This is a genomic window from Streptomyces sp. MMG1121, from assembly GCF_001280015.1.
In the GTDB taxonomy this organism is placed as follows: Bacteria; Actinomycetota; Actinomycetes; order Streptomycetales; family Streptomycetaceae; genus Streptomyces.
In genome coordinates this window covers 1-57671 of the sequence record NZ_LGDV01000107.1, presented here as the reverse complement: position 1 = coordinate 57671, position 57671 = coordinate 1, and the positions used below count along the sequence as shown (strand labels likewise).

Sequence of the window (57671 nt, the reverse complement as noted above, 5' to 3'; positions counted from 1 at the left end):
CTGGGAGGTGAAGTACTGGAAGGCCAGCGACTCGCCCGCGAGCACGCGCTGGCCCACCTGCATGGCGGTGCCCATGGCCTGGCGCAGCAGGCCGCCCATGCCCGAGCCGCCGCCCTGCCCCTGCTGCCCGCCGTTTGCGGACGGGCCGGACAGCCGCGTGTCCATGGTCACGTTCGTCGTCTTGAACAGGAACTTTCCGGCCTCGCAGTACACGGTCTGGCCGGGCTGCAGGTTGACGACCGCCATCTGCATGGCGTTGCCGACGATCTCTTGCTGAAGGGTCACGTGGACAAGAACGCAGGAGGAGGACCGGAGAGTTCCAGGGATCCGTGAGCCGGGTCCGTACGGGTGACACGCGGGGCGCCCGGTGCTGTCCAGGCCGGGGCGCCCCGCGCGCGTGCGGGGTGGGTCAGCCGCCCAGTTCCTGGTGCCGGGCGGCGAGCCGGGCCGCGCCGTCCTCGGTCAGGGAACCGAACAGCCTGAGGCGGGAGATGCCGCCGTCGGGGAAGATGTCCACGCGCGCGTGGGTGCCGACGGCCGGGGCCGGGAGCACGAAGCGGTGGTTGGTGTCGGGCTGGAGGCGGGTGCGCGGCAGGATCTCGACCCAGTCGCCGTCCTCGCCGTCCTTGACCGAGACCGAGGCCCAGCCGGCGCTGTTGCCCTTGAGATAGGCGGTGTCGATCTCCACGGCGCGGATCTGCGCCTGCGCGACCAGCTGGTAACGGATCCAGTCGTTGCCCTGGTCGCGGCGGCGGCGGGTCTCCCAGCCGTCGTCCATCTTGCGGGAGCGGCCCGGCTGGATGGTGTTGGTGGCCGGGGAGTAGAAGAGGTTGGAGGCGTCCTCGACCTGGCCGCCGTTCTCCAGCGCGACCACGTCGAAGGTGCCGAGGACCGCGAGCCACTCGGGGTCCGGGACGACCTCGCCGTACACGCGCAGGCGGGCGATGCCGCCGTCGGGGTGCTGGTTGACGCGCAGGTGCGTGAAGCGCTGCTCGGCCGATACGGAGAATCCGTTCGCCGCGTGACCACCGACCGGGGTGCGCGGGACGATCGTCGTCCACTTCACGTCGTCGCCGAGCAGTTCCTCCGGGGACGGGGAACCGGGCACGGACGCGGCCTCGACCGAGACCGCCTGCGGGTAGTTGCCGCGGAAGTGGGCCGTGTCGACGACGATCCCGCGGATCACGCCGGGCGCGCCGAGGCGCACCAGTGCCCAGTCGTGGTCCTCGGCCGTCGGCCACGGGTGCTCGGCGGAGACACCGCGCCGGCGGCGGGTCTCCCAGCCGTCCATGATCTTGCCCTTGTGCCCGAAGTGCTCGGGGTCGAACTCGGCCCGCTCGGGCACCAGCAGGTTCTCGCGCTGGGCGAAGAACTCGTCGTTGGCGGCGACGACACCGGCGCCGAGCTGGCGGTCGGCGAGGTTGGCGTACTGGGTGAAGGGGAAGTCGGCGGTGCGGTAGTCCGCGTACGGGTCGCCGCCTCCGTAGGGGCTCGCGTCGCCGGTGAAGCTGGGTGTCGCCGTCACGGTGATCAGGGGTTCCTTTCTGCGCGTCGGCCGGTTGCGGGTGCGGGGGTGGCTTACTGGGGGCGGGTGAGCAGCGTGCCCTTCGGCTCCGTGAACTCGCCGCCGTCAACGATGCGTTCGCCGCGCAGCCAGGTGGACTTCACGACGCCGTACAAGGTCTTGCCGGCGTACGCGGTGACCCGGTTGCGGTGCTGGAGGGCGGCCGGGTCGACGGTGAAGGTCTCGTCCGGTGCGAGGACGGCGAAGTCGGCGTCGTGGCCGGGCGCGATGGCGCCCTTGCGCGCGTCGAGGCCGACCAGGGCGGCCGTCTGCGTGGACATCCAGCGGACGACGTCCTCCAGGCCGTATCCACGCGCGCGTGCCTCGCTCCATACGGCGGACAGGCTCAGCTGGAGGCCGGAGATGCCGCCCCAGGCGGTGGCGAAGTCGTCGGTCTTCAGGTCGGCGGTGGAGGGCGAGTGGTCGGTGACGACACAGTCGATGGTGCCGTCGGCGAGTGCCTCCCACAGCAGGTCCTGGTTGGCGGCCTCGCGGATGGGCGGGCAGCACTTGAACTCGCTGGCGCCGTCCGGGACTTCCTCGGCCGTCAGGGTGAGGTAGTGCGGGCAGGTCTCCACGGTGATCCGGACCCCCTCCGCGCGGGCGGCGCGGATGAGCGGAAGCGCGTCGCTGGAGGACAGGTGCAGGACGTGCACGCGCGCGTGGAGCCTCTTGGCCTGCGCGATCAGGGTGGCGATGGCCGTGTCCTCGGCGTCGCGCGGGCGGGAGGCGAGGAAGTCGGTGTACTTGGGGCCGCCGTGCTGCGGGGCGGCGGCGAGGTGGTGCGGGTCCTCGGCGTGCACGATCAGCAGCCCGTCGAAGCCGGCGATCTCCGCCAGGGACTGGGCGAGCTGGTCCTGATGGAGGTGCGGGAACTCGTCCACGCCGGACGGGGACAGGAAGGCCTTGAAGCCGAAGACGCCGGCGTCGTGCAGCGGGCGCAGGTCCTTCACGTTGTCGGGCAGGGCACCGCCCCAGAAGCCGACGTCTATGTGCGCCTTGTCGCGGGCCACGTCCTGCTTGGTACGCAGGTTCTCGACCGTGGTGGTCGGCGGGAGGGAGTTGAGCGGCATGTCGACCAGGGTGGTGATACCGCCGGCCGCCGCCGCACGCGTGGCGGTCCAGAAGCCCTCCCACTCGGTGCGGCCGGGGTCGTTGACGTGCACGTGGGTGTCAACCAGGCCGGGCAGCAGGACGTGGTCACCGACGTCCTCGAGCCGGGCCCCGGGCGGGACCTCGGCGTCGTACGGCAGGACGGCCGTGATCTTCCCGGCCGACACGGTGACCGTGGCGGCCCGTGTCCCTTCCGGAGTGATGACGCGCGTCGAGCGCAGGACCAGTTCAGCGTCGGACACCCGAACCCCTCTCTGTACCGCCGTTTTACGTTCCAGAAACGGGATTTACACCCACGTAACGGATTTCAACGTTCTGTTGAAGGAGTCTTCACTCCGACTTCTCCGCCGTCAAGGGGCACACTTCCGGACAACGTGTACCCCGCACCCACTCTGGACGTTTCCACAAAGCGGAATTAGAATTTCAGCAAGCAGAACGTAGCTACGTACAAGCAGGGAGTCAACCGGCTGCCGGGTAGGCTTCTGCCTTCCTGCCAGCCCCCGAAAGGAACGTGCCGTGCCGACGTCCAGCGCCAGCACCACCGACTCCACCAAGCCCTCCGCCGGGGGCGGTGTCCAGTCCCTGGAGCGCGCCTTCGACCTGCTCGAGCGGATGGCGGACGCGGGCGGCGAGGTCGGTCTGAGCGAGCTGTCCGCGACCAGCGGGCTGCCGCTGCCGACCATCCACCGGCTGATGCGCACCCTGGTCGCCTGCGGCTACGTACGCCAGCAGCCGAACCGGCGGTACGCGCTCGGCCCCCGGCTGATCCGGCTCGGCGAGTCGGCGTCCCGGCTGCTCGGCACCTGGGCGCGGCCGTACCTGGCCCGGCTGGTCGAGGAGACCGGCGAGACGGCGAACATGGCACTGCTGGACGGCGACGAGATCGTGTACGTGGCGCAGGTGCCGTCGAAGCACTCGATGCGGATGTTCACGGAAGTGGGCCGACGCGTGCTGCCGCACTCCACCGGTGTCGGCAAGGCACTGCTGGCGAGCACTCCCGATGAGGAGGTGCGGGCGCTGCTCGCCCGGACCGGGATGCCGGCCGCGACCGAGAAGACGATCACCACGCCCGACGGGTTCCTGGCGGCGCTGGAGGACGTACGGCGGCTGGGGTACGCCGTCGACGACAACGAACAGGAGATCGGGGTGCGGTGCCTGGCGGTGTCCGTGCCGGAGTCTCCGACGGCGGCGGCGATCTCCATTTCCGGGCCTGCCGGGCGGGTGACCGAGGCCGCGACCGAGAAGATCGTGCCGGTGCTGCAGGGGATCGCCGTCGAGCTGTCCCAGGCTTTGGCCAGTTCGGGCGCCTAGCCGTCCACGCGGCGCGGCCGCACAGCGCTACGGCCCCGCGCGCCTGAGGCAGGTCTGAGCACCCCGCACCCCTAAGCCCTCGGTGATTCCCCGAACAGGTCCACCGCCTCCCGGACCCCGCTCAGGCCCCTCGCCAGGGCGCTCACCGAACCGATCGCTCCCGCGATCAGCAACAGGGAGCTGCGCAGGCGCGGGATCTCCGGCGCGCCGCCGGAGGCCATCGCCGCCAGGGCCGCCAGTTCGTCCTCGGCGATGACACGGTCGGGAAACTCGGAGGGCAGGGCGGCGAGTTCGCGGCGCAGGCGGGCCACCGCGGTCCGCAGTTCCGCCACCCTCGGATCCTCGTCGCTGCCGATCACCGGTCTCTGCCCCAAGCTCCGCAACACAGGCCTCCCCCTCACACGCCGTCGTGCGCGGGTCAGTAAACGCCACCGTGTCCGGGAGCGCCACCGCGCGGACCGAAATTCAGCCCAAGGGAACCGGCCGCCGGGCTCCGCGTCGGGTATGCAGGACGCATGACGGACACACATCACGAGGAGGTCGCCGGACTGCTGCTCGCCGCCGGCGGCGGCCGGCGGCTCGGCGGGCGGCCCAAGGCACTGCTGGAGCACCGGGGACGGTTGCTGGTCGAACATGCCGTCGGTGTGCTGCGCGCGGTCGGGTGCGAGCGCATCCATGTCGTCCTGGGGGCGCGGGCCGACGAGGTCCGGGCGCGGGCCGGGCTGGACGGCTGTGTGCTCGTGGACAACCCCGACTGGGCCGAGGGCATGGGCTCCTCGCTGCGCGCCGGGCTGGCCTCGCTCGACGGTACGGCAGCGCGCGCGGCCCTGGTGAGCCTCGTCGACCAGCCGGGCATCGGGCCGGCCGCGGTGGCCCGGGTGCTCGGGGCGTACGAGGACGAGAAATCGCTGGTGTCGGCCGCCTACGACGGTGTGCGCGGGCATCCCGTGCTCTTCGGCGCGGCCCACTGGGCGGGCATCGCACACGCCGCCACCGGGGATCGCGGGGCCCGCGCCTACCTGAAGGAGCATGCGGCGCTCGTCCGGCTCGTGGAGTGCGCGGACGTGGCCGAGCCGTATGACATCGACACCGAGGCCGACCTGCGCCACCTTGAGTGAACGGGGTGGCACTGGGCGCCACCTTTCCTCGACTCAGAGAATCTCGATATCAACAAACCATTGAAGTTCCACGATGAGGAAACTACTATCCACTGTTCAGAAGCGCCTGCCCGCACAGTCGGCGCTGATTGCCCTATTCGTGCCTCTTGGCACGTGGTGCCACCGCTGAAGGAAGTGACAGCTCATGTCCGCACCAGCGCCGTCCCCGCTGGCCATCGTCGACGCCGAGCCCCTGCCCCGGCAGGAAGAGGTCCTCACGGACGCCGCGCTCGCCTTCGTGGCGGAGCTGCACCGGCGGTTCACCCCGCGCCGTGACGAACTCCTCGCCCGCCGGGCCGAGCGCCGCGCCGAGATCGCCCGCACCTCCACGCTCGACTTCCTTCCGGAGACCGCCGCGATCCGCGCGGACGACTCCTGGAAGGTCGCCCCGGCCCCGGCCGCGCTGAACGACCGGCGCGTCGAGATCACCGGCCCCACCGACCGCAAGATGACCATCAACGCGCTCAACTCGGGCGCGAAGGTCTGGCTCGCCGACTTCGAGGACGCCTCCGCCCCCACCTGGGAGAACGTGGTCCTCGGCCAGATCAACCTGGTCGATGCCTACACCCGGAACATCGACTTCACCGACCCGAGGTCCGGCAAGTCGTACGCCCTCAAGGCCGACGAGGAGCTGGCGACCGTCGTCATGCGGCCGCGCGGCTGGCACCTGACCGAGCGCCACCTCGTCGACGCCGACGGCACGCCCGTCCCCGGCGCCCTCGTCGACTTCGGCCTCTACTTCTTCCACAACGCCCAGCGGCTGCTGGACCTCGGCAAGGGCCCGTACTTCTACCTGCCGAAGACCGAGTCGCACCTCGAGGCCCGGCTGTGGAACGACGTGTTCGTCTTCGCACAGGACTACGTCGGCATCCCGCAGGGCACCGTCCGCGCGACCGTGCTGATCGAGACGATCACGGCCGCGTACGAGATGGAGGAGATCCTCTACGAACTCCGCGACCACGCCGCCGGGTTGAACGCCGGCCGCTGGGACTACCTGTTCTCCATCGTGAAGAACTTCCGGGACGGCGGCGCCAAGTTCGTCCTGCCGGACCGCAACGCCGTCACGATGACCGCCCCGTTCATGCGGGCGTACACCGAACTCCTCGTCCGCACCTGCCACAAGCGCGGCGCGCACGCGATCGGCGGCATGGCGGCGTTCATCCCGTCCCGCAAGGACGCCGAAGTCAACAAGGTGGCCTTCGAGAAGGTCCGCGCCGACAAGGACCGCGAGGCGAACGACGGTTTCGACGGCTCCTGGGTCGCCCACCCGGACCTCGTCCCGATCGCCATGGAGTCCTTCGACAAGGTCCTCGGCGACAAGCCGAACCAGAAGGACCGGCTGCGCGAGGACGTCCACGTCGAGGCGGCCGACCTGATCGCGATCGACTCGCTGGACGCGAAGCCGACGTACAACGGCCTCGTCAACGCCGTCCAGGTCGGCATCCGGTACATCGAGGCCTGGCTGCGCGGCCTCGGCGCGGTCGCCATCTTCAACCTGATGGAGGACGCGGCCACCGCGGAGATCTCCCGCTCGCAGATCTGGCAGTGGATCAACGCGGGCGTCGAGTTCGAGAACGGCGACACCGCCACGCCCGAGCTGGCCCGCAAGGTCGCCGCCGAGGAACTGTCCGACATCCGCCAGGAGATCGGCGAGCAGGCCTTCGCCGCCGGCCACTGGCAGGAGGCCCACGACCTGCTGCTGACGGTCTCCCTGGACGACGACTACGCCGACTTCCTCACCCTGCCGGCGTACGAGCAGCTCAAGGGCTGAGTCCCGCGGATGCGAGCGGCCCCGGGAGATCCCGGGGCCGCTCGGCCGTGTTCAGCCCAGGTGCACCGACCAGTCCTGTTCCGCGGCCGGCTTGCCGTGCAGGTCGGGGACGCGCTTGAGCCAGTCCGGGCGGTCCGCCCGGGTCTTCGCCGCGCGGACGCTCTCCTCGGCGGCGAGTTGCTCGCGGCTCGGGAAGTCGGTGGGCAGCCACTCGGCCGACAGGCGCACCCGGGCCAGGAGGTAGTCGACGTAGGCGGCGCGGACGTCGTCGGGCGTCGCGAAGCCGGCGTCCTCCGCCAGCCAGGCGTCGGGGACCTCGGCGACGATGCCCCGCAGCAGTTCCTCCGTGACCTTGGGGGCCAGTTCGGCGTCGGCCGCGCGGACGTCGGGGCCGTAGTGGCCGAGGGCGTGCTGCCGGAAGTCGTACTTCTTGCCCGGGGCCGTGGTGTCCCAGCGGTGGTGGAAGACGAGGGCGGCGCCGTGGTCGATGAGCCACAGGCGCGGCGGTACGGTGCCGAGCGTGGGCCAGACCATGAGGTTGGAGCTGTGCACCGTCCGGTCCACGTTGACGGTCAGCGCGTCCAGCCAGACGATCCGGCCCGCCTCCAGCGGGTCCACGGGGAAGCTCTTCGCGATCTCGGGCGTGAAGTCGGCGGCGCCCGGCAGATGGTCCATCCCGAGGTTCACGCCCACGCTCGCGCCGTGCAGCTCCCGGACCTCCTGGTGGGGCTCGTCCGCGGCGATCGCCGGGTCGAAGTGGACGAGGACCAGCTCCGGGAAGCGCAGGCCGAGCGCGCGGGCGAGTTCACCGACGATCACCTCGGCGACCAGCGCCTTGTGCCCCTGCGCCGAGCCGGTGAACTTCACCACGTACGTGCCGAGATCGTCGGCCTCGACGACTGCGGGGACGGAGCCACCGGAGCGCAGGGGTGCGATGTAGCGGGTTGCAGCAACCTCTCTCATACGACCAAGCGTGACAGCCGGGGAAGAACGCGCGTCAGTGGGAGTGGTCGGAAACGCAGTGGCTCGTGCAGTCCGCACGGCACTGCCGGCACGCGTACGGCGGCCGGGCACCGGGTGCGCCGCAGCGGCCGGGGCAGAGCTCCGGCATGGTGGCGCCCTCCCCTTCGCACACCGCGGTCTCGTCGTCCTGGGGGACGACCGGCCGGCGCTGGACCACGCGGCGCGCCCGGGCGTGATCACGGTCGTCGCGGCCGGGCAGCAGGGCCGGCTCGGCAGTTCCGCGCTCACCCGGCACCCGCGGGTGCTGCCGGTGGTCGCCCTACGACCGGCGGGGCCGGCTGATGAACCTGTCCGACCTGGGCGGATCGATCGACGCGAGGGGCATCGGCGGTCCGGGCAGTGCGGGGCCTGGGCGTCGACGGCCCGCCGCCGGGCGGACCGCGGTGATCCGTCGTCCACCGGCGTGCGCCGCCCGGGCCTGGTCCGCATCGTCGCGAACCTCGTGCCGGACGGCGGGTCGCGCCGTCCTCGCGCCCCTTGCGGGGCGCTCCGTCACTCGTCCTTCTTCTTTCCGGCCGACGCCAGCGTTCCGCCCAGGAGGGCCGCTCCCAGGGGCCACGCACGCATGTGCACCGGCAGCGTCACGGCGTGGTCCCCGACGCGCAGGAGCAGGCCCTTGGCCGCCAGGTCCCGCGCTGCGGCCGCGTGGCGCGGGTCGCGGGTCAGCTCGGTCCAGGCGCATCCCTCCAGGCCCTGGAGGAAGACCTCCGTGGTGGCGGGATCGTCGATGATGATCCGGTCGCAGGACTCGGGGCGCTCGTCCACGACGGACAGGAACGCCGGGCCCTTGCGGAAGTGGAGCAGGCCGAAATTGCGGGCGGACCGCCACTCGCCGGCGGACGTGGTCCCCCGCCCCGCCACCGTGATCGTCTCGGGGGCGGGCAGATGGTCGAGCCGTGGGATCAGGTCGAGCTGCCGCGCACCAAGGACCAGGGACCAGATGACGCGGGCGCCGGTCGAGGAGCATTCGCGGAGCAACGCGATGATCCGCGCGATCTCGTCACCGGGGAGCGCCGAGAAGTCGGCGGGCCGCGCCAGCCGCACTCCGGCGACGGGTACGCGGGGCAGCAGCGCCGCCAGCTCCGTGGCGGCGGGAAGCGCTTCCCCGTCGGCCCCGAGGGTCAGCGTCGCGGCCGCGGGCCGGCCACCGTCCGGTACGCGTGCCTCGTCCTCGGCCCGTGCCCTGAGTTCACCGATGTCCAGCAGCGTGCTCATCGACATGCCATGACCTCCTTGCCCTCGACCAGCTTCCGTCGGTACGGGTCGATCTCGAGCGCGACGCTGACGTAGCGCCCTTCGTCCTCGAAGGCCAGGCCGCGTTCGACGAAGTAGCGGAGCGTCTCCTCGATGTCCGCGTCCGCGACGACGTGTCCGCTGCCGGCCAGCCGTCGGCGTACTCCCTGGAGGCCGGCGCCCTGGAACATGCCGAGGTAGACGTTGCTCTGGACGTCGTCCAGCTCGATGACCTCCTCCGGCCAGCTGGCGCGGCGGTCCTCGATGACGACGCGGCCCCGGTCGTCGGTCCAGTAGGAGAGGGTGCTGTGCGGGTATGCCTTGGCCCATTCCTCGCACGCCTGCTTCATCTCGTCCTCGATGGACCCCGAGATTCCCTGGACGCTGGTGTCGAAGAAGAACACCATGTCGTACAGCTCGTTCCGGGGGACCTGGTAGATGAAGTCGTAGATCTCGGACGGACGGCGGAACATGAATCCCTGGCTGGGATCCTCGAAGTAGGGGCTGAACCGCTCCAGCGCGATGCGCCAGGCCCCGGTCGGCGGTTCCAGGTGTTCGAGCGTGGCCATTTTTCCGAGCAGGGCGCGGTAGTCGTCCTCTGTCTCGCCGGGGAAGCCGTAGAGAATGCTCCAGGTCACGTTGAGACCGAGATCCTGTCCGTCGCGCAGCATGCGTACGTTGTGCGCGGCGCTGACGCCCTTGTCCATGAGGCGCAGCACATGACTGCTGAGGCTCTCGATACCGGGCTGTACGAACAGGACGTTCGCTTCTTTCAGTTTGCTCAACTGCTCCCGGTTCATGTTGGACTTGATCTCGTAGTGGATGCGCAGATCACAGTCGAGGGCGGCTATCTCCGGCATGGCCGTGTTGAGATATTTCAGGTCCAGGATGTTGTCCACCATCACCATGTCGAGGACCTGATGGCGCTCGGCGAGATCCCGGACTTCCTGGGCGATCCGTTCGGGGGCCTTGCTGCGGAAATCGATGTTCGATCCGTTCAGGCCGCAGAACGTGCACTGGTGGGCCTCTCCCCACCAGCAGCCTCGGGAGGTCTCCAGCACCAGCATCGGGCTGACGTGGTCCCGGAGGGAGGAGTCGGCGAGCGCCCGGAAGTAGGCGTCGTAGTCGGGCGCGGGCACCGCGGCGAACGGGATGGCGCCCTGGGCCGGCGGGTTCACCACCGTCTGTCCGTCGTCCCCGCGCCAGCTGAGCCCCGGGACGTCGGCGACGCTCCTGCCCTTGGCGATGCGGTTGAGCAGCGCGGGCAGGGCACGCTCGCCCTCGCCGCTGATCACGTAGTCGAGCTGCTCGAAATTCCGGTGCAGGGCGGGGCCCTGCGCTCCGTCGCAGTTACTGCCGCCGAGTACCGTGCGGATGCCGGGTGCGCGCCTCTTCAGCTCCCTGGCCAGGGCGAGGGACGGCACGTTCTGCATGAAGGTGGTCGTGAACCCGACGACGTCCGGCGGATCGGCGGCGATCTCGGCCGCCAGGTCCCGGACGAATCCCCGGGCGTACCTGTGCATCTGCACGGGAAGCGCAGGGTCGATGTCCCGTTGTTCGAGGAACGCGGAGTACTCGTCGGCCATATGGCTGTCGACGTCGTACAGCGCCGAAGTGAACACCCAGTCGCCCACGCCGTGGAACACCTGATCCGCGATGTTCCCGTAATCCGACGTCGTGATGGAGCCGTCGCTCTCCCGCATCAGGTGTTCGGCCCAGCCGAGGTTGGCGTACAGCACGTCGACGGTCCAGTCGGCGGCGTTTCTCCGCACGCACGGCCCCAGGATTCCCAGTGCGCTGGACGGTGTGTCGAGCCCTTGCCACGGCATGGCGATCATCAGGATTTTCACAGGATGCCTACCCTAGGAAGTCTGCGAACTGCAGGGGGACGGGCAAATGAAAGCTGTCCCGAGATTACTCGGAAGAAGCGGGCGCGGAATACGGCCGGGAGTGAATTCGAGCAGCACTCCGGCCGCATTCCAGACGTCCTAGAACCAATTCCCGCGGGCTGCCCCGCCGAGCGCTGTCAGCAGTGCTCGATGCGCCTCGGCCTCTCCCACGGAGATCCGTACGCCGTACCCCGGGCAGGCCCGGACCCGGACCCCTGCCGTGGCCGCCGTCCGGGCGAGGGACTCGGCGGCCGAAGGGAGCGGGAGCCAGACGAAGTTGGCGCGGGACGGCAGGACCGGCAGCCCCAATTGCCTTAATGCTGCGGTCAGTTCCTCGCGCGCGGCGGTCACCGCAGCCAGGCGTTCGCGTAGTTCGGCCGCGCTGTGCAGGGACAGGATCGCGGCCTGTTCGGCGATGTGTGTCACGCCGAACGGCAGCGCCGTCTTGCGGACGGTGGAGATGACCTGCCGGGGTCCGGCCGCGTATCCGACCCGCAGACCAGCCAGCCCGTAGGCCTTGGAGAAGGTGCGCAGCACCACGGTGTTGCCGTGCGCGCGCATCACCTCCGGCGTGCCCGGGGGGTCACCGCCCCGGTCGAACTCCACGTACGCCTCGTCCAGGACCGTCACCACGTGGTCCGGAAGTGCGTGCAGGAAACGGTGCAGCCGGTCGCGGTCGATCACCGTTCCGGTCGGATTGTGCGGGGAGCACAGGATCACCACCCTCGTCCGCGCACCGACCGCGGCCCGGATCCCGTCGAGATCGTGCTCCCCCGACGACGTCAGCGGGACGTGGACGCCGGTGGCGCCGGAGATGGCGACCAGCAGGGGATACGCGTCGAACCCCGGCCAGGCGTAGACGACTTCGTCGCCCTCGCCGCACAGGGCGAGCAGGATCTGCTGGAGCACACCCGCGCTGCCGGGGCCGACCGCCACCTCGTCCGCGCGAAGGCGCAGATGACCGGCGATCTCCTCGGTCAGGGCCCGGGCGGTCGGGTCGGGGTAGCGGGCGAGCCGGGTCAGGCCCTCCTCGATGACGGCGAGCGCGGTGGGCAGTGGGGGAAGAGCCAGTTCGTTGCTGGACAGGTCGAAGGTGACGGGAGAACGCCCGGCGGCCGCCGACTCCGTGGCCCGGTAGGCGTTCACCTCGCGCAGGGTGCCGCGTTCTGCGAACCTCACGTTCATCGCTCGGACTCCTCGTGAGTGCCGGTCGGGTGTCAAAGAGTCCGTTCTGTCAGCGACGCCCGCGTGGCGAGCAGTTCGTAGAGCGTCTCGTGGACGGGTGCGGTCCTCCCCGCCCGGGCGGCGAGGCGGACGGCGGCCCCGGTCCAGGCCTCCAGCTCCGACGGCCTGCCCGCCAGGATGTCCCGTTGCAGCGAGGTGGTGACGTCGGCCGACTGCCGGTCCATGAGTCCTGCCGCCCGCTCCACGGCATCGTCCGGCAGTGCGATCCCGAGTCCGAGGGCGGTCTCGTGGATCTCCCGCATGCCGGCGATCAGCAGTCCGCGGGTGCCGGGGCGCGAGCGGAGTTCGCCGACGGTCGCGCCGCCGGTGGCGGCTCCGAGGCTGCCGATCGGGACCAGCAGCAGGAACTTCGCCCACAGCTCGGCCCAGATGTCGCTCGGCTCCGTCGCCGTCATCGTGGCGGCACTGAGCAGTTCGCGCAGTCGCAGCACCCGCTTGGTCACGTCGCCGTCCCACTCGGCGAAGCCCAGCGCGCCGGGGGGACCCACGTGTCGTACCTCGCCCGGGCGGATCGTCGTGGCGACGACCCTGACCGTGCCGGGAAGGACCCGGTCGCGGCCGATCGCGGCCGCGACCTGCTCGGGTGCCTCCACCCCGTTCTGCACGGTGACGACGGCCGTGCCCGCACCGACCAGTGGGGGCAGCGCGTCGACGGCCGCCGGCAGCTGCGAGGTCTTCACGCAGAGCAGGACGTAGTCGACCTCGCCGAGGTCGTGCGGGTCGTCCGACGCCCGCACCTCGGGTATGACCTCGTCGCCGGAGCCGGCGACGACGCGCAGCCCCTGTCGCCGGAGCGCGGCGAGGTTCTCGCCGCGCGCCAGGAAGCGCACATCGTGCCCGGCGGCGGCGAGCCGGCCGCCGAGATAGCCGCCCACCGCGCCGGCGCCCACCACGGCGATGCTCGGACCGTCCGCTTCCCCGGTCACCGATTCCCTGGTCATCGATTCCCTGGTCATCGGGGCAGCCGCTTTCCCACGCGCAGGGGCAGGGACTCCAGACCCCGGCTGAGCGAACTGTCGGAGAGCCAGGCGATCTCCTGTGGCGGCACGGCGAGTTCGAGCCTCGGCAGCCGGCGCAGCAGCGTGGAGAAGGCGATCTCGCCCTGGAGCCGGCCCAGCGGGGCACCGATGCAGAAGTGCGGGCCGTGACCGAAGGACAGGTGCCGGTTCGGTGACCGGGTGACGTCGAAGCGTTCCGGGTCGTCGTACACGTCGGGATCGTGGCCCGCGCTGGACAGCGACAGGTGGACGAAGCTGCCCTTGGGGATGTCCACTCCCCCGAGGTGCATGTCCTCGGCCGCGATCCGCATCGAGGCCCAGGCGGCCGACCCCTCGTAGCGCAGGATCTCCTCGATCGCGGAGGGAATCAGTTCGGGTCGGGCGCGGAGCAGGGCGAGTTGCCCGGGATGGCGGAGCAGCAGGGCCGTTCCGTTGCCGAGCATGTTGGCCACCGTCTTGTGCCCGGCGATGATCAGCAGCAGCAGCGTCGACAGCAGCTCCTGTTCGCTGTACACACCGGCGTCCCTGGCCCTGATGATCTCGCTCAGCAGGTCGTCGCGCAGGTCCTTGCGCCGCTCGGCCACCAGCTGGGTGAAGTAGTCCGAGAACTCCTCGCTGGCCGCCTTCAGTTCGGCCTCGTCGTGCTGCAGCGGATCCTGGCTGAGGACGTAGCTCCACTCCAGGAACAGCGGCCGGTCCGCCATGGGTATCCCCAGGTACTCGCAGATGACGGTGAGCGGCAGCGGCAGCGCGAATTCGGTCAGCAGGTCGATCTCACCGTTCTCCGGGAAGGCGTCGATGAGGTCGTCGACGATGGCCTGGACACGGGGCCGGAGCCGGGCGACCCGGGACGGCAGGAACGCGCGGCTGATGGGCTTCTTCAGCCGGGTGTGCTTGGGCGGGTCGGCGAAGCCGAGGTTGCCCACGACGAGCAGGCTGTTGGTCACGGCCCGGTGCCGGTAGCGGGCGGGCAGGTTCTCGACCTGCTTGGACAGGCGCGCATCGCCGAGCGCCTCCTCGACGACCTTGTTGCCGAGGACCGCGTACGCCTCGGCGCCGGGCGGAACGTCGATCCGGTGCACCGGGCACCTGGACCTCAGCTCGGCGGCCGCCGCGTGCGGATTCGCCCCGGGCTGGGTGAAGAATTCCGTGGGAATGACGTCCGTCATCGTGACTCCTCGATTCGTGCCGTTCCGCTGCCGCCCGCGACCGCCGGCACGATCCAGATGACGTCCTGGTTCTCCACTTTCGTCTCGAGCCCGTCGAGGCCCCTGATGTCGTTGTCGTTCCGGTAGACGTTGACGTAACGCTTCACGGACCCTTCCTGGTCCATCAGCCGATCCAGTACGCCGGGACACTCCCGGTCGACGTCCACCAGTACGTCGCGAATGTTCTCGCCCTCGCCTGGCAGCTGCCTCCGGCCTCCGGTCAGCACATGGAAAGCGGCGGGAAGCTTGACGGTCACGGTCGGCACCGAAAGGCTCTTGCCGACACTCTGCACGACGTTCGTCATTTCTTTTCCTCCCTCATGCGACGGAAAATTCCTGGTGGATCGCCGACGGGATCCGGATGTCGAGCCTGCCGCAGTGCTCCGGACCGGGCCGCCAGCCCGCTACCCGGTGCGCCATACCGTCACCGGTCGACCGGACGTACCAGATCACGTTGACCGGCCAGCAGGACTGGCGGAAAAGGTATTCGTCCATCCGGGTCGGGTGCTCACTCAGTTCCTGGAACCGTTCGTGCGGCGGGCCGATTTCGTGCCAGTTGGGATGCGAATGGATGGAGCCCATCAGCTCCAGACCGTTCGCGGACTGTTCCATGACGGCCCGCAGGACGCCCTTCTCGTCGGACCAGAATCCTCGCCCCGGGTTCCGGTACACCTCGCCGAACTGCGGGGCGATGGTCCCTTCGAATTCGGCGATGACGCTCTCGTCACGATCACGGACATTGGGCACGAATTCGATGTGGCTGATCGTGATCTCCGTGGCGTCCGACCGTCCGAAAAGGAGACCCGACGCACGCGGCAGATGGCTGGGCACGCCGTCGGCGTCCCGGCTGTCCAGACATTTCTGGGCTTCTCGCACGGCGTTGTTCATAAAACGTCGGGCCGGTTCGGGTTCGAATCGGACGGTCTCCGGCAGGTCGCCGTACAGTCCTGTCACCTGTGCCTCCCCAGCTGAACCACGGTCGAGCTGACCTCAAACGAGGGTGTCCCGGGGACCTCGAATCGTTCTCGAGGGTTCCTGGATCGCTCTCGAGGGGTCCTGGACCGTTTGTGAGGCGTTTCTGTGGGGAGCGCACACGAAGAGGCCCGGCCCCGTGACGTACGGGACCGGGCCGGGGTGGCGCGGGCGCGTCAGTAGTGGCTGTTCATCGCGGCCCGCACCTCGGCGAGCGTGGCGTCGGCCACGGCCCTGGCGCGCTCGTTGCCCTCGCGCAGCGTCCGCTGCAGGTAGGCGCGGTCCTGTGCGTACTCGGTGCGGCGGGCCCTGATCGGCGCCAGATACTCGTTGACCGCCTCGGTCACGGTCTTCTTCAGCGCGGCGGCGCCCGCGGAGCCGATGCCGGCGGCCACGTCCTCGGGGGTCCGGTTCTGGCAGAGGGCCGCCAGCAGGAGCAGGGAGGACACCTCGGGGCGGTGCTCCGGGTCGTAGGTGATGTGCCGCTCGGAGTCCGTCTTGGCGCCCTTGAGCAGCCGGGCCGTCTCGTCGGCGTCGGAGGCCAGGGTGATGGCGTTGCGGCGGCTCTTGCTCATCTTGGTGCCGTCCGTGCCGAGCAGGAGCGGTGCGTTGGAGAGCAGGGCGTCGGGCTGGGGGAAGACCGGAGTGCCGTTGCCGTAGCGGTCGTTGAAGCGACGGGCGATGGTGCGGGTGACCTCGAGGTGCGGGAGCTGGTCCTGGCCGACCGGCACCAGGTTGCCCTTGCAGAAGAGGATGTCGGCGGCCTGGTGGACGGGGTAGGTGAACATCAGGCCGCTCACCGCGGACTGGCGCGAGTGGGCGATCTCGTCCTTGACCGTGGGGTTGCGGCCCAGTTCGGCGACGGAGACGAGGCTGAGGAAGGGCAGCATCAGCTGGTTGAGGGCGGGGATGGCGCTGTGCGTGAAGATCGTGCTGCGCGCCGGGTCCACGCCGATGGCGAGGTAGTCCAGTACGAGGTCCTCGACGTGCCCGGTCAGGTTGTCCGCCACGTCGCGGTCGGTCAGGACCTGGTAGTCCGCGATGATCACGAACGTCTCGACGCCGAGGTCCTGGAGCCGGACGCGGTTGTGCAGCGTGCCGAAGTAGTGTCCCAGGTGCAGGCGGCCGGTGGGGCGGTCGCCCGTCAGCATGCGGAATCGTCCGGGGTCCTTGAGGATCAGTTCCTCCAGCACCGCACTGCGGGCCTGCGCGGCGGAGGTCCCGAGCGAGTCGGCGGAGGGACCTGCGGCAGTGGCGTCGGGGCCAACGGCCTGGGGCGTGGTGTTCACAACGTCTCCTGGTGGGTCGGTCTCGCCGTCAGAATGGCACGGGCCCTGGTCCAGGGGGACGCAGAAGGGCCGTCCTTCCGAACGGCCCGGTCATGCACGCGAGTCGGCCGCTCCTAACCGGAGCGCCACCAGCTCAGACATGACGAAAGATGCATGCGCACAGCATAACGTCCGGCCCGCCCGAGCGTCGGCAGATCGCCGGGCCCGGGCGGGTCAGCCGCCCGCGAGCGGGTTCGGCAGGGGCAGATAGCGGGCGTCCGCGCCGTCCGCGCCTGTCCAGCGCAGCAGCAGGTTGGTCTTGCCGGGCAGCGTGCGCGAGGCGAGCAGGGCGGGGATCTCGGGCAGGGCGTGCCGGGCGAGTTCGCGGCGGGCGGCGGGCCAGGGGTCGAGGCCGGGGTGGTGCTCGGCGAGGGCCGCGGCGATCTCGGTGAGGTGGTTCACCACCAGGCAGTACACCAGCCGCTCCCAGCCCGCGGCGCGGGACACGTCCGGCAGCAGCTTGACGCCCTCGGCGTCCCGGAACAGCGCCTGCACGGGGGTGCCGGCCGCGTCCACGGCGACGAGCGTGTTCTGCAGATGGGCCTCGACGACGACCCCGTGGGCGTCGAACGCCGTGAGGGCGGGCGGCACGACCTGGCGCAGATACGCCTCCCACCAGGCGGCCGGATCGGCCGCGGCGGCCAGCGGGCTGCCGTCGAAGCCCTCGGCGAGTCCGGCCGCGAGCAGCGGGGTGGCGCCGGGCGGGAGGTGGCCGCGCAGACCGTCGCGGACGAGCACCGCCAGTTCCTCGAAGGCGAAGGCGGCCGTACGGTAGCCGCGGTCGCTCAGCCAGGCCGCGGGCGGGCCCATGGCCGCGAAGGCGCGCCCGGCGGCTGTGTCGGTACGGCGCAGTCGCCGCAGGTCGTGGCGCCACAGGCGGCGGATGTCGTTGGTGATCCGCGCATCCAGGCTGAACTTCAGGAAGAGGTCGCGCCGGGGTGCGTAGACCGTGCGGATCGCGGCCGTCGGCCAGGCGTCGAAGGCGGTGACGCCGAGCCGGACCAGACGGCCGTCGGCGAAGGCCGGGGCGAGCTCGCGGGCGACCAGGTCGAGCTGCCAGGGATGGGCGGGCAGCAGCCGGTAGCCGGGCGGGGCGGTGCCGAGGGCGTCCAGGGCCCGGGTGTCGCCCTCCTCGGCGACCTGGTCCTCGCGGACGCCGAGCAGCACGAGCGGGAAGCGGGCGTACGCCTCGGGGGCGTACGGCAGCCAGGACGCGACCGGGCCGCCGCCGCGCGCCTTGGGGGCCGGGTGGTAGGGGTGGCCGGTGATCAGGGACTGCTCGGAGCGCAGATAGGGGTCGGCGGGTGCGGTCGCCCCGGCGCGGGCGGTGAGCAGCGCGGCGACCGCGTCCCGGCTGTCGACCATCTCGGCGGGCAGGTCGCCGCCGGGCAGCCCGGTGCGCCGGCGCAGCTCCTCGGCGACCAGTTTGACCAGTTCGGTATGGCCGAGGGGGTGCCAGATCCCGGCCGCGCGGACCTCGGGGTCTGCGGGGCGCCGCCCGGCCCGTACCCGCAGCAGCCGGCCGCTCGGCAGCCGGTGGACCCGGTGGTGACCGGGGCCGGGGGCCTCGGCCGGGTCCGGGTCCGGGCCGGGGAGCGGCTCGGCCACCTCGCGCAGCAGACAGTTGAGCAGGGGCGCGGCCGCGTACGCGTCGGCGCGGCGGCCGACGGCATCGGTGGGGGGTGTGAGGTCCACGCGATCCATTCGTTCTTCGTCCTGGGGGCCGAACACGTCGTCCACGTCGTCCATTGTCCCGCGGTGGCCTGCCGGGCGTGCGGCCGACGGGGATTTCCCGCCGGTCCCGGAGGCCCTCGGTCCGCCGCGGGGTGCGTCCGGGAGCCGGTCGCGATCAGTATGTCTGTCGTACCTCACAATCGTGCCTCTGGCCCGTGCCCCGCGTACCCGAGGAGCCGACCGTGCACCGTTCCCCCGCCGCCGAGGCCGAGATCGCACAGGAGCTGGCCGCCGTGCGGCCCGCCCTGCTGCCCCGGTACTCGGCGGAACTGCCGGGCGCCCGCGCCGCCGTGCTGACCCGTCTGTGGCGGGCGCTGGCCCATGAGCCGCTGCCGTGGATCACCGGCCGGGTGCGCGGGGCGCACAGCCTGGCCCTGCGGCTGGCCGACGGCCGGACGCTGTACGGGCCGCACGCGGATCCGTACGCCACGAGCGCGTACGTCACCGGCGTCCGCCTCGGCCGGGACCGGCACGTCGATGCGGCCGCCCTGATGACCGCGCTCGCGGTGCCGCACGCCGACGCGTTCGCTGCCGAACTGGCGCACAGCACGGCCTCGTTGGCGCTGTCCCGGGCCGACGCGGATCACCCGAAGGAGTGGCCCGTGGGGGTTCCTCCGGCCGAAGGCCGGGGCAGGGACTGGGAGTGGGAGCAGCGGGTCACCGACGGGCACCCGTACCACCCCAACTGTCGTTCCCGGCCCGGTTTCTCGGTCGCTGAGCAGCTGGCGTACGGCCCGGAGCACCGGCCGGTGGTGGAGCTGGGGACGGTACCGGTGCCGGCGGCCGCGTGCCTGGTGGGCGGCGACTGGCCGGCGGAGCTGCGGGACGGTCGGCAGCTCCTGGTCCCCGTGCACCCCTGGCAGGCCGCCCACGTCCTCGACCGCCCCGCCGACGCCTGGCTGCCTGCCCATCCCCTGCTCTCCCTGCGGACGTTGGCGCTGCCCGGCGGCCCGCATGTGAAGACAGCGCTGAGCACCCGTCTGACGTCGTCGGTGCGGGACATCTCCGCGTATTCGATCCGGTCCGCCGGGCCGCTCAACGACCTGGCCGAACAGCTGGTGGCGCACGGCGAAGGCCTGCTGCACATCACCCGCACGCTGGGCGCGGTGACGGCCGGTTCGCCCGGTCTGGCGGCGCTGCTGCGGGAGTCTCCCGAGGTGTACGCGGGTCCGGGCGAGCAGGTCCTGCCGGTGGCCGCGCTTGCCCTCACCGGTCTGCCGGACTCCCCCGACTGGCTGGCCGCGTTCGCCCGACTGGCGCTCAGGGTGGGCCTGCGCCTGCTCGACCTCGGTGTGGCCCTGGAGGCGCACGGCCAGAACCTGCTGGTGATCCTGGCGGCCGACGGCACTCCCCGGCGGCTGGTCTACCGCGACCTGGCCGACATCAGGATCAGCCCCGCCCGGCTGACCCGGCACGGCATCACCCCGCCCCCGCTCACCGGACGTCTCGTCACGGACGACGAAACCACCTTGCGCCGCAAGCTGTTCGGCTCCCTGGTGGCGGGCGCCCTGGCCGCCACGGCGGGCTCGGCCGCGCCCCTCGCGGCGGCCCTGACCGCCGCCGTCCCGCACCTTCCGCCCACCCCCGACCTGTCGGCCCTGCGCGAAGCACCCGTGCCGGTCAAGGCGTTGACCCTGATGCGGCTGTCCCCGCAGGCGTCCGGGGACCAGTGGACGTCGCTGCCGAACCCGCTCGTTTTGGAGCCCGGAGCCTCTGATCAATAGGATCCGGCGATGATCAGAAGACAACGGCTGGCGGCGGGAGTCTGCGCTCTGCTCGCCGCCCTGGCGGCCGGGATCGCGTTTCCCGGCGGGGCCGCCGCCGACGAGACGCAGGCGACCGCCCCGAAGGTCGAACTCGTGCTGGACGTCAGCGGTTCCATGAGCGCGCGGGACATCGACGGCGGTTCCCGGATGGCCGCGGCGAAGCAGGCGTTCAACGAGGTGCTGGACGCGACTCCGCAGGAGGTCCAGCTCGGAATCCGCACGCTCGGCGCCAACTACCGCGGCAACGACCGCAAGGAGGGCTGCAAGGACACCGCGCAGCTCTACCCGGTCGGCCCGCTGAACCGGACCGACGCGAAGACCGCGGTGGCCACGCTCCAGCCCACCGGCTGGACGCCGATCGGGCCCGCGCTGCTGAAGGCGGCGGACGATCTGAACGGCGGCAGCGGAACGCACCGTATCGTCCTGATCAGCGACGGCGAGGACACCTGTCAGCCGCTCGACCCGTGCGAGGTGGCCCGCGAGATAGCCGCCAAGGGCATCGGGCTGACCATCGACACCCTCGGCCTGGTGCCGGACGCCAAGACCCGTGACCAGCTCAGCTGCATCGCGGACGCGACCGGCGGCACCTACACCGACGTACGGCACAAGGAAGAACTCAGCAGCCGGGTCGGGCAGTTGGTCGACCGGGCGGCCGATCCGGTGGTGACCCCGGTGGCCACCGAGGGCGGCGCCCAGTGCACGAACGCGCCGGCGCTCAAGTCCGGTCTGTACACCGACCGTGCCGGGTTCGGGCAGCAGCGCTGGTACAAGGTCGACGTCAGGCCCGGCCAGGAGCTGCGCGCCTCGGTGAGCGTGGCCGACGACCGCGCCGTGAACCCCGGGTACGGGGTGTTGCTGCGGGCGGTGACGGTCCATGGACGGGAGATCGTGCGCGGCGAGGCCGCCGGCACCGGCCGTACGGACGTCGTCTCCACCGGGCTGCGCTATCCGAAGCCGGACAGCGATGACGACAACGCGCCCGCGGAGACCGTGTGTCTGCAGGTCAGCCACTCGTTCTCGGCCGCCGCGGGGGTCAAGACGACGCCCGGTCTGCCGATCGAGCTGACCGTCGACGTCGTGGACGGGCCGTCGGGACATCACGACGTGGCCGCCTTCGGGCTCGGGCGCGGCTGGTGGCTGCTGGGCACCCTGGTGCTGATCGGGTTCGTGGCGGGTCTGCTGTGGGGCTGGCTGTCGCGCTGGCGGGTCGCGGTCTGGAGGACGAACTGATGCGGATCACACGTGTTCTGGGCGGCGCGCTGCTGGCGCTGGGCCTGGCCGCCGGGCCGGCCGCCGCCGACACCCCGAGCCCTTCGCCGAGCGCCTCGTCCGACGGCTCGACGCCGACCCGGGCGGGCACCTCCTTCCGTACGGCGGCGGAGATCGAGCAGGGTCAGTCGGCCACCGCGTCCGGCTCCACCGGTGACTACCTGTACTGGTCCTTCCCCGCCGACGTCGGCCAACGGCCCACCGTCAAGGCGACCGTGAAGCTCCCGCAGACGCACGGCTCGCAGACCTGGCAGCTCGACGTCTACGACGGGCTGCGGCGCCGGCAGGCCTGCCAGTACGGCGCCAACACCCGTACCGCCGCGCAGGACGCCTCGCAGGTCGGGCTGGCGTGTGTGCTGCGCACGGTGCGGGGCTGGTCGGAGCCGTGGGCCGACGACCCGCTGCCGGGCACTTACTACGTCCGGCTGACCGTGGTGGACCTGGGCGCCTCCGACCTCGGGCAGCCGGTGAGCGCCGAGGTGCGGGCCGACTCCAAGGACATCGGCGGGGCGGCGGCTGTGGACGGTTCGCTGGCCAAGCCGCTCGTTCCCGGTATCGCCGTCAAGTCCGCGGAGCAGAAGGACGGTTCGAAGGCGGCGGTGCTGTCCAGCTTCGGTTCGCACGACGGCTGGTCCTCCGGCTGGTGGTCCGACCGCTGGGTGTGGACCGCTGTGGGCGCCGTGCTGGCGGCTCTCGCCGGCATCGGCGGGTACGCGCTGACGCGGGGGTCGGGACGGCCGTCCCGGGTGCCGCCGGGCGTCTGACCACCGTGCTGAAGGCCCGCCTACCAGCGGGCCTTCTTTTTTGCCGTGTGCGCTCAGTTCTCCCGCAGCGTCTTCGTCAACGTGCTCTCCCCCGTCACCGTCACCCGCCCGCCCCGTACCGCGTCCGTGAGGCTCAGCTGCTCCCGCGCCACCGCCTCGCAGGTCGCCGCGTCCATCACCAGTCGCGCGTCCGCCTCGACGGGCGCGGGTCCGTCGCCGTACACCGGGCCCTCCTGCGCGCCGAGCCGCAGATGGAACTCGCCCTCCTCCAGCCCGACTTCGACCAGCCCTTCCCCCTCCAGGGCGCGCAGCAAGGGCAGCGCGAACCAGTGGGCGCGGACCGCGTCGGTCGGGCGGCGTTCGCCCAGTTCGGCCGCGCCCCAGGCGCCCAGCGCCTGGATCACTGGAAGCAACTCCCGCCCACGGCCAGTGAGTTCGTACACGAAGGCCGCGCCGGGCGGCGGCAGGCGGCGGCGGGTGGTGAGGCCGTCGCGTTCCATGTCCTTCAGCCGGGAGGCGAGTACGTCCGTGCTCACGCCGGGCAGGTCCGCGTGCAGGTCCGTGTAGCGGCGGGGGCCGGCCAGCAGTTCCCGGACGATCAGCAGGGTCCAGCGGTCGCCGACGAGGTCGAGGGCGCGGGCTGCGGAACAGTACTGGTCGTAGCTTCGGCGTGGTGACATGCGACGCAGTCTAGACACGTTGTTGGACTTTCCAAGCTCACACTTGGTAAAACCAAGCAACACGAGTTTCCGGAGGGGTCCATGGAGTTCCGGCAGTCGAACAAGCTCAGCGAGGTCTGTTACGAGATCCGCGGCCCGGTGATCGAGCACGCCAACGCGCTGGAGGAAGCGGGGCACAGCGTGCTGCGCCTGAACACCGGCAACCCCGCGGCCTTCGGCTTCGAGGCGCCGGAGGAGATCCTCCAGGACATGATCCGGATGCTGCCCCGGGCGCACGGCTACACCGACTCGCGCGGCATCCTCTCCGCCCGCCGGTCGGTCGCGCAGCGCTACCAGAACCTGGGCCTGGAGGTGGACGTCGACGACGTGTTCCTCGGCAACGGCGTCTCGGAGCTGGTCTCCATGGCCGTGACCGCTCTGGTCGAGGACGGCGACGAAATCCTCATCCCCGCACCGGACTTCCCGCTCTGGACGGCCGTGACGACACTGGCCGGCGGCAAGGCCGTGCACTACCTGTGCGACGAACAGGCCGACTGGAACCCCGACCTGGCCGACCTGGCCTCGAAGATCACGGACCGGACCAAGGCCGTGGTCATCATCAACCCGAACAACCCCACGGGCGCGGTGTATCCGAAGGAGGTCGTCGAGGGCATCCTGGACCTCGCCCGCCGGCACGGCCTGATGGTGTTCGCCGACGAGATCTACGACCAGATCCTGTACGACGACGCCGTGCACCACTCGGCCGCCGCCCTCGCCCCCGACCTGGTCGTCCTCACCTTCTGCGGCCTGTCGAAGACGTACCGGGTGGCGGGCTTCCGCTCCGGCTGGCTCGTCGTGACCGGGCCGAAGCAGCACGCGAAGAACTATCTGGAGGGCCTGACCATGCTGGCCTCCATGCGTCTGTGCGCCAACGCCCCCGCCCAGTACGCCATCCAGGCCGCGCTCGGCGGCCGCCAGTCCATCCGCGAACTGACGCTGCCCGGCGGCCGGTTGTACGAGCAGCGCACCACGGCGTGGGAGAAGCTCAACGAGATCCCCGGTGTCTCCTGCGTGAAGCCCAAGGGCGCGCTGTACGCGTTCCCGCGCATCGACCCGAAAGTGCACAAGATCCACGACGACGAGAAGTTCGTCCTGGACCTGCTGCTGCGCGAGAAGATCCAGGTGGTCCAGGGCACGGGCTTCAACTGGCCCTCCCCCGACCACTTCCGCATCCTCACCCTGCCGCACGCGGAGGACCTGGAGGCGGCGATCGGGCGCATCGGGCGCTTCCTCGGCGGGTATCGGCAGTAGCCCATTTCGTACGTACGTGCGCGTCTCCGGGTGTTCGTGCGAAGATCACCCGGCACGACCCGGGGGGCTCCTGCACACGCACCCGACCAGCGCCGCAGCGCTGTTCCCCTCGGTCCGGACCGATCAGACCAGGGGGAAGCTCCGTTGCTCTCGTACCATATGCGCCGGGCGACCGTCGCCGTTGTGTGTCTTACGGCGGTCGGGGGCGCGGCTCCCGCGGCACAGGCCGGTACCAGCACGTCGCCCACGCCGCCGTCGCCCGCCGCCGGGCGGGAGGCCCAGGACGCCGCCCGGTTCTGGACCGCCGGCCGCATGGCCGACGCCCGGCCGCTGGACGGCGCGCGCACGGCACCGGCCGGGCCGGGGCCGTCGGTCGCCGCGACGGGCCGGCCGCAGGGCACGATGTTCGCGGGGACGCGCCTGGTGGGAACCTTCTTCGGGTCCGACGGGCCCGCCGGCACCACCTGGCACTGCACCGGCAGCGTGATGGACACCGCGGCGCGCGATGTCGTCCTCACCGCGGCCCACTGCGTGCTGAACATGAAGGGCGACTACATCTTCGTCCCGAAGTTCGCGAAGGGCGCGGGCCCCGACAAGCAGCCGTACGGCATCTTCCACATCCAGCGGCTGTTCACCGACCCCCGGTACGTGCCCGATCCGGGGTCGTCGACCACCAAGCAGCCCGCGTCCGACCTGGACACCGCGTTCGCCCGGGTCTCGGCCAACCAGAGCGGCCAGAGCCTGCAGGACGCGGTCGGCGGCGGACTGACCTTCACCCAGCCGTCCGGCTTCACGAACAAGAACGTGACCGTCGTCGGCTACCCCTCGGCCAGGAACAACAGCGCCGGACGTGCCGTGAAGTGCACCGTGCCGACCAGCCAACTGCCCGGCTACCGGCAGCTGTCGATGACCTGTGGCGGTTACTACGGCGGGGTGTCCGGCAGCCCGTGGATCACCGACTACAAGGACGACGCGCGCACCGGCCACGTCATCGGCAACCTCGGCGGCTACAACGGCGGCGGCAACGACGCCGACGTCGACTACATCAGCTACGCCCCGGCGTTCGGCCCCGACGCCGCGCGCCTGCTCTCCGCCGCGGTCGCGAACCAGGACCTGCCCGGCGACCTGCCGCCGTACCAGGGCCTCAAGGACGTGCTCCCGGGCGGCGCGGCGCGCTGGCGCAAGGCCACGCTGCTGGCCGCGGGCGACTACACCGGCGACCACCTGGACGACCTGCTGACCGTCTGGTCCGACGGCGGGATGACCCTGTACCCCGGGAACGGCAAGGGCGGTTTCGGGTCCGAGAAGCGGCTGCTGAAGGCCAACTCCACCTGGACCCACGCCCGCACGCTCACCGGCGGCGACCTCACCGGCGACGGGCGTCCGGATCTGCTGGTGCGCTGGTCCGACGGCGAGGCCACCCTGTACCCGGGCATCGGCACCGCCGGCCTGGGCCGGGAGGTCCGGATGGCTGCCTCCGGCTCCGCCTGGAAGAACGCCGTACAGATCACGTCCGGGCAGTTCGACGGCGGCAAGGGCGCCACCGATCTGCTGGTGCGCTGGTCGGACGGCCGCCTGAGCCTGTACACCGGGGTCGGCTCCGGCGGCTTCGGCCCCGCCAAGCAGCTGGTCAAGGCGAACGGCACCTGGACCAAGGCCGCCCTGCTGACCGGTGGGACCTTCGGCGGCAACGCCGCCGGCGGCCTGCTGGTGCGCTGGGCGGACGGCTCGCTCGACTCCTACGCGGGCACGTCGGCCGCCGGGCCCGGCACCCGGACCCGGGTGCTCGGCCCGAACGGCACCTGGCAGCACGCCCAGGTCATGACCGCCGGGAACTTCACGGCCGACCACGCGGACGACGACCTGATCGTGCGCTGGTCCGACGGCGAGACCACGCTGTACGCCGACACCGGCACCAAGGCCCTCGGCACCGAGAACACGCTGGTCCACCCCGGCACCTGACCCGCACCATCCGCAGAGAAGAAGGGGGAACGATGCGCGCGACGAACCGGCCGACCACCGGCGCACTCGCCGTCCTCACCGCCGCCCTGGCCCTGACGGCCTGCGGTACGACCACCACCGACTCCAAACGGGACGCGGGCCTGACGCCGTGCCGCACCGCCGCCCTGAGGTGGAGCCTGACGCTGGCCGGCACCGACCGGGGCGCCGGCCCGGCCCACGCCCGGCTGACGGCCGTCAACAAGGGCCCGGGCAGCTGTGTGTTCGACGGCTACCCGGGCCTGGAGATCCACAACGGCAAGGCGGACAGCATCGAGGGCGCCGGACACGGCCGTCCCGATCCCGTTCCCCTGCCCGGGAAGGCATCGCTCACCGTGGACCTGCGCTACACGCCGCGCGGCGCGAACGGCGCCGGCGGCTGGTGCGTGCAGCAGCCCGAGGCGGTGATCCGGGCACCGCACGACAGCGGCGCCGCCGTCGTCCCCGTCCGGGACGCCCACGGAAAGGCCGCGCAGATCGACGCCTGCGGCGACAGCATCACCCTGGCCGCGCCGCACCGGTCCTGAGCGGACGGGGAACCGGCCGCCGTCCGGCGCAGTCCGTACTGCGGGCGGCGGGTGGTCCGTGTCACGGTGGAGACGTGAGTGACCTCTTTCTCGTCCGGCACGGTGAGACCGAGTGGTCGCGCTCCGGACGGCACACCGGCTCGACCGACGTGCCCCTCACCGAGCACGGCCGCGAGGAGGCACGCCGGCTGGTACCGCTGATCCGCTCGCACCGGATCGGGGCCGCGTTCGTCAGCCCGCTCCAGCGGGCCCGGGAGACCGCCGAACTCATCGGGGTCCACGACGCCCGGGTCGACGTCGACCTGCGCGAGTGGGACTACGGCGGCTACGAGGGCGTGACCACCGTGGAGATCCAGCGGAGCCGGCCCGGCTGGTTCCTGTTCACGGACGGGGTCGCGCCGGGCCCGCCGGAGCATCCGGGCGAGACCCCGGAGCAGGTCGGCGAGCGCGCCGACCGGATGCTCGGCAAGGTCGACGCCGCTCTCGCCAACACCGAGGGGGTCGTCGTGCTGATCGCCCACGGCCACTTCCTGCGTGTCCTCACCGCCCGCCGCCTGGGCCTGCCGCCCCAGCACGGGGCCCTCTTCCAGCTGGCCACGGGCGCCCTGTGCCGCCTCGGCACCGAGCACGGGCGACCGGTGGTGGCGGGCTGGAACATCCGGCCGCCGGGGTAGGGGCCGTACAGCCGCACCCCGTTGTCAGAGCCGCGCCGTACTCTGCGAGGGCAGGGGCGGATGCGGAAGGGGTACGGCTGTGACGCGAGCGCCGAGTGCCGCACAGCGGCGGGTGATCGATGGCGCCGATCCGGTCACCGGGCGGCTGCGCGGCACGGAGACACAGCTCGCGGCGCTGGTGAAGCGGGGGCTGGCGTTCCGCCATCCGCGGCCGCCGCACGACCACTTCCTGACCCCGGCGGGCCATCGGATACGGGAGGCGGTGCCCGAGCCGGCAGCGGAGCCGGAGCCCGCCGCGGGGGTGTTCGCGGCCCGGGTCGGCGGCGAGGAGGAGCCGCCCGCGGCGGGGCCGACGCGGCTGCGCGAGGTGCGCAGCGCCTGGCAGGGGCTGCTGGAGCTGCGCCGGATGACCCATCCCGACGGCACCGTGGACCGGCCGTGCGGCTGGGAGCGGACGCATCTGGTGCGGGCCGCCGCACTCGCCCTGGAGGCGGCCGGGCACCGTCCGGCGGGCGGGGACGCGGACGGCTACCGGGTGCGGGCGACCGCGCAGCCGGAGGCCGTTGCCGTGTACGCGCCGGACGCCGAGACCCTGGCGGCCTGTGCGGCCACGCTGGAGCGCGCGGGCTGGCAGGCGGGCGAGTACACCGAGCCGCGGACGAGAGCGCGGTATCTGCTGGCCTCGCCACGCCGGGTGTGAGCGGCGTGCCAGGATCGATCGACCGGATTTTCGAGCGTGAGAAGGGCAAGCAGTGGCCGAACCGTTTTCCGTCCGTGTGACCGTCCGTGGCTACGAGACCGACACTCAGGGACACCTCAACCAGTCCGTGTACCTCAACTACGCGGAGCACGCCCGCTGGTCGCTGCTCCAGGCGGCCGGGATCAGCCAGGCCCGGCTCGTCGGGCGGGGGGTGGGGCCGGTGGCGCTGGAGACGACGATCCGCTTCCGGCGCGAACTGCTCGCCGGCGACGAGGTCGACGTGACCTGTGCGTTCGAGTGGGGCACCGGCAAGACCTTCACCATCCGCCAGGAGATCCGCAAGACGGACGGCACCCTGGCGGCCGAGGTCACCGCCGTCGGCGGGCTGATGGACCTCAAGGAGCGCAAGCTGGTCCCCGACCCGCCGCAGACGTTCAAGGAGCTGACGACGGACCTCGCGCTGTTCGGCCTGTAGCGCCGGCGGCCCGCGCGTCGGGCAACTCGGGCCGGTGCTCGGCCTCGTAGGCCGCCCGCGCCTTCGCGAGGTACCCGTTCGCCGGGCCCGTTCAGCTCGTGCCGAAGGCCTCCTTGTGGTCCTCGGCCCACTCCTTGAACGTCCTGGCCGGCCGGCCCAGCACCTCCGGCACGTCCTCGGTGACCGTCGCGTTGTGGCCGTCGCGGAGGTAGGCGACACCGGTCAGGACGCCCTCCAGCCCGCTCTCGGCGATGCCGTAGGCGGTGCGGAGGAAGTCGCGGGTCTCGTCCAGCGTCAGGGTGCGGGCGGTCAGCGGCCGGCCGAGCACCTCGGCGAGGACGGCGACCTGGTCCGGGACGGTGATCGCCGCCGGTCCGGTCAGTGTGTACGTCCGCCCCGCGTGCCCGGCCTCGAGCAGGGCCCGCACCGCCACCTCGGCGATGTCACGCGGGTCGATCACACCCGACGGCCCGTCTGCGGTCATGTTCGGCACCGGCTCTCCCCGGCGCACCGCCTCCGCCCAGGCCAGCGTGTTCGAGGCGAACGACGACGGCCGCAGGACCGTCCACTCGGCCCCGCTCTCCCGCACCAGCCGCTCGCCCTCCCCGTGCCAGGCGAGGGTCGGGCCCGTGTCGGGATCGTCGATGCCGATGGCGGAGAGCTTCACCAGCCGCCGTACGCCCGCCGCCCGGGCCGCCGCCACCATCGCCCGGTCGTGGGCGGCGCCGGGACCGGGCGGGCACAGCACATAGGCGGCCGTCACGCCCGCCATCGCGGCCGCCAGGGAGTCCTGGTCGGCGTAGTCCCCGCGGACCGTCTCCACGCCCGCGGGCATCCGGGCCCGGTCCGGGTCACGGGTCAGGGCGCGCACCTTCGCACCGCGCGCCGCGAGCTGTCGTACGACTTCACTGCCGGTGGTGCCCGTGGCACCCGTCACCAGAATCATGGCGTCCACGATGGCGCGAGGCGGCGGGTGTCTCTTGGAAATTCCGGCACGGTTCGCCCGCCCGGAAGCAGTTGCGGCGACTTACCGTGGAGTGATGCCGAACGCCATCGCCGAGCAGGCCCTGACCACGCCCGAGGTCCTGCGCCCCTGGATCGCCGGGGTGCGCACGCTGTCCGTGTCGCTCGCCGAACCCGCCGACAAGCCCTTTGTGCACCTGCCCACCGCGGTCACCAGGGTGGTGCTGCGGGTGGGGGCGGACGGACGGCGCGACGTGCTCGCCTGCGGGCCGCAGGTGCGGGCCTCGTACCACGAGGGCAAGACCCATGTCCGCTGTGTCGAGCTGCGTCTGACGCCGGGCATGGCCCGTCCGCTGCTGGGTGTCCGGGCCGCCGAACTGGTCGGCCGGGCCGTCCCGTTGGAGGAGCTGCCGGGCGCGCTGCCCCGCCGGCTCGCGGCCGGGCTGGGCCGGCTGGACCCGCGGGAGGCGGTGCCGTACCTCGCCGGGGCACTCCCCGAGCTGCTGTCGGCCGTCGTGGACCCGGCCCGTACGGCGCTGGTGCGGGCGGGCGTCGACGCGCTGTCGGTCCGGCCGGATCGGACGCCGGCGCAGGTGCGCGACGTGGCCCGGGAACTGGCCGTCAGCGAACGGCAGTTGCGCAATCTGTTCGCCGAGGGCGTCGGGGTCTCCCCCAAGCACTACGCCCGCATCGACCGCGTCCGCACGGTCCTCACCCGGGCCGGACACGCCCCCTGGTCCCAACTCGCCGCCGCCACGGGCTACTTCGACCAGTCGCACATGACGTCCGACTTCCGCGCCCTGATGGGCGTCCCGCCACGTTCGTACTTCACCGGCCGGCTGCCCGCCCTGACACCCTGCCAGTCGGCGCCTCGCGGGTCGGTACGGACAGCTGGTTGAGGCCGCAGTACCGGGTGAGCGCGCCGTGCGCGGCGAGGGCGAGGGTTCATGGGTCCCGCCCGCCGCACACGACGGCGCATCGCTTCTCAGTGTGTGGGCGTGAGTTCCTGGCCCGCCTCCATCGGGTGCGTGACGTCCTCGGCGTCCTGGCTCCTGCCGAGGTGGTTGAAGACGAGGTTGAGCAGGACGGCGGCGACGCAGCCGGTGGAGATGCCCGAGTCCAGGACGATCCTCGCGGTCTCCGGGAAGGCGTGGTAGAAGTCCGGCGTGGTGATCGGGATGATGCCGACGGCGAGGGAGACGGCGACGATCAGGACGTTGTTGTCCTTCTCCAGGCCGGCCCGGACGAGGGTCTGGATACCGCTCGCGGCGACCGAGCCGAACAGGACCACGCCGGCGCCGCCGAGGACCGGGCGGGGGACGACCGCGATGAGCGAGGCGGCCATCGGGCACAGGCCCATCAGGACCAGGAAGCCGCCGCCCACGGCGACGACGAAGCGGCTGCGGATCTTCGTCATGGCCACGAGGCCGATGTTCTGCGCGAACGCGCTGCACATGAAGCCGTTGAAGAACGGGCTGAGCGCCGAGCCGAGGGTGTCGGCGCGCAGGCCGGCCGCGATGACCTTCTCGTCGGAGGGGCGTTCGACGATCTCGCCGAGGGCGAGCATGTCGGCGGTCGACTCCGTCATGGAGACGACCATCACCACGCACATCGACAGGATCGCGGCGATGTGGAACGTCGGGGCGCCGAAGTGGAACGGGGTCGGGAAGCCGACGACGTCGGCGTGGGCGACGGGGCCGAAGTCCGTGGCGCCGAACGGTATGGCGATGAGCGTGCCGATGACGAGGCCGAGCAGAACCGCGATCTGCTTGACGAAGCCCCGGGTGAAGCGGCGCAGCAGCAGGACGATCAGGAGGGTGGCGCCGGCGAGGGTGAGGTTGGTCGTCGAACCGTAGTCGCTCGCCGTGGGGTCGGGACCCTGGGCCCAGCCGAAGGCCACGGGCAGCAGGGAGACACCGATCAGGGTGATGACCGAGCCCGTGACGACCGGCGGGAAGAAGCGGACGGCCTTGCTGAAGAAGGGGGCGGCGATGAAGCCGAGGACGCCCGCGACGATGACCGCGCCGAAGATCATCGGCAGGGCGTCGGACTTGTCCTTGGCGGAGGTGACGATGGCCGTCATGGGGGCGACGCCGGCGAAGGTGACGCCGTTGACGAAGGGAAGTCGGGCGCCGATCTTCCAGAAGCCGAGGGTCTGCAGGAAGGTGGCGAGCCCGGCGGTGAAGAGACAGGCTCCGGTGAGGAAGGTCAGGTCGGTGCCGGACAGGCCTACGGCCGCGCCGACGATCAGGGGTGGTGCGACGACTCCCGCGTACATGGCGGCCACGTGCTGCAGGCCGCTGGTCGCCATTTTCAGGGCGGGGAGTTTTTCGTCGACAGGATGGGCGGTCACGGCGGCTCCTCCGGACGGGTAACACGTCGTCTTCGACGTGGGTTTCATGGAGGTGGTGCGGGCGGTCGTGCGGGACCGTGACGGGGGTGGCACTTGAGCGGTCGAGCGGCGTGGGGTGGTGGGGTGACCGTTCCGGGGCGTGTGCGTCCACACACACCCCGGAACGGCTGCCGTGAACCCCGCTCGGGTCCACGGTCCCGGCCGGGAGCCGTCCCTCCCGGCCGGAGTCTTCCGGCAAGCCGTCCGACGAGGCGACGGCCGAACCATTCGGCGGACCGCCCGCGAGGACAGCCGACGAACCGTTTTGGCGGGCCGACTGCGAGGACGGCCGCCGAGTCTTCCGGCGGGCCGGGCGTACGAGGGGCCGGCCGCCGGGTTTCCCGGCGGGCCGGTCCAGTGCGGGACCGGCTCGCCGGAGTGCGGGGTGGATCAGGCCTGAGCGGCGATCCGGGCGAGGCGCTGGGCCTCCTCGCGGGTGGAGCGGGCGATGGCGTCCTCGTCGACGGTGACCAGGCGGTCGTTGTCCACGATCTGCCGGCCGTTGACGAAGGACGCGGTGACCGGCGCCGCCGCGCCGAAGACCAGCGCGGTGACCGGGTCGGCGATGGAGGCGTGGGCGAGCGTGTCCATCTTCCACAGCACCACGTCGGCCAGCTTGCCGGCCTCCAGCGAGCCGATCTGCTCGGCGCGGCCGAGCACCTGGGCGCCGCCGAACGTGCCGAGCCGCAGCGCCTGGCGGGCGTTCAGCGCGGCCTCGCGGTGGGCGCCGAGGCGGTTGATCAGCAGGGCGTTGCGCAGTTCGGTGTGGAGTTCGCCGGACTCGTTGGAGGCGGTGCCGTCGACGCCGAGGCCGACCGGGACGCCCGCCCGGAGCATGTCGGGGACGCGGGCGATGCCGGCCGCGAGGCGGGCGTTGGAGGACGGGCAGTGCGCGACACCGGTCTTGGTCCGGGCGAAGGCGGCGATGTCGGAGTCGTTCATGTGGACGCAGTGCGCCATCCACACGTCCTCGCCGAGCCAGCCGGTGGACTCGAAGTAGTCGGTCGGGCCCATGCCGAACAGCTCGTGGCAGAACTTCTCCTCCTCCACGGTCTCCGAGCCGTGGGTGTGCAGCCGTACGCCGAGGCGGCGGGCCAACTGAGCACCCTCACGCAGGAGTTCGGTGGAGACGGAGAACGGCGAGCACGGGGCGACCGCCACCTGGGTCATGGCGTCGAAGGAGGCGTCGTGGTGCTGCTTGACGGTCTCCTCGGTGGCGGCGAGCGCGCCCTCCAGCGTCTCGACGGCGAAGTCCGGCGGCAGGCCGCCGTCCTTCTCGCTGCGGTCCATCGACCCGCGGGCCAGCGTGAAGCGGACGCCCATCTCGGCGGCGGCCCGGATGATCGAACCGGACAGGTCGCCGGAGCCGTGCGGGTAGACGTAGTGGTGGTCCATGGCGGTGGTGACGCCGCCGCGGGCCATCATGGCGAGGGAGCCCTGCGCGGCCACATGGGTCATCTGCTCATCGATGCGCGCCCAGGTGGGGTAGAGCGCGACGAGCCAGTTGAACAGGTTGTGGTCGGTGGCCAGACCCCGGGTGATCCACTGGTAGAAGTGGTGGTGGGTGTTGACCAGACCGGGCGTGGCCAGATGGCCGCTCGCGTCGATCCGGCGCACCACGTTCTCCAGTCCTCGGGGGGCCTGGCCCGCGCCGACGGACTCGATCCGGTTGTCGGCGAGGACCAGGTGCCCCGAGGCGTACTCGGTGTCGCCCGCGTCCACGGTCGCGATGGCACAGTTCTCGATGACGATGCGCTGGGCTGCCGATGGCGCCATGGTGCTTCCTTGTCTTTCAGTGGCGGCCCGTGGGACGGGGAGTTTCCACGGGAAGGGCACGGCAGGACCCTAGGAGGATTTGAGTGCCGGGGCCGGTTGGCGGCTCCGGGTGCCGAGATGATGGAAGAACAGATTGAGCAGGACGGCGGCGAGCGCGCCCGCGCTGATGCCGGAGCCGAGCACGGTCTGTGCCCAGGCCGGGAACTCGGCGTAGAACGTCGGCGCGGCCAGCGGGATGATGCCCGCGCCGAGCGCGACGGCCACCAGGATGATGTTGGAGCTGTCGTCCAGCCCCGCCTCCGACAGCGTACGGATGCCGCTGACGGCGATCGAGCCGAACAGGACGATGCCCGCACCGCCGAGGACCGGCATGGGGACCAGCGAGACGACCGCGCCGAGGACCGGGAAGGCACCCAGGACGAGCAGGGCGGCGCCGGCGACGGCGACGACGTAGCGGCTGCGCACCCGGGTGAGGGAGACGACGCCGACGTTCTGGGCGAAGGCGGAGGTGGGGAAGCCGCCGAAGACGGGGCCGATCAGGGTGGCGATGCCGTCGGTGCGCAGACCGCGGGTGATGGTCCTCGCGTCGGTGCGGCGGTCGCAGATCTCGCCGAGCGCCAGCATGCCGGCGCTGGACTCGGTCATGAGGACCAGCATGACGATGCACAGCGACAGGACGGCCGCGGGCTGGAACTCGGGCGAGCCGAAGGCGAACGGAGTCGGCAGCGCGGCGACGGGCGCGGACTTCAGGGCGCTGAAGTCCGCCATGCCGAACGGGATGGCGGCCAGGGTGCCGATGAGCAGTCCGAACAGCAGGGCGACCTGCTTGACGAAGCCGCGGCCGAAGCGCTGGATCAGCAGGATGACGGCGAGGGTGAACCCGGCGAGCGCGAGGTGGTTCATCGCGCCGAAGTCGGGGGCGGTCTTGTCACCACCCTGGGCCCAGCTCACCGGGACCGGCATCAGGGTGACGCCGATCAGCGTGATGACGACGCCGGTGACCAGGGGCGGGAAGAAGCGCAGCAGCCGTCCGAAGAACGGGCCGACGGCGAGACAGAAGGCGCCCGCGACCATCACCGCGCCGTAGACGGCGGGGAGTTGGTGCCCCTTGTCGTTGGTCTCGGCGATCGCGAGGATCGGGGCGATGCCCGCGGAGGAGGCGGCGTTGACGAAGGGCAGCCGGTTGCCGACGAAGCCCTTGACGCCGATGGTCTGCAGGATGGTCGCGACGCCCGCGATGAGCAGGCTCGCGGCGATGAGCCGGGTGCGGGCCGCGATGTCGAGTCCGCAGGCCTGGCCGATGATGAGCGGAGGAGTGACAACGCCCGCGTACATGGCGGCGATGTGCTGCAGTGCGGCGGGGACGAGCCGCGTCAGGTGGAGCTTCTCGTCCACCGGGTGCACGGACGTGACGGCGTCCTCGGTGTGCACCGGCTGGGTGGAACACGGGGCCGTGTCGGGCCCCTTCGCAGGCTGTGCCATTTCGTTCCCTCCGGTGTGGCGTGTCCCCGGTCCGGGCGGCGGGACCGGGGACGCGCGTCCCGCGTCAGAGGTTGGTCAGATCGACCGGGATCTTCGGCTCGCAGCCGTCCCGCAGGACGGTCGCCTCGATCAGGCCGTAGGGCCGGTCGGCGGCGAAGTAGACCTCGTTGTCGTTCTTGAGCCCGAAGGGCTCCAGGTCGACGAGGAAGTGGTGCTTGTTCGGCAGCGAGAAGCGGACCTCGTCGATCTCGCCGCGGTTGTTGATGATCCGAGAGCCCATCTGGTACAGCGTCTGCTGCAGGGAGAGGGAGTACGTCTCGGCGAAGGCCTGGAGCATGTGCTTCTTGACCTGCTCGTAGGACTTCTCCCAGTTGGGCATCTTCTGCTCGTCGTCGGTCCAGTTGAACCGCCAGCGGGCGGAGACCGAGGTCGCCAGGATGCGGTCGTACGCCTCCTGGAGGGTGGTGTACTTGTCCTTGACGTAGCCCCAGAACTCGGAGTTGGTCGAGTTCATCACCGTCAGGTCCTTCAGACCCGAGACGACCTCCCACGTCTCACCGTCGTAGGTGATCTGGGTGACGCGGGTCTCCTGGCCCTTCTTCACGAACGAGTGCTTGACCTCGTCCGCGCCGATGAACTTGGAGTTGGCGTCGGAGGTCTCGATCCGCTCCCAGGCGTACTCCTCGATCCGGATCCGCGCGGTCTTGATCGGCTCCTGCGAGGTGACGAAGTGGCGGGCGAGGTGGATGCCGAACTGCTCGGCGGACTCGATGCCGTGCTCCTTGGCGAACGCGAACACCGTGTTCTTGGTGGTGTCGGTCGGCAGGACGTTGGCGTTGGAGCCCGAGTAGTGGACCTCCTCCATGTCACCGCTCAGAGCGACGGAGACGTTGAGGTCCTTGATGTGGTGGGTGGCGCCGTCCCGCGTGATCTTTACGACTCGGTTCTCGGCCTTGCCGTACTGGTTCTGTCCCAGAATCGTGGGCATCTTCTGCTAGCTCCCTCGGTAAACGGAGTAGCCGAACGGGTTGAGCAGCAGCGGCACGTGGTAGTGCTCCCCGGGCTTCACGGCGAAGGTGATCGCCACCTCGGGGAAGAACACGGCACCGCTGTCCCGATTCGCGGGGGCGTCCTGCTGCGCATCGGCTTGCTTCTTCTCGAAATACGCCTCGACGGCGAAGTCGAGCCGTACGTGCGTGGTGCCTTCCGGCAGGGCCGGCAGGTCATTACACCGGCCGTCGGCGTCGGTCGCCGAGCCGCCGAGCGTCTGCCAGTCCGCTTCTCTTCCGCCGCGGGCGGAGAGGTGGACGGCGACACCGTCGGCGGGGCGGCCGATGGAGGTGTCCAGGATGTGCGTGGACACGGAGGCGGTGGTGCTGGTGCTCATGGTGTCAGGCGTCCTCTTCGACGAGTCGGGCCAGTCGGATGCGGTTGATCTTGCCCAGCTCGGTGCGGACGATCTCCCGCTCCTGCTCCGGCGAGTTCCCGATCCGCTCCTTGACCGCGTCGCGCATCTGCTCGCCGGTCCGGCCGGTGGCGCAGATCAGGAACACATGCCCGAACTTCTCCTGGTAGGCCAGGTTGAGTTCCAGCAGCTCTGTCCTGAGCTCCTCCGAGGCGCCGGCCATGCCGCGCTGCTCGCGGGCGGAGGTGGGGTCGCCGGGCTTGGGGCGCCCGATCGGCGGATGTCCCGCCATCGCCTCCTGGAGGTCCCCCGCGGTCAGCTCGGCCATGGCGGCGTCACTGGCGGCGTAGAGATCCTCCGCGGTGGCGTAGGGGCGGGCGGCGGACAGCCGCCGGGCCCACTCGGTGGAGGCACACGCCTCGTGGAGGGCGGCGCGGGCCTCGCGCTCCTCCAGGTGATTGAACCGAGCCAGGCCCGGGGGCGTGGAAGTCGTCGTCACGGGAGCCTCCGTGGCCGGAAACGGCCTTCGTGCTGAACGGGCTGCCGATAGTGAACGCCCCCGGAAACGCCACGTCAACACTTTGTTGAAAAATCCGCGTAACAAGCAGAACGGTTCCGGGGGCGGTCCGACCGCTCCGCCCCCTTGGCCGATCAGGCGCTCTTGCCCTGTCCGAGGTGGCCGATCAGGCGCCCTTGTCCCGGTTGAGATAGTTGTAGACCGTGAAGCGGCTGACGCCGAGCGCGCCGGCCACGGTCTCCACGCCGTGCCGCACGGCGAAGGCGCCGCGAGCTTCCAGCGTACGTACGACCTCCTGCTTGGTCCTGCGGTCCAGATCGGCCAGCGGCCCCCGCCTGCGCTCCATGGCCGCGAGGATGTGGTCGAGGGAGTCGGCGAGCTGGGGCAGGCGTACGCCGACGACGTCGACGCCCTCCCAGGCGAGGACGACGTCCTCGGGGCCCGCCTCGTCGGGCGCGCATATCTCCCCGCCCATGGCGTCGACCAGCGGCTTCACAGCCGCGATAAAGGGCTCGTTCCCGGTCATCTACCACCCTCCCCGAAGCCGTCGTCGATCACGTTGACCTGGAGCGAGATCCGGGTGGCACCGGCCTGCAGGCTCTTGCGGAGCAGCGCTTCCACGGCGCCCAGGACACGGTCCGCGCCGCCTTCCGCCGTGTTGCCGAACGGGCCGACGTCGACGGCGTCCAGTTCTGCCGTCTCTATGACCTCCCGCGCCGCCAGGGCGTGCGCGGGCGCCTCGTCCAGGTCGAAGGGTTCGGTCGTGAACTCCACTCTCAATCGCACGCGCTCAACCTAACGCGCGAGGCGGTCCCGCGGAGCGGCCGCGGGGGACTTGGCCACGGACCCCCCTTGACAAGCGCCGACATCCGACGGCAATCTTCCATTAAGCAGAAACCAACTTCCGTAATACGGAATATCGACCACGGAAGGGAGCGCGGCCCCCGATGGGATTCGCAGACCAGCGCTTCAACGTCAACCTGTCGATCCTCTTCACGGAACTCCCGCTCCTGGAGCGTCCCGCGGCCGCCGCCGCGGCGGGCTTCACGGCGGTCGAGCTGTGGTGGCCCTGGGTCGACTCCCCCACCCCCGAGCAGTCCGAGCTCGACGCCCTGAAGAAGGCGATCGAGGACGCGGGCGTCCAGCTCACGGGCCTGAACTTCTACGCCGGCCAGCTGCCCGGCCCCGACCGCGGCGCCCTGTCGGTCCCCGGTGAGGAGTCGGAAAGGTTCCGCGCCAACATCGAGGTGGCCATCACCTTCGCCCAGTCCCTGGGCTGCACGACGTTCAACGCCCTGTACGGCAACCGCGTCGACGGCGTGGACCCGGCCGAGCAGGACGCGCTCGCCCTGGAGAACCTGGTCCTCGCGGCCCAGGCGGTCGGCCGGGTCGGCGGGACCGTACTGATCGAGGCCCTCAACCAGCCCGAATCGCCGAAGTGCCCGATCGTGAGCGCGCCCAAGGCGATCGAGATCGTGGACAAGGTCAACGAGGCGACGGGCCTCGGGAACGCGAAGTTCCTGATGGACCTGTACCACCTGTCCATGAACGGCGAGGACCTGCCGTCGGTCATCGAGCAGTACGCGGCGAAGACCGGTCACGTCCAGATCGCGGACAACCCCGGCCGCGGCGCACCCGGGACGGGTTCGCTCCCGCTGGAGGAGCTGCTCGACCAGCTGGCGAAGGCCGGTTACGACGGCTGGGTGGGCCTGGAGTACAAGGCCGGCGACCGCCCGAGCGCCGAGTCCTTCGAGTGGCTCCCGCGCGAAGCGCGCCCCGCGCGCTGAACCCCCCGACTTTGCAGAGCAGTTGAGAGAGGCAGCACCCCCATCATGAGCAACCTTCCCAAGATCGCGTGGATCGGCCTCGGCATCATGGGCTCCCCCATGTCCGAGAACCTGATCAAGGCGGGTTACCAGGTCACCGGCTTCACGCTGGAGCAGGACAAGCTGGACCGGCTGGCCGCCGCCGGCGGTACGGTCGCCTCCTCGATCGCCGAGGCCGTGCGCGACGCCGACGTGGTCATCACGATGGTGCCCGCGTCCCCGCAGGTCGAGGCCATCTCCTACGGCCCCGCCGGCATCCTGGAGAACGCGAAGTCCGGCGCGCTGCTGATCGACATGTCCTCGATCACCCCGCAGACCTCCGTGGACCTGGCCGCCGCGGCCAAGGACAAGGGCATCCGGGTGCTCGACGCCCCGGTGTCCGGCGGTGAGGCCGGCGCCGTCGAGGCCGTACTGTCGATCATGGTCGGCGGCGAGCAGGCCGACTTCGCCCAGGCCAAGCCGATCTTCGACGCCCTCGGCAAGACCATCGTGCTGTGCGGCCCGCACGGCTCCGGCCAGACCGTGAAGGCGGCCAACCAGCTGATCGTCGCCGTCAACATCCAGGCGTGCGCCGAGGCCGTGGTCTTCCTGGAGAAGTCGGGCGTGGACCTGGCGGCCGCGCTGGACGTCCTCAACGGCGGCCTCGCGGGCTCGACCGTGCTGACGCGCAAGAAGGACAACTTCCTGAACCGCGACTTCAAGCCGGGCTTCCGCATCGACCTGCACCACAAGGACATGGGCATCGTCACCGACGCCGCCCGCAACGTCGGCGCCGCGCTGCCGGTCGGCGCCGTGGTCGCCCAGCTGGTCGCCTCGCTGCGCGCCCAGGGCGACGGCGGCCTGGACCACTCGGCCCTGCTGCGGGCCGTGGAGCGCCTCTCCGGCGCCCAGATCTGACGCACCCCGAGACTTCCGGGCGGCGCCGGCGCTGACACCTGTCCTGTCGCGCCCAGGCGTCGGCGCCGCCCGGAATCAACTTCAACAAACTGTTGACGTTCAGATTGCCCCACTCCTAGGCTCCACGAAGCGGAAGAAGATTTCCGCTGCCACCCGCACGGAAGGTCCACGATGTCGAAGCGCGTGCTCACGACAGAGTCCGGCGCCCCGGTCGCCGACAACCAGAACTCAGCATCCGCCGGCGTCGGCGGCCCGCTCCTGCTCCAGGACCAGCACCTCCTGGAGAAGCTCGCGCGCTTCAACCGCGAGCGCATCCCGGAGCGCGTGGTGCACGCCCGTGGCTCCGGCGCGTACGGCCACTTCGAGGTGACGGACGACGTCACCGGCTTCACCCACGCCGACTTCCTGAGCGCGATCGGCAAGCGCACCGAGGTGTTCCTGCGCTTCTCGACGGTCGCCGACTCCCTCGGCGGCGCCGACGCCGTCCGCGACCCGCGCGGCTTCGCGCTGAAGTTCTACACCGAAGAGGGCAACTACGACCTCGTCGGCAACAACACCCCGGTGTTCTTCATCAAGGACCCGATCAAGTTCCCCGACTTCATCCACTCCCAGAAGCGCGACCCGTTCACGGGCAAGCAGGAGCCGGACAACGTCTGGGACTTCTGGGCACACGCCCCCGAGGCCACGCACCAGGTGACGTGGCTGATGGGCGACCGCGGCATCCCGGCGTCGTACCGCCACATGAACGGCTACGGCTCGCACACGTACCAGTGGACGAACGCCCAGGGCGAGGCCTTCTTCGTCAAGTACCACTTCAAGACGAACCAGGGCATCCGCTCCCTGAGCAGCGAGCAGGCCGCGGAGCTGGTGGGCAAGGACCCCAACTCGCACCAGACGGACCTGCTCCAGGCCATCGAGCGCGGGGTGCACCCGTCCTGGACGCTGTACGTCCAGATCATGCCGGCGGCCGAGGCGGCGGACTACCGCTTCAACCCGTTCGACCTCACCAAGGTGTGGCCGCACAAGGACTACCCGCTGCAGCGCGTGGGCCGTCTGGTCCTCGACCGCAACCCGGACAACGTCTTCGCCGAGGTCGAGCAGGCCGCGTTCTCCCCGAACAACTTCGTTCCGGGCATCGGCCCCTCCCCCGACAAGATGCTCCAGGGCCGTCTGTTCGCCTACGCGGACGCGCACCGCTACCGCCTGGGCGTCAACCACACCCTGCTGGCCGTGAACGCCCCGAAGGCGACGACCGCGCAGAACTACGGCCGGGACGGCCTCATGGCGACCAACGCCCAGGGCCGCGGCGCCAAGAACTACGAGCCGAACTCCTACGACGGCCCGGCCGAGACCGGCCGCCCGCTGTCGGCCCCGCTGGCGGTCTCCGGCCACACCGGCACCCACGAGGCCCCGCTGCACACCAAGGACGACGCCTTCTTCCAGGCGGGCGAGCTGTACCGCCTGATGTCCGAGGAGGAGAAGTCCCGCCTGGTCGCGAACATCGCCGGCGGCCTCTCGCAGGTCACCCGCGACGACGTGATCGAGAAGAACCTGGCCCACTTCCACGCCGCCGACCCGGACTACGGCAAGCGCGTGGAGGAGGCGGTCCGCGCCCTGCGCGAGGACTGACAGCCAGAGCAACACCCCAGCGGCGTACGGAATCTGACGGGAGGTCAGGATCTCCGCACGCGGCCCGCGCAGTACGCCGGACGACCCGGATGAGGGGTGGTCGCCAGGCGGAGGCGCGGGCAGGGCGAGGACCGCGGCGGCGTGCGAGCCAGTGCGGTGGTGAAGGTCCGGTTCCCCTTCCCGACCAGAGGGAAAGGGGAACCGGGTCCGTCGTACACCGCCGCGGTCCCCACCCGGATCCCTGCAACAGGGTCCCCACCAGCCCCGTCCGGCGGCGCGAACGACCTGTCGCGCCCAGCCTCGCGCCGTCGGACGGACACCATGGAGTATCTGCGGCGCCCCCCTGATCCAGGGGGGCGCCGCTTCGCGTTGTACGGGCTCGGCGTGCGACCCGGACGCATCCGCAGCACGCTGAGGTCATGGGCAATCCGACGCAGTACCCGCACATCGTGGTCCATGCCCCGGCCCTGGACGGCTCCCGCCGCGTCACCGAGGGCGACGTGACCCTGGGCCTCGCCTCCCACCTGGACGACGTCGTGGAGATCCTCCGACTGGCCGATCTGGACCGCATCGAGGTGGAGGAGAGCGACCTGATCGAATGGCAGGGCGGCGGCCCGGACGACTGGCCGGGGCTGTCGGAACACGAGGTGTGAGGTGCAGCGGCCGGGGCGGTCGTCAGGGGCTTGAGCGGGCTGTACGGGCGCGGCTCAGGGGCGTGGGCTGCCGGGGGCCGGGGCGGGGACCGCAGGGGGTTCGAGGGCGGCTGCGCGGCAGATCGGCACCGAGGGGCGGCAAGGGGGGCCCGGGAGCGGCTGCCGGGGGCTGGAGAAGGTTGTGTACGGGGCGGCTCGGGGCGGCTGCGCGGGGGCGCTCGGCGGTGCTCCGGCCGGTGGGGGAGCCGTGAACGTCGCCCCCGGGGAGAACCTCCGGCGCCGGTCCGGGGCCCGGCGTGGCTGGCTGGCTGGCTGGCCGACTGCGGGAGCCGTACCGGCCGGCCTTGGGAGCCGCCACTCGCGACTTGCCGTACGACGGGCGGCCGGGCCTGAGCGCACGGGGCCCGGCGGGCGGGGAGCACCGGTGCGGTCGGAGCAGACAGCCCCGCCAGGCGGGCCGGAACGCCGAAGGGTGGCCCCTCCTCCCGGACGGGCCACCCTCGGTTGGTGTTGCTGGGACTGTCAGACCTTCAGCGGCTTGATCGACGTCGGTGCGTGACCCGGTTCCGTGGCCAGGTCCTCGAACTCGGAGATGTCGCTGATGTCCATGGTGCGGCTCATCGAGATGTTGGTGATCCGCTCCAGGATCGCCTCGACGACGACCGGCACCTGGTACTCGGCTGCCAGCTTCTTCGCCTGCTCGAACGCCGCGCCCAGCTGGTCCGGCTCGGTGACCCGGATCGCCTTGCAGCCCAGGCCCTCGGCGACCTTGACGTGGTCGACGCCGTAGACGCCCAGCTCCGGCGCGTTGACGTTCTCGAACTCCAGGTTGACCTGGAAGTTGATGTCCAGGCCGATCTGCGCCTGTCGGATCAGGCCCAGGTACGCGTTGTTCACCAGCACGTGGACGTACGGGATCTTGTGCTGGGCGGCGACCGCCAGCTCCTCGATCAGGAACTGGAAGTCGTAGTCGCCGGAGAGCGCGACGACCGGGGACTCCGGGTCGGCCTTGGCGACGCCGATCGCGGCCGGGATGGTCCAGCCCAGGGGGCCGGCCTGGCCGCAGTTGATCCAGTGGCGCGGCTTGTAGACGTGCAGCATCTGCGCGCCTGCGATCTGGGAGAGCCCGATGGTGGTGACGTACCGGGTGTCCGGGCCGAAGGCCTTGTTCATCTCCTCGTACACGCGCTGCGGCTTCATCGGCACGTTGTCGAAGTGCGTACGGCGCAGCAGCGTCGCCTTGCGCTCCTGCGTCGAGGCGACCCAGTCGGCACGGTCGGGCAGCTTGCCCGCGGCCTTCAGCTCCTTGGCGACCTCGACGAACAGCTCCAGCGCGGCCTTGGCGTCGGAGACGACGCCGTAGTCCGGCGGGAAGATCTTGCCGATCTGGGTGGGCTCGATGTCGACGTGGACGAACTTGCGTCCCTCGCGGTACACGTCGAGCTTGTAGCCGGTGTGACGGTTGGCCCAGCGGTTGCCGATGCCGAGGACGAAGTCCGACTCCAGGAAGTTCGCGTTGCCGTACCGGTGCGAGGTCTGGACACCGACCATGCCCGCGTTCAGCTCGTGGTCGTCGGCCAGCGTGCCCCAGCCCATCAGGGTCGGGATGACCGGGGTCTGGGTCAGCTCGGCGAACTCGACCAGCAGCTCGGAGGCGTCGGCGCCGATGATGCCGCCACCGGCGACGATGACCGGGCGCTCGGACCGGAGCAGGAAGGAGATCGCCTTCTCGATCTGGGCGCGCGTGGCGGCCGGCTTGTAGACCGGCAGCGGCTCGTACGTCTCCGGGTCGAACTCGATCTCGGTGAGCTGCACGTCGATCGGCAGGTCGATCAGGACCGGGCCGGGACGGCCGGAGCGCATCAGGTGGAACGCCTGCTGGAAGACGCCGGGGACCTGCGCGGCCTCCAGGACGGTGACCGCCATCTTGGTCACCGGCTTGGCGATCGAGGCGATGTCGACGGCCTGGAAGTCCTCCTTGTGGATCACATGGGTGGGCGCCTGGCCCGTGATGCACAGGATCGGGATGGAGTCGCCGATGGCCGAGTACAGGCCGGTGATCATGTCGGTGCCGGCCGGGCCGGAGGTGCCGATGCAGACGCCGATGTTGCCCGGCTTGGTACGGGTGTAGCCCTCGGCCATGTGGGAGGCGCCCTCGACGTGGCGGGCGAGGGTGTGGCTGATACCGCCACCCTCCTTGAGCGCCTTGTAGAAGGGGTTGATCGCCGCGCCCGGCACACCGAAGGCGTCCGTGACGCCCTCGAGCTTGAGGATCTCAACTGCCGCGCGGGCAGCGGTCATACGAGCCATCGAGTACTCCTGCTTCGGCTGTCGGATGCGTACTCCCGTCGCGCCCCGCGGTGAGCACAGTCTCCAGAGTCGACTACTTCCACATCACTTCCGTAATGCGGAATTTAATTTCTACTATCTGGAAACAATGTAGGGGGACCTGCGAAAGCCGTCAAGAGACGTCGGACATGGCCGCGATCCGGCGCAGACCCGGCAAGCGCCGGACAAGGGGGGCGGGAGAGGGGCACGATGGGGAGCGCTGTCCCGACGCGACGCCTGGGAGTGGGCCATGCCCGAGAGCGTGCCGGTGCGCTGTCCGGTCTGCCGGCGCGAGCACGTCTACACCGCGCCGGTGTATCCGTGCGCCTGCGGCGCACCCACCGCCGCGGACCTGGATCCGGCCGCCGAGCCGGTCGTGACGGCCCATCGCGCCTGGGACGACGAGTGGATCGCGCTGCCGTGCACCGCCTGTGGCCGCCGCAACCAGTGGCCGCAGCCGGAACTGGGCTGCTCCTGCGGCACGGTCCTGCGCATCCCGGTGACCGCGGGCCCCCCGCCACCACCACCGGCGGCGTCAGCGCCGGAGCGGGCCACCGGAGCCGTCGCCTCCGAGCCGGGTGCCGCCCGCCCCGCCTTCCAGCCGCGCGCCATCCGCACCGCTCGCGACGCCGTCACCACCGCCGCGCTCTATCTGCGCTGGCTCGGCTACCGGGACATCCGCCGGGCCGACCAGCGCCCGCCGAACGGCATCGGGCTCGCCGCGCACGGACTCCTCGCCCAGGTGGACCCGACCGTCCGCCCGGCGGCACCGCGCGACGTGGAGTGCCTGTGGCTGACGGCGATGACGGAGTCCGCGGACTGCGTGTACATCTCGCTGGCCGGCTACACGGACGACGCCCGGCTGCGCGCGACCGCCCTGGGCGTCCCCCTGTTCGTCCTGGACCTCGCGGGCGTCCCCCAGCCGGTGAACGACGCGGCCGACACCCTGAACACCGAGGGCGCGCCGGAGCGGGGGACGCGGGCACGGGACGGGCGGTCCTGACGCACGGAAGGGTTCGTCAGGGGCCGCCCCCGCGCCCCCTCGCTCATCCCCCGTACGTCTCCCGCAGTTCGATCTTGCGCACCTTCCCGGACACCGTCATCGGGAAGGCGTCGAGGATCTGGAGCCTGCTCGGGATCTTGTAGTGCGCGAGCCGGCCCTCGCAGAAGGCGCGCAGGTCCGCCGGGGTGGGCGGGTCGGCGGGGTCCTGCGGGATCACGCAGGCGAGGACCTCCTCGCCGTACCTCTCGTGCGGCACCCCGACGACCTGGACGTCCTTGATCTTCGGGTGGGCGTAGAGGAACTCCTCGATCTCGCGCGGGTAGATGTTCTCGCCGCCCCGGATGATCATGTCCTTGATGCGGCCGACGATCTCGACGTACCCGTCCTCGCGCATCACCGCCAGGTCTCCGGTGTGCATCCAGCGGCCCGCGTCCGCGGCCTCGGCGGTCTTCAGGGGCTCGTTCCAGTAGCCGAGCATCACGCTGTAGCCGCGGGTGCACAACTCGCCCGCCGTGCCGCGTGGCCGGGTGACGCCGGTGGCCGGGTCGACGACCTTGACCTCCAGGTGCGGCAGGACCCGGCCGACGGTGGCGGTGCGGTGTTCGAGGTCGTCGTCGACGCGGGTCTGGAGCGACACCGGAGACGTCTCGGTCATGCCGTAGCAGATGGAGACCTCCGCCATGTGCATCTCGGCGACGACCCGCTTCATCACCTCCACCGGGCAGGGCGAGCCCGCCATGATGCCGGTGCGCAGGGAGGAGAGGTCGTAGGAGGCGAAGTCGGGCAGGTTCAGCTCCGCGATGAACATCGTCGGCACGCCGTACAGGGACGTGCACCGCTCGCGCTGCACCGCCTCCAGGGTCGCTCGCGGGTCGAAGGACGGCGCGGGGATGACGACGCAGGCGCCGTGCGCGGTGGCCGCCAGATTGCCCATCACCATGCCGAAGCAGTGGTAGAAGGGGACGGGGACGCAGATCCTGTCCTGCTCCGTGTACGAGATCGACTCCCCGACGAAATAAGCGTTGTTGAGGATGTTGTGGTGGGACAGGGTGGCGCCCTTCGGGAAGCCGGTCGTCCCCGAGGTGTACTGGATGTTGATGGGGTCGTCGCAGGACAGCTCCGCGTACGGGGCGTCACCGGTCCCCCGCCGGAGCAGCTCCTCCCAGCTCGGGTCGCCGATGTACACGACCTCGCGCAACTCCGGGCAGTTTCCCCGTACTTGCCCGACCATCGCCCGGTAGTCACTTGTCTTGTGGCGCGGGGAGGCGAAGAGCAGGGAGACCCCCGCCTGGCCCAGGACGTACTCGACCTCGTGGGTCCGGTACGCCGGGTTGATGTTCACCATGATCGCGCCGATGCGGGCGGTGGCGTACTGCACCAGGACCCATTCCGGGCAGTTGACCGCCCAGATGCCCACCCGGTCGCCCTTGACGATCCCGGCGGCGACCAGCCCCTGCGCCAACTCCTCGACGGAGTCCCGGAATTGGGCGTACGTCCAGCGCCGCCCCGAGGGCACGTCGACCAGCGCCTCGCGGTCCGGCCAGGTCGCCACGGCACGGTCCAGGTTGGCGCCGATGGTGTCGCCGAGCAGGGCGGTGGAACCGGTCCCGTGCGTGTACGACGGCTGAGAGGTCACCGGAAGTCCTCCTCGCGGTACTCGTTCGCGGAGCCCTGGGCCGTCGCCTCGCGCAGCTCGATCCGGCGGATCTTTCCGGAGACGGTCTTGGGCAGCGCGCCGAACTCCAGCCTGCGGATGCGCTTGTAGGGGGCGAGCACCTGGCGGGAGTGGTCGAAGACGACCTTGGCGGTGTCCGGTCCCGGCTCGTAGCCCTCGGCGAGGACGACGTACGCCTTCGGCACCGCGAGCCGCAGCTCGTCCGGCGCGGGCACCACGGCCGCCTCGGCCACCGCCTCGTGCTCCAGCAACGCGCTCTCCAGCTCGAACGGGCTGATCTTGTAGTCGGAGGCCTTGAAGACGTCGTCCGCGCGGCCGACGTAGGTCAGATAGCCGTCCGCGTCCCGGGCGGCGATGTCGCCGGTGCGGTAGTAGCCGCCCGCCATCGCCTCGGCCGTACGGTCCGGATCGCCGTGGTAGCCGGTCATCAGGCCGACCGGGCGCTCGGACAGGTCGAGGGCGATCTCGCCCTCGGCGGCGCCGGGCGCGCCGGAGACCGGGTCGAGGAGTTCGACGCGGTAGCCGGGGCTCGGCCGGCCCATGGAGCCGGTCTTGAGCACCTGCCCGGGGCTGTTGGAGACCTGGACGGCGGTCTCGGTCTGCCCGAAGCCGTCCCGGACGGTGACGCCCCAGGCCCGCCGGACCTGCTCGATCACCTCGGGGTTCAGCGGTTCGCCCGCCGCCACGACCTCCCGGGGCGGGGTGCGCAGCTGGGCGAGGTCGGCCTGGATCAGCATCCGCCACACCGTCGGCGGGGCGCAGAAGGAGGTCACCCGGTGCCGGTCCATCTCGGCCATCAGCCGGCCCGCGTCGAAGCGCGTGTAGTTGTGGATGAAGACGGTCGCCTCGGCGTTCCACGGCGCGAACAGATTGGACCAGGCGTGCTTGGCCCAGCCGGGCGAGGAGATGTTCAGATGCACGTCGCCGGGTTTCAGGCCGATCCAGTACATGGTCGCCAGATGCCCGATCGGGTACGAGGTGTGGGTGTGCTCGACCAGCTTGGGGCGGGCCGTCGTACCGGAGGTGAAGTACAGCATCAGCGGGTCGTCGGCCAGGGTCGGGCCGTCCGGCACGAACGCCGCGGAAGCGGTGTACGCGTCCTCGTACGGCTCCCAGCCCGGCCCGGGCGCCCCGCCGACCGCGATGCGGGTGTAACCGCCGGGCACCTCGGCGAACTTGGCGGCGTCCTCGGTCCGCGCGATCACGTGCTTCACCCGGCCCCGCTCCACCCGGTCGCCGAGGTCGGCCGGGCCGAGCAGCGGAGTGGCCGGGATGACGACGGCGCGCAGCTTCATCGCGGCCAGCGCGGTCTCCCACAGTTCGGCCTGGTTGCCGAGCATGACGAGGATGCGGTCCTCGGCGGCGACGCCCCGCGCGCGCAGGTGGTTCGCCACCCGGTCGGAGCGTTCGGCCAGTTCGGCGAAGGAGAGCCGCCTTGCGCCGCCGTCCTCCTCGACGATGTGCAGTGCGGTCCGGTCGTTGCCGGAGGCGATCACGTCGAACCAGTCCAGCGCCCAGTTGAAGTGCGCGGGCCGCGGCCAGGTGAAGCCCGCACAGGCGGCCGGGTAGTCCTCGCGGTGCTCCAGCAGGAAGTCCCGGGCCCTGCGGAACAGCTCCGTCGCCGTCGTCATCGGTTGTCCTCCTGTTGTTCCCGACCATTGCCGGGCGGCTCTCTGGCATCGTCTAATCCGTGATGCAGGTCTCACTACCCCCGAACGGGGGTGTGGACGACCGAAGGAGCGGACGGATGACGGCAGACGCGGCGGGGACAGTGGAGATCGGCGGCGCGCTGGCCCGGCTGCGAAGGGCGACGGGACTGCCGGTCGCCTTCGGCGGGCTGCTGGAAGCGGGCCGGCCGCAGATCCGCATCAGCGAGCTGAGCGGCACCCACACGACCTCGCTGCGCGCGCTCGCGGTGACCTCCGGCAACGGGCTCGGCGGCAAGGCGGTGGCGCTGGCCCGGCCCTGCGCGGTGACGGACTACTCCAACTCCCGTCAGATCAGCCACGAGTACGACGTCCAGGTGGCCGCCGAGGGCATCTACTCGGTGCTCGCGGTGCCAGTGGTGGTGCGGCGCCGGGTGCGCGGGGTGCTGTACGGCGCGCTGCGCTCGGCCCAGCCGCTAGGCGACCGCACGCTGGGCGCGGCCATGGCCGCCGCGCGGGACGTGGAACAGGTGCTGGTGGTGCGGGACGAGGCGCGGGAGCTGCTGGTGGCGGCCCGGCCGGAGCCGGCCGCGGCCGGGCGGAGCGCCGCCTGGGAGCAGGTGCGCGAGGCGCACGCGGCACTGAGGGCGCTCGCGCCCCGGATCGCGGATCCCGCCCTGCGGGCGGAACTGCTGGCCGCGTGCGGGCTGTTGACGGCGTCGCGCCCGGCCGGGGGTACGCGTCTGGCGCCACGCGAACTCGACGTGCTGTCCTGGGTGGCGGCGGGGGCCACCAACGCGGCGGTGGCCGAGCGGCTGGGCCTGCGCGCGGAGACGGTCAAGGGCTATCTGCGTTCGGCGATGCGGAAGCTGGGCGCCCACACCCGAGGGGAGGCGGTGACCGCGGCCCGCAGGGCGGGACTGCTGCCGTAGCCCCGTCAGGGCGTCCACGACAGCAGTAAAGAAACCTGCCTATTAAAGCGGGTGGACCTTGATTTTCCCCATACTTGCCATCCTGTTATTTCCCTCACCACGGCTTCCGTCTGAATTTCAAGGATCGTTGCCTAGAATTTGGCCCGAACACGACACACGAGGGGAGCGGTGACCGTGCGACGGGACTTCCAGGAGCCTGCCAAGTGCCGTCCCGACCTGGTCATCGGCCGCGAGGAGCTGTTCGCCGGCGCCCGTGACCAGCTCGCCTCGGGCGGCAGTGTGCTGCTGCACGGTCCCGCCGGAATTGGGAAATCCACCGTCCTGCGGGCATTGGCCGAGGAATACGGCACCACCGCGCGCACCGTCCTGCGCTGTTCGGCGACCGAGTCCGAATCCCACCTTCCGTTCCTGGCCCTCGCCGATCTCCTCGGTCTGGTCCTCGACGACGTCGCCCCGCGACTGCCCGCCGCCCAGCGCACGGCGCTGGAGTCGGCGCTCACCGGCCGCGGCGAGTCCAGCCTGCAGCGCGACGGCCTCGCCCTGCGCCTCGCCGTGCTCTCCGCGCTGCGCGCCCTGGCCGCGCTCGGCGGCGTCCTCGTCGTCGCCGACGACCTGCAGTGGCTCGACCCGGCCAGCGCCGAGCTGCTCGGTTTCGCCGCCCGGCGCCTGGAGGGCACCCCGGTGCAACTGCTGTGCGCGGTGCGCACCGAGGGCCAGGACAGCCAGGAGTACGACCGGCATCTGCGCGCCTGCCCGCCGGGCACCCTCGCGGTCCGGCTCGGCGCGCTCTCGCGCACCCAGGTCGCCCAGCTGCTCGACCACCGCGGCCACGGATCGCTGCCCCGCTCCACGGTCCGCGAGATCCACCGCACCAGCGGCGGCAACCCGCTGTTCGCCCTGGAACTCGGCCGCGCGCTCGCCGAGAGCCCCACCCGGCCCCGGCCCGGCGAGCCGCTGCCGGTGCCGACCTCGCTGCGCGCCCTGGTGCTCAGCCGCCTGGACATGCTCTCCGTCGAGGCCCGCCGCACGCTGCTGGTGGCCAGCGCCGGCGCCCGCCCCACTCCGGCGCTGCTGCACGCGGCCGGCCGCGAGAACGCCGAGGCGGAGTGCGCCCAGGCCGCCGAACTCGGGCTGCTGGCCACCGAGCCCGACGCCCCCGCCGTACGGTTCGCGCACCCGCTGATCTCCGCCGCGCTGTACGCGGAGGCGCCCGCGCCCGAGCGGCGCGCCGCGCACGCGGCCCTGTCCACGGCCGCCTCCGACCCGATCGAGCGGGCCCGGCATCTGGCGCTGGCCACCACCGGCACCGACCCGGGGGTGGCCGCCCGGCTCGGCGAGGCCGCCGCCCTCGCCCGGGACCGGGGCGCCCCCTCGGTCGCGGCCCAGCTGGGGCTGCTCGCCGCACGGCACACTCCCGCCGACGGCGTACCGAGCCAGGAGGAGCGCCGGCTCCAGGCCGCCGAGGACGCGATCACGGCGGGCGAACTCGACCTGTCCCGGGACATCGCCCGCGAGGTGCTGTCCCGGGCGGCCGTGCCCGCCGACCGGGTGCGTGCCTGGATGATCGTCATCGACAGCGCCGGGCACACCATGGCCGAGGTCGACGCCGTCTTCCCGCAGGCCCTCGCCGACGCCGGGGACGATCCCCGGCTGCTGGCCCTCGTGCACTACCAGCTGGCCTGGCGGGCACTGATCGTGGCGGGCGACTTCACCGAGGCCCGGGAGGCCGCCGCGCACGCCGCCGAGCTGGCCGCACGCGGCCGGGAACGGCGCACCGAACTGCTCTCCCTCGCCTTCCAGGCCCAGACCGAGACCCTGATGGGCCATCCGGAGGCGCCCCGGACCATCGAGCGCGCGCTGAAGGAGCCGCAGGACCCCCGGGTGGCCTGGCACCACAACGGGGCGGGCAGCGCCCGGTTCCGCTGGCTGGTCATGGGCGACCAGCTGGCCGAGGCCCGGGCGACGGTCACCGCGCTGCTGCGCGAGGTGCGCCGGCGCGGCTCGGTGGAGAGCGAGGTCCACTTCCTGCGCGGCCTGGCCGAGACCGAGCTGCGCGCCGGGCACTGCGGTCGCGCCCTGGAGCTGGCCCGCGAGAGCCTGCGCCTGGCCCGGGACTCGGGGATCGGCGAGACCGCCTCGGCGATGCTCACCTCGCTCGCGGAGGCCTCCGGCGGCGATGTGGACCGGGCGCTGGCGCTCGCCCGGGAGGCGGTGCAGCACGCCGAGGAGGACGGCGACCAGATGTACCTCTCCCGGGCCCTGGGCGCGCTCGGACACGCCCAGTTGGTGGCCGGGGACCCGGCGGGCACCGTGCGCTCGCTGCGCCGGGTGCGCCGGCTGGAGCTGGGGCTCGGCATCACCGACCCGGCGCGCGGCCGCTGGCAGGGCGATCTCGCCGAGGCGCTGGTCCGTACCGGTGAACCCGCTCAGGCACAGGCCGTCATCGACGTCAGCCGCGAGCACGCGCTCCGGCTCGGCCGGGAGAGCGTACTGGCCGTCCTGGACCGCTCCGAGGCACTGGTGCGGGCCGCACAGGGCGAGCTGGAGGCCGCGGTGGCCCAGCTGACATCCGCTCAGGACCGGCTCGGCAAGCTCGGCTACGGTCTGGAGGAGGCGCGGGCCGCGTTCGCGCTGGCCCGGCTGCGGCCGCGGCGGCCCGGCTCGACGTCGTCGTACGACGAGGCCACCCGGATGTTCCGCCGCTGCCGGGCGCTGCCCTGGCTGCGCCAGGTGGACGAGGCCCTCACCGCCCCCGAGCCGGAAGCGGCGCCGGCCGCGGCGGACGCCCTGGACGCGCTCGGTGTGCTGGCCGCGATGGAACGTCAGGTCGCCGCGCTGGTCATGGAGGGGGCCACCAACCGGGAGATCGCCGCCCGGCTGTTCATCAGCGTGAAGACGGTGGAGGCGACCCTGACCCGGGTCTACCGCAAGCTGGGGATCCGATCGCGGGTCGACATCGTCCGATTGGCGGCGGCTCACCGCGCGAAGTGAGGACGTGGCGGGTTAACTGAGGCGGACCGAGGGTTTTCCCTCACCCAACCCCCTAGGGGGTTCCCTCATTGGGAGCCGACCGTTCCGGGTCCTAGCGTAAGGGCTGTGCCGCTCGCCCGGGCACACGGGGGTCGGTCCCGCGACCCCCGTGCCACACCACCCGTGCGACCCCCCACCGGTGCAACCCCACTGAGGAGACTCATGTTCGGGCTCACACGTGCCAGAAAGACCGCCGCGATCCTGGTGGCCGGTGCCGCCGCCGCGGCGACCGGGCTCATCGCCTCCCCCACGGCGAGCGCCGCCCCGCAGCCCATCGTCGGCGGAACGACCACCACGACGACGGCGTACCCGTTCGTCATGCAGATCACGGACGCGTCCGGCAACCAGTTCTGCGGCGGCACCCTGGTGGCCGCCAACAAGGTCGTGACCGCCGCGCACTGCATGGCCGGCGAGTCGACCGGCAGTGTCCGCGTGGTCGGGGGCCGCACGTATCTGAACGGCACCGACGGCACGGTCAGCAAGGTCAGCAAGATCTGGGTCAACCCGAACTACACGGATGCCACCAACGGGAACGACGTGTCCGTGCTGACCCTCGCGACCTCGATGCCGTACACCCCGGCATCGTACGTCTCCTCCTCCCAGACGGGCGTGTACGCGGCCGGCAGCACGGCCCGCATCCTCGGCTGGGGCACCACCTCGGAGAACGGCGGCTCCTCCAACCAGCTGCGGACCGCGACCGTCCCGGTCGTGGCCGACTCCAGCTGCAAGAGCTCCTACGGTTCGGACTTCGTCCAGTCCGACATGGTCTGCGCCGGATACACATCCGGCGGCGTTGACACCTGCCAGGGCGACAGCGGCGGTCCCCTGCTCATCGGGGGCGTCCTGGCAGGGATCACTTCCTGGGGCGAGGGGTGCGCGGAGGCGGGTTACCCGGGTGTCTACACCCGGCTGACCACCTTCTCGGACCTGGTGACCACACAGGTCAACTCGTAACAGGTAGATACCAGGGCGGCGTTGCGGGCCACCACGAGCGGCCCGCAACGCCGCCCTCTCCATGCTGTACGGCGCTGAACCGTCCGGGGGGTGGCTCAGCGCCGTACGACGGAGGTTCCCGAAGGGCTCGAAGTCGTCCCTCAGCCTGCCCGGTCACGGCCGCGAGGCCGGGCACCTCCCGGATATCCTGCTCGCATCTCGCTGGGTGATCCCGCCGTACGCAGGCCAGACCGAGAGGCAGCCGATGTCCGAGCGCTTCAACGGCAGGAACGGCGGCCGCAAGTCCGTGTGGCGCCGCGCCGTCCCCCCGGCACCGCCGCCCGCCGCCGGACCAGCCGGCACCCCGCCCGCGGATCCGGCCGGTCCGGCGAGCATCGTGGAGGCGGTGCTGTACCGCGACGGCGTCCGGGTCTCCTCCCCCGCCACCCTGGCCGAGACCTTCCGGGAGCTGCGCGAGCAGCCCGCGGGCATGGCGTGGATCGGCCTGGCCCGCCCCACCGCCGACGAACTCCTCTCCCTGGCTGCCGAGTTCGACCTCCACCCCCTCGCGGTCGAGGACGCGATGGAGGCGCACCAGCGGCCCAAGCTGGAGCGGTACGGCGAGACGCTTTTCGTCGTACTGCGCGCCGCCCGCTATCTGGACGCCCCCGAGGAGGTCGACTTCGGCGAGCTGCACGTGTTCGTCGGCCCGGACTTCCTCATCACGGTCCGGCACGGCGCGGCCCCCGACCTGTCGGCGGTCCGCCACCGGATGGAGGACTCCCCCGAGCTGCTGGCACTCGGCCCGGAGGCGGTGCTGTACGCGATCCTCGACGCGGTCGTGGACGGCTACGCCCCGGTGGTCTCCGGGGTGCAGAACGACATCGACGAGATCGAGACCGAGGTCTTCCGCGGCGACCCCGAGGTCTCCCGCCGTATCTACGAACTCTCCCGCGAGACGGTCGAGTTCCAGCGCGCCACCCGCCCGCTCGTCAGCATGCTGCACGGCCTGATGGCCGGCTTCGCCAAGTACGAGACCGACGAGGAACTCCAGCGCTACCTCCGCGACGTCGCCGACCACGTCACCCACATCAGCGAGCGCGTCGACGGCTTCCGCCAGGCCCTCACAGAGATCCTCACGGTCAACGCGACGCTGGTCACCCAGCAGCAGAACGCGGAGATGCGGGCCCTGGCGGAGGCGGGGTTCGAGCAGAACGAGGAGGTCAAGAAGATCTCGTCGTGGGCGGCGATCCTGTTTGCTCCGACGCTGGTCGGGACCATCTACGGAATGAACTTCAGCCACATGCCGGAACTGCACTGGGGGTTCGGATACCCGTTCGCGATCGGGCTGATGGGGATCGTGTGCGCCGGTCTGTACCTCATCTTCAAGCGACGCGACTGGCTCTGAGCGGCGTCCAGGGACGTGCGGGACAAGGAGCACTCCCTGGGCCGTCCGGGCCCTCACCCCGGCGCGGGAATGCGGTCGCACACCGACTGGAGCCAGGTCAGGCCGTGGGCCAGACGCAGGGAGTCGAGGTTCTTCAGCAGGGCGCCCAGGTGGTCGGGGTGGGCGAGGTACTCGATGGTCGCCTCGGCGAAGGCGTCGCGCACCGAGGGCGGCATCGCGTCGGAGGCGTCGAAGCAGTGCACCGCTCGGTCGTCCAGGAGGGTCGCGGCGAGGGTCCGGTGCCAGTCGGCGCCCCGCGCGGAGGGGGAGGGCTGGGCCTCGGGGCTGACGGAGAAGCCGGACTCCCGGGCGCTCCAGGCCCGTTGGGCGTCGGCCGAGGCGAGGTATCCGATCAGGGTCTTGGCCGCGGAGGTGTCGTGCAGCAGGGCGACCAGGTCACCGGAGACCTCCCAGGCGTCGACGGTCCTCGCCCCGGGGATCAGCCGGGCCGAGGGCTCGTAGCGCCCGTCCGCCCGCTTCCACGGGTCCTCGTTGCGGATGAACGACGCCTGGTGCTCCAGCGTGCAGCCCCGCGGGGTGCGGGTGAGCGGCTCGGACGCCTGCTGGTACGGGGTCTTCAGTGCCCGCCGTACCAGCTCGGGGTCGCCTCCCGCGCCCACCATGCGGCCCCAGGTCGTCCAGGCCCCCTTGACCTCCTGGGACTGCCAGGGCAGTTCGCCGCGCACCCAGCGCTGGTACGCGTCCGGGCCGGACCGCTGGAGCAGGATGTCCTCGATCCAGTCGGTACCGGGCCAGCCGCTGGTCGCACCGGAGCCCATGCCGACGCACCACTGGCCGGGCTCGCGCGCGGCCTCGGTGCGCTGTCGCTCGCCGGTGCCGGCCGGATACCAGACGATGCTCTTCAGGTCGGCCTTGAGCGGGAACCAGTACACGTGCCCGTCCAGCGGGGTGGTCCAGGACGCGCCGAAGCCGTCCCGGGGCAGGAGGCCGTCGAGCTGTTTCAGCTGCCCCTGCCGGGCGTAGGACGCGAGTTCGCCGGGCCCGGTCAGCACCACCACGTCGGGCGGTGTGCCGGCCTCGACGTCGGCGCCGAGCACCTGGCTCTCGGCGGAGCTGCCCTGGTAGTCGACGTGGATGTGGTGCGCGCGCTCGAACGGATCGAGCACCGTCTCGCGGAAGTTGCGTTCGTCCGTGCCGGTCCAGTTGGCCAGCAGGGTGACGGTCGGTTCCTGCCCGAGGGCGCGTACGCCGGCGACGAGGGCCGCCGCCAGCAGGATCAGGCAGCTCGCCACCACGGTGACGGTGCGGGTACGGATGCGGCGCGGGGCGGCGGCCGGTGCGGGGCCGCTGTGCGGGGCGCTCACCGCGGCCTGAACCGGTAGTCGTCGATGTGCCGCCGCAGTCCTGTCTCGGCGAGGGTCATGAGCAGGATGCCTCCGATCAGGATGCCCACCGCGGCCGACGCGCGGAAGCCGGTGTGGGCGAGGTACGAGGTGGTGTGCCGCCCCGCGTCGGTGATGAGCTGCCCGGTCAGCGGGCGGTCGAGCAGGGCGCGGGTGCGCGCCATGCCCCGGTGCGTCCATGCGGTGAACAGCAGCGCGGTGCCGACCCAGGCGACCAGCAGGGTGCCCGCCGCGAGGAGTCCGCGGTTGTAGCGGCGCCGGAAGCGGCGGCGCAGGAAGAGCTGGGTCTCCAGCAGGGCCGTGGCGAGGGCGACGGCCAGCAGCAGGGTCATGCTCCAGCCGAGCCACAGCCACGGCCCGAACGAGGTCTGGCGGTGCACCGCGGCACGCTGCTGTGTCCGCAGGGCCGTCAGCCGGGCCTGGATCCCGGAACCCTGGTCCGTCAGCACGCTGGTGGCGTAACTGAGGTAGGCCTCGCGCAACACGCTGTCCGCGGGCTGGAGTTGGGCCTGCTGGACCTTGACGGCGTACACGGTGATCAGCCCGGCGACGGTCTGCAGGGCCTGCCGCCCCGCCGTGCCCCCGACATCGTCCCCGGCGGCTGCCGCGAGGCTCTGCGCGGCAACCGAGATCTGCTTCTGGAAGTCACTGGTCGGCGCCGCCGCACCGGCATCCTGCTGGGCCTGCCCGAGCGCGTACAACGCGGTGTCGATGGACAGCACGGCCGGGGCACTGGAGGTACGCAGCGGGTCGGCATCACCGTGCACCCCTTCGTACGACAGGAACAGGGCCAGCGTCAGCAGCGCCGACAGAGCCAGCAGCAACCGGTGGCGCACGGCGAGTTCGTGAGCGGTGCCACTGGCACCGGCACGACCGGGGCGAAGGCGCCGGATCAGACGGTCGAGGGGGGCGAGGGGGGCGAGCGGCTCGCCGGGGGCTGGAATGCCCCGGACCGGCATGGCCGGGGCCGGAGCGCCCGGGAACACGGCGTCGGAGGGCGGGGCGCCGGAGGCCAGGGTGCCGTGGGCCGGCGTGCCGGGGGGCGGGGTGCGCCGGGCCGGTGTGCCGGGGGTCGGTGTGCCGG

Annotated in this window: 51 protein-coding genes (1 of these 51 running past the window's edge); 22 read left to right on the top strand and 29 right to left on the bottom strand. The window is 71.5% G+C overall.

Going from position 1 to position 57671, the window contains the following annotated elements; translation table 11 throughout:
- The 3 genes from ADK64_RS10745 to allB form a co-directional block, all read right to left on the bottom strand.
- On the bottom strand, positions 1-285 hold the 5' end (the start) of the coding sequence (locus ADK64_RS10745; protein WP_078992596.1) for an AIM24 family protein. The gene continues 531 nt to the left of window position 1, outside the view; only the first 285 of its 816 coding nucleotides appear in the window; it begins with the start codon at positions 283-285; its stop codon lies beyond the left edge, outside the window.
- Between the two features lie 124 nt (positions 286-409).
- Positions 410-1525: an allantoicase gene (gene alc / locus ADK64_RS10740; RefSeq protein WP_053657502.1), complete on the bottom strand. Its 1116-nt coding sequence runs from the start codon at positions 1523-1525 to the stop codon at positions 410-412.
- A 53-nt stretch (positions 1526-1578) separates the two neighbouring features.
- The gene (gene allB / locus ADK64_RS10735; protein WP_053657500.1) at positions 1579-2919 is read right to left on the bottom strand and encodes an allantoinase AllB; all 1341 of its coding nucleotides are present in this window, start codon (positions 2917-2919) and stop codon (positions 1579-1581) included.
- A 274-nt stretch (positions 2920-3193) separates the two neighbouring features.
- Here allB and ADK64_RS10730 point away from each other — a divergent pair, with 274 nt between their 5' ends.
- On the top strand, positions 3194-3988 hold the full coding sequence (locus ADK64_RS10730) for an IclR family transcriptional regulator (RefSeq protein WP_053657498.1): 795 nt from the start codon (positions 3194-3196) through the stop codon (positions 3986-3988).
- A gap of 71 nt (positions 3989-4059) precedes the next feature.
- Here the strand turns inward: ADK64_RS10730 and ADK64_RS10725 are convergent, their stop codons facing one another.
- Positions 4060-4374 carry a DUF5955 family protein gene (locus tag ADK64_RS10725; RefSeq protein WP_078992595.1) on the bottom strand — a complete coding sequence of 105 codons (315 nt, stop codon included), beginning with the start codon at positions 4372-4374 and terminating at the stop codon, positions 4060-4062.
- A gap of 129 nt (positions 4375-4503) precedes the next feature.
- Here ADK64_RS10725 and ADK64_RS10720 point away from each other — a divergent pair, with 129 nt between their 5' ends.
- Both ADK64_RS10720 and aceB read left to right on the top strand, forming a co-directional pair.
- On the top strand, positions 4504-5106 hold the full coding sequence (locus ADK64_RS10720) for a nucleotidyltransferase family protein (RefSeq protein ID WP_053657494.1): 603 nt from the start codon (positions 4504-4506) through the stop codon (positions 5104-5106).
- Positions 5107-5290: 184 nt separating this feature from the next.
- Positions 5291-6916, top strand: a complete 1626-nt coding sequence (gene aceB, locus ADK64_RS10715) for a malate synthase A (protein ID WP_053657492.1) — start codon at positions 5291-5293, stop codon at positions 6914-6916.
- A gap of 51 nt (positions 6917-6967) precedes the next feature.
- On the opposite strand, the gene ADK64_RS10710 is transcribed toward aceB, so the two are convergent.
- The 10 genes from ADK64_RS10710 to ADK64_RS10665 form a co-directional block, all read right to left on the bottom strand.
- A complete protein-coding gene (locus tag ADK64_RS10710; protein ID WP_053657490.1) occupies positions 6968-7879 on the bottom strand; it encodes a HipA family kinase in 912 nt (303 codons plus the stop codon).
- A gap of 552 nt (positions 7880-8431) precedes the next feature.
- Positions 8432-9160 carry a DUF5825 family protein gene (locus ADK64_RS10705; RefSeq protein ID WP_053657488.1) on the bottom strand — a complete coding sequence of 243 codons (729 nt, stop codon included), beginning with the start codon at positions 9158-9160 and terminating at the stop codon, positions 8432-8434.
- Positions 9151-11010, bottom strand: a complete 1860-nt coding sequence (locus tag ADK64_RS10700) for a RiPP maturation radical SAM C-methyltransferase (RefSeq protein ID WP_267888538.1) — start codon at positions 11008-11010, stop codon at positions 9151-9153. The genes ADK64_RS10705 and ADK64_RS10700 overlap by 10 nt, the downstream gene beginning before the upstream one ends.
- 150 nt (positions 11011-11160) lie before the next feature.
- Positions 11161-12246, bottom strand: a complete 1086-nt coding sequence (locus ADK64_RS10695; RefSeq protein ID WP_053657486.1) for a histidinol-phosphate transaminase — start codon at positions 12244-12246, stop codon at positions 11161-11163.
- 32 nt (positions 12247-12278) lie between these two features.
- Positions 12279-13247 carry a 2-dehydropantoate 2-reductase gene (locus ADK64_RS10690; protein WP_053657484.1) on the bottom strand — a complete coding sequence of 323 codons (969 nt, stop codon included), beginning with the start codon at positions 13245-13247 and terminating at the stop codon, positions 12279-12281.
- Between the two features lie 11 nt (positions 13248-13258).
- On the bottom strand, positions 13259-14473 hold the full coding sequence (locus ADK64_RS10685; RefSeq protein WP_053657482.1) for a cytochrome P450 family protein: 1215 nt from the start codon (positions 14471-14473) through the stop codon (positions 13259-13261).
- Positions 14470-14817, bottom strand: a complete 348-nt coding sequence (locus ADK64_RS10680) for a MoaD/ThiS family protein (protein ID WP_053657480.1) — start codon at positions 14815-14817, stop codon at positions 14470-14472. Before ADK64_RS10680 ends, ADK64_RS10685 begins: the two co-directional genes overlap by 4 nt.
- 13 nt (positions 14818-14830) lie before the next feature.
- A complete protein-coding gene (locus ADK64_RS10675) occupies positions 14831-15466 on the bottom strand; it encodes a hypothetical protein (protein ID WP_053657478.1) in 636 nt (211 codons plus the stop codon).
- A 194-nt stretch (positions 15467-15660) separates the two neighbouring features.
- Positions 15661-16773 carry a tryptophan--tRNA ligase gene (gene trpS / locus ADK64_RS10670; RefSeq protein WP_053657477.1) on the bottom strand — a complete coding sequence of 371 codons (1113 nt, stop codon included), beginning with the start codon at positions 16771-16773 and terminating at the stop codon, positions 15661-15663.
- Positions 16774-16986: 213 nt separating this feature from the next.
- On the bottom strand, positions 16987-18516 hold the full coding sequence (locus ADK64_RS10665) for an IucA/IucC family protein (RefSeq protein ID WP_053657623.1): 1530 nt from the start codon (positions 18514-18516) through the stop codon (positions 16987-16989).
- Between the two features lie 212 nt (positions 18517-18728).
- Here ADK64_RS10665 and ADK64_RS10660 point away from each other — a divergent pair, with 212 nt between their 5' ends.
- From ADK64_RS10660 to ADK64_RS10650, 3 genes are read left to right on the top strand one after another with little or no spacing between them, the layout of a single operon-like run.
- Complete coding sequence (locus ADK64_RS10660) at positions 18729-20270, top strand: IucA/IucC family protein (RefSeq protein ID WP_053657475.1); 1542 nt, start codon at positions 18729-18731, stop codon at positions 20268-20270.
- A gap of 9 nt (positions 20271-20279) precedes the next feature.
- On the top strand, positions 20280-21542 hold the full coding sequence (locus tag ADK64_RS10655) for a VWA domain-containing protein (protein ID WP_053657473.1): 1263 nt from the start codon (positions 20280-20282) through the stop codon (positions 21540-21542).
- Positions 21542-22345, top strand: coding sequence for a hypothetical protein (locus ADK64_RS10650; protein WP_053657621.1), 804 nt, complete (start codon positions 21542-21544; stop codon positions 22343-22345). The genes ADK64_RS10655 and ADK64_RS10650 overlap by 1 nt, the downstream gene beginning before the upstream one ends.
- 53 nt (positions 22346-22398) lie before the next feature.
- On the opposite strand, the gene ADK64_RS10645 is transcribed toward ADK64_RS10650, so the two are convergent.
- Entirely contained in the window at positions 22399-23025 is a 627-nt protein-coding gene (locus ADK64_RS10645; RefSeq protein WP_053657471.1) for a winged helix-turn-helix transcriptional regulator, read from the bottom strand.
- Positions 23026-23106: 81 nt separating this feature from the next.
- Here ADK64_RS10645 and ADK64_RS10640 point away from each other — a divergent pair, with 81 nt between their 5' ends.
- The 6 genes from ADK64_RS10640 to ADK64_RS10615 all read left to right on the top strand — a co-directional run bounded on the left by ADK64_RS10640 (position 23107) and on the right by ADK64_RS10615 (position 28689).
- Positions 23107-24315: a pyridoxal phosphate-dependent aminotransferase gene (locus tag ADK64_RS10640; RefSeq protein WP_053657469.1), complete on the top strand. Its 1209-nt coding sequence runs from the start codon at positions 23107-23109 to the stop codon at positions 24313-24315.
- 144 nt (positions 24316-24459) lie between these two features.
- A complete protein-coding gene (locus ADK64_RS10635; protein WP_234384523.1) occupies positions 24460-26277 on the top strand; it encodes an FG-GAP repeat domain-containing protein in 1818 nt (605 codons plus the stop codon).
- Positions 26278-26309: 32 nt separating this feature from the next.
- Positions 26310-26840 (top strand): DUF4232 domain-containing protein, encoded by a 531-nt coding sequence (locus tag ADK64_RS10630; protein WP_053657466.1) that lies wholly within the window; start codon positions 26310-26312, stop codon positions 26838-26840.
- A 74-nt stretch (positions 26841-26914) separates the two neighbouring features.
- The gene (locus ADK64_RS10625; RefSeq protein ID WP_053657465.1) at positions 26915-27514 is read left to right on the top strand and encodes a histidine phosphatase family protein; all 600 of its coding nucleotides are present in this window, start codon (positions 26915-26917) and stop codon (positions 27512-27514) included.
- A gap of 79 nt (positions 27515-27593) precedes the next feature.
- Positions 27594-28214, top strand: coding sequence for a hypothetical protein (locus ADK64_RS10620; RefSeq protein ID WP_053657462.1), 621 nt, complete (start codon positions 27594-27596; stop codon positions 28212-28214).
- A gap of 52 nt (positions 28215-28266) precedes the next feature.
- Entirely contained in the window at positions 28267-28689 is a 423-nt protein-coding gene (locus ADK64_RS10615) for an acyl-CoA thioesterase (RefSeq protein ID WP_053657460.1), read from the top strand.
- A 91-nt stretch (positions 28690-28780) separates the two neighbouring features.
- Here the strand turns inward: ADK64_RS10615 and ADK64_RS10610 are convergent, their stop codons facing one another.
- Complete coding sequence (locus ADK64_RS10610; RefSeq protein ID WP_053657617.1) at positions 28781-29635, bottom strand: NAD(P)H-binding protein; 855 nt, start codon at positions 29633-29635, stop codon at positions 28781-28783.
- Positions 29636-29729: 94 nt separating this feature from the next.
- Between ADK64_RS10610 and ADK64_RS10605 the strand changes: the two genes are divergently transcribed.
- Entirely contained in the window at positions 29730-30551 is an 822-nt protein-coding gene (locus ADK64_RS10605) for an AraC family transcriptional regulator (protein WP_053657458.1), read from the top strand.
- An 86-nt stretch (positions 30552-30637) separates the two neighbouring features.
- On the opposite strand, the gene ADK64_RS10600 is transcribed toward ADK64_RS10605, so the two are convergent.
- From ADK64_RS10600 to ADK64_RS10565, 8 genes are all read right to left on the bottom strand, one after another.
- Positions 30638-32005 carry a nucleobase:cation symporter-2 family protein gene (locus tag ADK64_RS10600; protein ID WP_107092956.1) on the bottom strand — a complete coding sequence of 456 codons (1368 nt, stop codon included), beginning with the start codon at positions 32003-32005 and terminating at the stop codon, positions 30638-30640.
- Between the two features lie 429 nt (positions 32006-32434).
- Complete coding sequence (locus tag ADK64_RS10595; RefSeq protein WP_053657454.1) at positions 32435-33820, bottom strand: 8-oxoguanine deaminase; 1386 nt, start codon at positions 33818-33820, stop codon at positions 32435-32437.
- A 69-nt stretch (positions 33821-33889) separates the two neighbouring features.
- Positions 33890-35302 (bottom strand): nucleobase:cation symporter-2 family protein, encoded by a 1413-nt coding sequence (locus ADK64_RS10590; protein WP_053657452.1) that lies wholly within the window; start codon positions 35300-35302, stop codon positions 33890-33892.
- A 64-nt stretch (positions 35303-35366) separates the two neighbouring features.
- Positions 35367-36290 carry a factor-independent urate hydroxylase gene (gene pucL / locus ADK64_RS10585; RefSeq protein WP_053657450.1) on the bottom strand — a complete coding sequence of 308 codons (924 nt, stop codon included), beginning with the start codon at positions 36288-36290 and terminating at the stop codon, positions 35367-35369.
- Positions 36291-36296: 6 nt separating this feature from the next.
- Positions 36297-36689 (bottom strand): hydroxyisourate hydrolase, encoded by a 393-nt coding sequence (gene uraH / locus ADK64_RS10580; RefSeq protein WP_053657448.1) that lies wholly within the window; start codon positions 36687-36689, stop codon positions 36297-36299.
- A 4-nt stretch (positions 36690-36693) separates the two neighbouring features.
- Positions 36694-37206 (bottom strand): 2-oxo-4-hydroxy-4-carboxy-5-ureidoimidazoline decarboxylase, encoded by a 513-nt coding sequence (gene uraD / locus ADK64_RS10575; RefSeq protein WP_053657446.1) that lies wholly within the window; start codon positions 37204-37206, stop codon positions 36694-36696.
- Positions 37207-37390: 184 nt separating this feature from the next.
- Entirely contained in the window at positions 37391-37750 is a 360-nt protein-coding gene (locus ADK64_RS10570; protein WP_053657444.1) for a helix-turn-helix domain-containing protein, read from the bottom strand.
- The gene (locus tag ADK64_RS10565) at positions 37747-38010 is read right to left on the bottom strand and encodes a hypothetical protein (RefSeq protein WP_053657442.1); all 264 of its coding nucleotides are present in this window, start codon (positions 38008-38010) and stop codon (positions 37747-37749) included. The genes ADK64_RS10570 and ADK64_RS10565 overlap by 4 nt, the downstream gene beginning before the upstream one ends.
- A 161-nt stretch (positions 38011-38171) precedes the next feature.
- Here ADK64_RS10565 and ADK64_RS10560 point away from each other — a divergent pair, with 161 nt between their 5' ends.
- The 4 genes from ADK64_RS10560 (at position 38172) to ADK64_RS10545 (ending at position 42229) form a co-directional block, all read left to right on the top strand.
- Positions 38172-39011 (top strand): TIM barrel protein, encoded by an 840-nt coding sequence (locus ADK64_RS10560; RefSeq protein WP_053657440.1) that lies wholly within the window; start codon positions 38172-38174, stop codon positions 39009-39011.
- Between the two features lie 45 nt (positions 39012-39056).
- Positions 39057-39947: a 2-hydroxy-3-oxopropionate reductase gene (locus ADK64_RS10555; RefSeq protein WP_053657438.1), complete on the top strand. Its 891-nt coding sequence runs from the start codon at positions 39057-39059 to the stop codon at positions 39945-39947.
- Between the two features lie 171 nt (positions 39948-40118).
- Positions 40119-41576: a catalase gene (locus tag ADK64_RS10550; protein WP_053657436.1), complete on the top strand. Its 1458-nt coding sequence runs from the start codon at positions 40119-40121 to the stop codon at positions 41574-41576.
- Positions 41577-41995: 419 nt separating this feature from the next.
- Positions 41996-42229 (top strand): hypothetical protein, encoded by a 234-nt coding sequence (locus ADK64_RS10545; protein WP_053657434.1) that lies wholly within the window; start codon positions 41996-41998, stop codon positions 42227-42229.
- Between the two features lie 522 nt (positions 42230-42751).
- On the opposite strand, the gene gcl is transcribed toward ADK64_RS10545, so the two are convergent.
- On the bottom strand, positions 42752-44539 hold the full coding sequence (gcl, locus tag ADK64_RS10540) for a glyoxylate carboligase (RefSeq protein WP_078992591.1): 1788 nt from the start codon (positions 44537-44539) through the stop codon (positions 42752-42754).
- Between the two features lie 268 nt (positions 44540-44807).
- On the opposite strand from gcl, the gene ADK64_RS10535 reads away from it, so the two are divergent.
- Positions 44808-45560 carry a hypothetical protein gene (locus ADK64_RS10535; protein WP_199829563.1) on the top strand — a complete coding sequence of 251 codons (753 nt, stop codon included), beginning with the start codon at positions 44808-44810 and terminating at the stop codon, positions 45558-45560.
- A 43-nt stretch (positions 45561-45603) separates the two neighbouring features.
- Here ADK64_RS10535 and ADK64_RS10530 read toward each other — a convergent pair whose 3' ends face one another.
- Together ADK64_RS10530 and ADK64_RS10525 are read right to left on the bottom strand one after the other, a co-directional pair.
- A complete protein-coding gene (locus tag ADK64_RS10530) occupies positions 45604-47196 on the bottom strand; it encodes an AMP-binding protein (RefSeq protein ID WP_053657430.1) in 1593 nt (530 codons plus the stop codon).
- A complete protein-coding gene (locus tag ADK64_RS10525) occupies positions 47193-48866 on the bottom strand; it encodes an AMP-binding protein (protein ID WP_053657428.1) in 1674 nt (557 codons plus the stop codon). Before ADK64_RS10525 ends, ADK64_RS10530 begins: the two co-directional genes overlap by 4 nt.
- 284 nt (positions 48867-49150) lie before the next feature.
- Between ADK64_RS10525 and ADK64_RS10520 the strand changes: the two genes are divergently transcribed.
- From ADK64_RS10520 to ADK64_RS10505, 4 genes are all read left to right on the top strand, one after another.
- On the top strand, positions 49151-49813 hold the full coding sequence (locus tag ADK64_RS10520; protein ID WP_420712955.1) for a LuxR C-terminal-related transcriptional regulator: 663 nt from the start codon (positions 49151-49153) through the stop codon (positions 49811-49813).
- A 168-nt stretch (positions 49814-49981) separates the two neighbouring features.
- On the top strand, positions 49982-52804 hold the full coding sequence (locus tag ADK64_RS10515; RefSeq protein WP_053657423.1) for an ATP-binding protein: 2823 nt from the start codon (positions 49982-49984) through the stop codon (positions 52802-52804).
- Between the two features lie 201 nt (positions 52805-53005).
- Positions 53006-53797 carry a S1 family peptidase gene (locus ADK64_RS10510; RefSeq protein ID WP_053657421.1) on the top strand — a complete coding sequence of 264 codons (792 nt, stop codon included), beginning with the start codon at positions 53006-53008 and terminating at the stop codon, positions 53795-53797.
- 244 nt (positions 53798-54041) lie between these two features.
- Entirely contained in the window at positions 54042-55184 is a 1143-nt protein-coding gene (locus tag ADK64_RS10505; protein ID WP_234384522.1) for a magnesium and cobalt transport protein CorA, read from the top strand.
- A gap of 53 nt (positions 55185-55237) precedes the next feature.
- On the opposite strand, the gene ADK64_RS10500 is transcribed toward ADK64_RS10505, so the two are convergent.
- Together ADK64_RS10500 and ADK64_RS44825 are read right to left on the bottom strand one after the other, a co-directional pair.
- Positions 55238-56548 (bottom strand): extracellular solute-binding protein, encoded by a 1311-nt coding sequence (locus ADK64_RS10500; protein WP_053657418.1) that lies wholly within the window; start codon positions 56546-56548, stop codon positions 55238-55240.
- Positions 56545-57573 (bottom strand): hypothetical protein, encoded by a 1029-nt coding sequence (locus ADK64_RS44825; protein ID WP_234384529.1) that lies wholly within the window; start codon positions 57571-57573, stop codon positions 56545-56547. The genes ADK64_RS10500 and ADK64_RS44825 overlap by 4 nt, the downstream gene beginning before the upstream one ends.
- Positions 57574-57671: the final 98 nt, after the last annotated feature.

Excerpts from the sequence above, each read along its gene's own strand:
- ADK64_RS10555 (WP_053657438.1), top strand. The coding sequence starts at position 39,057 with ATGAGCAACCTTCCCAAGATCGCGTGGATCGGCCTCGGCATCATGGGC.
- ADK64_RS10545 (WP_053657434.1), top strand. The coding sequence starts at position 41,996 with ATGGGCAATCCGACGCAGTACCCGCACATCGTGGTCCATGCCCCGGCC.
- ADK64_RS10560 (WP_053657440.1), top strand. The coding sequence starts at position 38,172 with ATGGGATTCGCAGACCAGCGCTTCAACGTCAACCTGTCGATCCTCTTC.
- ADK64_RS10695 (WP_053657486.1), bottom strand. The coding sequence starts at position 12,246 with ATGAACGTGAGGTTCGCAGAACGCGGCACCCTGCGCGAGGTGAACGCC.
- ADK64_RS10710 (WP_053657490.1), bottom strand. The coding sequence starts at position 7,879 with ATGAGAGAGGTTGCTGCAACCCGCTACATCGCACCCCTGCGCTCCGGT.
- ADK64_RS10590 (WP_053657452.1), bottom strand. The coding sequence starts at position 35,302 with ATGGCACAGCCTGCGAAGGGGCCCGACACGGCCCCGTGTTCCACCCAG.
- ADK64_RS10630 (WP_053657466.1), top strand. The coding sequence starts at position 26,310 with ATGCGCGCGACGAACCGGCCGACCACCGGCGCACTCGCCGTCCTCACC.
- ADK64_RS10645 (WP_053657471.1), bottom strand. The coding sequence starts at position 23,025 with ATGTCACCACGCCGAAGCTACGACCAGTACTGTTCCGCAGCCCGCGCC.
- ADK64_RS10690 (WP_053657484.1), bottom strand. The coding sequence starts at position 13,247 with ATGACCAGGGAATCGGTGACCGGGGAAGCGGACGGTCCGAGCATCGCC.
- aceB (WP_053657492.1), top strand. The coding sequence starts at position 5,291 with ATGTCCGCACCAGCGCCGTCCCCGCTGGCCATCGTCGACGCCGAGCCC.
- uraH (WP_053657448.1), bottom strand. The coding sequence starts at position 36,689 with ATGAGCACCAGCACCACCGCCTCCGTGTCCACGCACATCCTGGACACC.
- ADK64_RS10570 (WP_053657444.1), bottom strand. The coding sequence starts at position 37,750 with ATGACCGGGAACGAGCCCTTTATCGCGGCTGTGAAGCCGCTGGTCGAC.
- ADK64_RS10720 (WP_053657494.1), top strand. The coding sequence starts at position 4,504 with ATGACGGACACACATCACGAGGAGGTCGCCGGACTGCTGCTCGCCGCC.
- ADK64_RS10535 (WP_199829563.1), top strand. The coding sequence starts at position 44,808 with ATGCCCGAGAGCGTGCCGGTGCGCTGTCCGGTCTGCCGGCGCGAGCAC.
- ADK64_RS10505 (WP_234384522.1), top strand. The coding sequence starts at position 54,042 with ATGTCCGAGCGCTTCAACGGCAGGAACGGCGGCCGCAAGTCCGTGTGG.
- ADK64_RS10680 (WP_053657480.1), bottom strand. The coding sequence starts at position 14,817 with ATGACGAACGTCGTGCAGAGTGTCGGCAAGAGCCTTTCGGTGCCGACC.
- ADK64_RS10655 (WP_053657473.1), top strand. The coding sequence starts at position 20,280 with ATGATCAGAAGACAACGGCTGGCGGCGGGAGTCTGCGCTCTGCTCGCC.
- gcl (WP_078992591.1), bottom strand. The coding sequence starts at position 44,539 with ATGGCTCGTATGACCGCTGCCCGCGCGGCAGTTGAGATCCTCAAGCTC.
- ADK64_RS10610 (WP_053657617.1), bottom strand. The coding sequence starts at position 29,635 with ATGATTCTGGTGACGGGTGCCACGGGCACCACCGGCAGTGAAGTCGTA.
- ADK64_RS10510 (WP_053657421.1), top strand. The coding sequence starts at position 53,006 with ATGTTCGGGCTCACACGTGCCAGAAAGACCGCCGCGATCCTGGTGGCC.
- ADK64_RS10605 (WP_053657458.1), top strand. The coding sequence starts at position 29,730 with ATGCCGAACGCCATCGCCGAGCAGGCCCTGACCACGCCCGAGGTCCTG.
- ADK64_RS10665 (WP_053657623.1), bottom strand. The coding sequence starts at position 18,516 with ATGGATCGCGTGGACCTCACACCCCCCACCGATGCCGTCGGCCGCCGC.
- ADK64_RS10525 (WP_053657428.1), bottom strand. The coding sequence starts at position 48,866 with ATGACGACGGCGACGGAGCTGTTCCGCAGGGCCCGGGACTTCCTGCTG.
- ADK64_RS10595 (WP_053657454.1), bottom strand. The coding sequence starts at position 33,820 with ATGGCGCCATCGGCAGCCCAGCGCATCGTCATCGAGAACTGTGCCATC.
- ADK64_RS10685 (WP_053657482.1), bottom strand. The coding sequence starts at position 14,473 with ATGACGGACGTCATTCCCACGGAATTCTTCACCCAGCCCGGGGCGAAT.
- pucL (WP_053657450.1), bottom strand. The coding sequence starts at position 36,290 with ATGCCCACGATTCTGGGACAGAACCAGTACGGCAAGGCCGAGAACCGA.
- ADK64_RS10705 (WP_053657488.1), bottom strand. The coding sequence starts at position 9,160 with ATGTCGATGAGCACGCTGCTGGACATCGGTGAACTCAGGGCACGGGCC.
- ADK64_RS10550 (WP_053657436.1), top strand. The coding sequence starts at position 40,119 with ATGTCGAAGCGCGTGCTCACGACAGAGTCCGGCGCCCCGGTCGCCGAC.
- ADK64_RS10650 (WP_053657621.1), top strand. The coding sequence starts at position 21,542 with ATGCGGATCACACGTGTTCTGGGCGGCGCGCTGCTGGCGCTGGGCCTG.
- ADK64_RS10640 (WP_053657469.1), top strand. The coding sequence starts at position 23,107 with ATGGAGTTCCGGCAGTCGAACAAGCTCAGCGAGGTCTGTTACGAGATC.
- ADK64_RS10700 (WP_267888538.1), bottom strand. The coding sequence starts at position 11,010 with ATGATCGCCATGCCGTGGCAAGGGCTCGACACACCGTCCAGCGCACTG.